General features: G+C 49.8%; 60 protein-coding genes, 1 tRNA gene and 1 pseudogene. 47 read left to right on the forward strand and 15 right to left on the reverse strand.

The window, feature by feature from the left end; genetic code table 11:
- Positions 1-109: 109 nt before the first annotated feature.
- The 12 genes from HA51_RS24185 to HA51_RS24230 form a co-directional block, all read right to left on the reverse strand.
- Positions 110-1,132, reverse strand: a complete 1,023-nt coding sequence (locus HA51_RS24185) for a tyrosine-type recombinase/integrase (protein ID WP_084937806.1) — start codon at positions 1,130-1,132, stop codon at positions 110-112.
- A complete protein-coding gene (locus HA51_RS24190) occupies positions 1,132-1,356 on the reverse strand; it encodes a DUF4224 domain-containing protein (protein ID WP_084937808.1) in 225 nt (74 codons plus the stop codon). The genes HA51_RS24185 and HA51_RS24190 overlap by 1 nt, the downstream gene beginning before the upstream one ends.
- 51 nt (positions 1,357-1,407) lie before the next feature.
- On the reverse strand, positions 1,408-1,743 hold the full coding sequence (locus tag HA51_RS24195; RefSeq protein WP_084937810.1) for a hypothetical protein: 336 nt from the start codon (positions 1,741-1,743) through the stop codon (positions 1,408-1,410).
- On the reverse strand, positions 1,743-1,907 hold the full coding sequence (locus HA51_RS27240; protein WP_169718799.1) for a hypothetical protein: 165 nt from the start codon (positions 1,905-1,907) through the stop codon (positions 1,743-1,745). Before HA51_RS27240 ends, HA51_RS24195 begins: the two co-directional genes overlap by 1 nt.
- Positions 1,904-2,290 carry a hypothetical protein gene (locus HA51_RS24200; RefSeq protein ID WP_084937813.1) on the reverse strand — a complete coding sequence of 129 codons (387 nt, stop codon included), beginning with the start codon at positions 2,288-2,290 and terminating at the stop codon, positions 1,904-1,906. The genes HA51_RS27240 and HA51_RS24200 overlap by 4 nt, the downstream gene beginning before the upstream one ends.
- Positions 2,287-3,039, reverse strand: coding sequence for a DNA cytosine methyltransferase (locus HA51_RS24205; protein WP_084937816.1), 753 nt, complete (start codon positions 3,037-3,039; stop codon positions 2,287-2,289). The genes HA51_RS24200 and HA51_RS24205 overlap by 4 nt, the downstream gene beginning before the upstream one ends.
- Positions 3,036-3,758: a hypothetical protein gene (locus HA51_RS24210; RefSeq protein WP_084937819.1), complete on the reverse strand. Its 723-nt coding sequence runs from the start codon at positions 3,756-3,758 to the stop codon at positions 3,036-3,038. Before HA51_RS24210 ends, HA51_RS24205 begins: the two co-directional genes overlap by 4 nt.
- Positions 3,755-4,003 (reverse strand): DUF7446 family protein, encoded by a 249-nt coding sequence (locus tag HA51_RS24215; protein ID WP_084937822.1) that lies wholly within the window; start codon positions 4,001-4,003, stop codon positions 3,755-3,757. Before HA51_RS24215 ends, HA51_RS24210 begins: the two co-directional genes overlap by 4 nt.
- Complete coding sequence (locus tag HA51_RS27760) at positions 4,000-4,605, reverse strand: hypothetical protein (RefSeq protein ID WP_084937824.1); 606 nt, start codon at positions 4,603-4,605, stop codon at positions 4,000-4,002. Before HA51_RS27760 ends, HA51_RS24215 begins: the two co-directional genes overlap by 4 nt.
- On the reverse strand, positions 4,598-4,771 hold the full coding sequence (locus HA51_RS27045; protein WP_139810730.1) for a DUF1317 family protein: 174 nt from the start codon (positions 4,769-4,771) through the stop codon (positions 4,598-4,600). The genes HA51_RS27760 and HA51_RS27045 overlap by 8 nt, the downstream gene beginning before the upstream one ends.
- A 1-nt stretch (position 4,772) precedes the next feature.
- Positions 4,773-5,579 (reverse strand): hypothetical protein, encoded by an 807-nt coding sequence (locus HA51_RS24225; protein WP_084937827.1) that lies wholly within the window; start codon positions 5,577-5,579, stop codon positions 4,773-4,775.
- Positions 5,580-6,852: 1,273 nt separating this feature from the next.
- Positions 6,853-7,539: a LexA family protein gene (locus tag HA51_RS24230; protein WP_139810731.1), complete on the reverse strand. Its 687-nt coding sequence runs from the start codon at positions 7,537-7,539 to the stop codon at positions 6,853-6,855.
- A gap of 99 nt (positions 7,540-7,638) precedes the next feature.
- Between HA51_RS24230 and HA51_RS24235 the strand changes: the two genes are divergently transcribed.
- The 9 genes from HA51_RS24235 (at position 7,639) to HA51_RS24275 (ending at position 13,331) form a co-directional block, all read left to right on the forward strand.
- Positions 7,639-7,881 (forward strand): Cro/Cl family transcriptional regulator, encoded by a 243-nt coding sequence (locus tag HA51_RS24235; RefSeq protein ID WP_084937831.1) that lies wholly within the window; start codon positions 7,639-7,641, stop codon positions 7,879-7,881.
- Positions 7,882-7,906: 25 nt separating this feature from the next.
- Positions 7,907-8,440, forward strand: coding sequence for a YmfL family putative regulatory protein (locus tag HA51_RS24240; RefSeq protein ID WP_084937833.1), 534 nt, complete (start codon positions 7,907-7,909; stop codon positions 8,438-8,440).
- Positions 8,441-8,707: 267 nt separating this feature from the next.
- Entirely contained in the window at positions 8,708-8,917 is a 210-nt protein-coding gene (locus tag HA51_RS24245) for a DUF4222 domain-containing protein (RefSeq protein ID WP_084937919.1), read from the forward strand.
- The gene (locus HA51_RS24250) at positions 8,880-9,752 is read left to right on the forward strand and encodes a conserved phage C-terminal domain-containing protein (protein WP_084937836.1); all 873 of its coding nucleotides are present in this window, start codon (positions 8,880-8,882) and stop codon (positions 9,750-9,752) included. Before HA51_RS24245 ends, HA51_RS24250 begins: the two co-directional genes overlap by 38 nt.
- A 2-nt stretch (positions 9,753-9,754) precedes the next feature.
- Positions 9,755-10,165, forward strand: a complete 411-nt coding sequence (locus HA51_RS24255; protein WP_084937839.1) for a hypothetical protein — start codon at positions 9,755-9,757, stop codon at positions 10,163-10,165.
- 112 nt (positions 10,166-10,277) lie between these two features.
- Positions 10,278-11,582 (forward strand): ParB/RepB/Spo0J family partition protein, encoded by a 1,305-nt coding sequence (locus HA51_RS24260; RefSeq protein ID WP_084937844.1) that lies wholly within the window; start codon positions 10,278-10,280, stop codon positions 11,580-11,582.
- Positions 11,579-11,944 (forward strand): RusA family crossover junction endodeoxyribonuclease, encoded by a 366-nt coding sequence (locus tag HA51_RS24265; protein WP_084937845.1) that lies wholly within the window; start codon positions 11,579-11,581, stop codon positions 11,942-11,944. Before HA51_RS24260 ends, HA51_RS24265 begins: the two co-directional genes overlap by 4 nt.
- Positions 11,941-12,945: a DUF968 domain-containing protein gene (locus HA51_RS24270; protein WP_084937847.1), complete on the forward strand. Its 1,005-nt coding sequence runs from the start codon at positions 11,941-11,943 to the stop codon at positions 12,943-12,945. The genes HA51_RS24265 and HA51_RS24270 overlap by 4 nt, the downstream gene beginning before the upstream one ends.
- A gap of 23 nt (positions 12,946-12,968) precedes the next feature.
- Positions 12,969-13,331, forward strand: coding sequence for an antiterminator Q family protein (locus tag HA51_RS24275; protein ID WP_084937851.1), 363 nt, complete (start codon positions 12,969-12,971; stop codon positions 13,329-13,331).
- 16 nt (positions 13,332-13,347) lie between these two features.
- Here the strand turns inward: HA51_RS24275 and HA51_RS24280 are convergent, their stop codons facing one another.
- Together HA51_RS24280 and HA51_RS24285 are read right to left on the reverse strand one after the other, a co-directional pair.
- Entirely contained in the window at positions 13,348-13,860 is a 513-nt protein-coding gene (locus tag HA51_RS24280; protein WP_084937853.1) for a hypothetical protein, read from the reverse strand.
- An 18-nt stretch (positions 13,861-13,878) separates the two neighbouring features.
- On the reverse strand, positions 13,879-14,961 hold the full coding sequence (locus HA51_RS24285) for a hypothetical protein (protein WP_084937856.1): 1,083 nt from the start codon (positions 14,959-14,961) through the stop codon (positions 13,879-13,881).
- Between the two features lie 268 nt (positions 14,962-15,229).
- On the opposite strand from HA51_RS24285, the gene HA51_RS24290 reads away from it, so the two are divergent.
- The 38 genes and pseudogenes from HA51_RS24290 (at position 15,230) to HA51_RS24465 (ending at position 43,255) form a co-directional block, all read left to right on the forward strand.
- Positions 15,230-15,305: transfer RNA gene (locus HA51_RS24290), tRNA-Arg, on the forward strand.
- Positions 15,306-15,540: 235 nt separating this feature from the next.
- The gene (locus HA51_RS24295) at positions 15,541-15,792 is read left to right on the forward strand and encodes a phage holin (RefSeq protein WP_245840263.1); all 252 of its coding nucleotides are present in this window, start codon (positions 15,541-15,543) and stop codon (positions 15,790-15,792) included.
- Positions 15,793-15,794: 2 nt separating this feature from the next.
- A complete protein-coding gene (locus HA51_RS24300; RefSeq protein ID WP_084937859.1) occupies positions 15,795-16,298 on the forward strand; it encodes a lysozyme in 504 nt (167 codons plus the stop codon).
- Positions 16,288-16,755, forward strand: a complete 468-nt coding sequence (locus HA51_RS24305; protein ID WP_084937862.1) for a lysis protein — start codon at positions 16,288-16,290, stop codon at positions 16,753-16,755. The genes HA51_RS24300 and HA51_RS24305 overlap by 11 nt, the downstream gene beginning before the upstream one ends.
- A 21-nt stretch (positions 16,756-16,776) precedes the next feature.
- Positions 16,777-16,965: a hypothetical protein gene (locus HA51_RS24310; RefSeq protein WP_084937865.1), complete on the forward strand. Its 189-nt coding sequence runs from the start codon at positions 16,777-16,779 to the stop codon at positions 16,963-16,965.
- A gap of 35 nt (positions 16,966-17,000) precedes the next feature.
- Complete coding sequence (locus HA51_RS24315) at positions 17,001-17,249, forward strand: hypothetical protein (RefSeq protein WP_084937868.1); 249 nt, start codon at positions 17,001-17,003, stop codon at positions 17,247-17,249.
- Positions 17,250-17,329: 80 nt separating this feature from the next.
- A complete protein-coding gene (locus HA51_RS24320) occupies positions 17,330-17,635 on the forward strand; it encodes a hypothetical protein (RefSeq protein ID WP_084937871.1) in 306 nt (101 codons plus the stop codon).
- 145 nt (positions 17,636-17,780) lie between these two features.
- The gene (locus tag HA51_RS24325) at positions 17,781-19,238 is read left to right on the forward strand and encodes a glycosyltransferase family 2 protein (RefSeq protein ID WP_084937873.1); all 1,458 of its coding nucleotides are present in this window, start codon (positions 17,781-17,783) and stop codon (positions 19,236-19,238) included.
- A 35-nt stretch (positions 19,239-19,273) separates the two neighbouring features.
- A complete protein-coding gene (locus HA51_RS24330; protein ID WP_084937921.1) occupies positions 19,274-19,840 on the forward strand; it encodes a hypothetical protein in 567 nt (188 codons plus the stop codon).
- Entirely contained in the window at positions 19,809-20,159 is a 351-nt protein-coding gene (locus tag HA51_RS24335; protein WP_084937876.1) for an HNH endonuclease, read from the forward strand. Before HA51_RS24330 ends, HA51_RS24335 begins: the two co-directional genes overlap by 32 nt.
- Before the next feature lie 147 nt (positions 20,160-20,306).
- Complete coding sequence (locus HA51_RS24340; protein ID WP_084937878.1) at positions 20,307-20,804, forward strand: phage terminase small subunit P27 family; 498 nt, start codon at positions 20,307-20,309, stop codon at positions 20,802-20,804.
- Positions 20,805-20,807: 3 nt separating this feature from the next.
- On the forward strand, positions 20,808-22,538 hold the full coding sequence (locus HA51_RS24345; protein ID WP_084937881.1) for a terminase large subunit: 1,731 nt from the start codon (positions 20,808-20,810) through the stop codon (positions 22,536-22,538).
- Entirely contained in the window at positions 22,538-23,842 is a 1,305-nt protein-coding gene (locus HA51_RS24350) for a phage portal protein (RefSeq protein ID WP_084937884.1), read from the forward strand. The genes HA51_RS24345 and HA51_RS24350 overlap by 1 nt, the downstream gene beginning before the upstream one ends.
- 11 nt (positions 23,843-23,853) lie before the next feature.
- Positions 23,854-24,702 carry a head maturation protease, ClpP-related gene (locus HA51_RS24355; RefSeq protein ID WP_084937886.1) on the forward strand — a complete coding sequence of 283 codons (849 nt, stop codon included), beginning with the start codon at positions 23,854-23,856 and terminating at the stop codon, positions 24,700-24,702.
- A 9-nt stretch (positions 24,703-24,711) separates the two neighbouring features.
- Positions 24,712-25,926, forward strand: a complete 1,215-nt coding sequence (locus HA51_RS24360; protein ID WP_084937889.1) for a phage major capsid protein — start codon at positions 24,712-24,714, stop codon at positions 25,924-25,926.
- A 47-nt stretch (positions 25,927-25,973) separates the two neighbouring features.
- Positions 25,974-26,300: a head-tail connector protein gene (locus tag HA51_RS24365; protein ID WP_169718802.1), complete on the forward strand. Its 327-nt coding sequence runs from the start codon at positions 25,974-25,976 to the stop codon at positions 26,298-26,300.
- 9 nt (positions 26,301-26,309) lie between these two features.
- Complete coding sequence (locus HA51_RS24370; protein WP_084937895.1) at positions 26,310-26,648, forward strand: phage head closure protein; 339 nt, start codon at positions 26,310-26,312, stop codon at positions 26,646-26,648.
- Positions 26,645-27,091, forward strand: coding sequence for an HK97-gp10 family putative phage morphogenesis protein (locus tag HA51_RS24375; protein ID WP_084937898.1), 447 nt, complete (start codon positions 26,645-26,647; stop codon positions 27,089-27,091). Before HA51_RS24370 ends, HA51_RS24375 begins: the two co-directional genes overlap by 4 nt.
- Positions 27,088-27,435 carry a tail completion protein gp17 gene (gp17, locus tag HA51_RS24380; RefSeq protein WP_084937899.1) on the forward strand — a complete coding sequence of 116 codons (348 nt, stop codon included), beginning with the start codon at positions 27,088-27,090 and terminating at the stop codon, positions 27,433-27,435. Before HA51_RS24375 ends, gp17 begins: the two co-directional genes overlap by 4 nt.
- A gap of 58 nt (positions 27,436-27,493) precedes the next feature.
- Positions 27,494-27,961 carry a phage tail protein gene (locus HA51_RS24385; RefSeq protein ID WP_084937900.1) on the forward strand — a complete coding sequence of 156 codons (468 nt, stop codon included), beginning with the start codon at positions 27,494-27,496 and terminating at the stop codon, positions 27,959-27,961.
- Between the two features lie 73 nt (positions 27,962-28,034).
- Positions 28,035-28,448 (forward strand): phage tail assembly chaperone, encoded by a 414-nt coding sequence (locus tag HA51_RS24390; RefSeq protein ID WP_084937901.1) that lies wholly within the window; start codon positions 28,035-28,037, stop codon positions 28,446-28,448.
- A gap of 23 nt (positions 28,449-28,471) precedes the next feature.
- Positions 28,472-28,735 carry a phage tail assembly protein T gene (locus HA51_RS24395; RefSeq protein ID WP_084937902.1) on the forward strand — a complete coding sequence of 88 codons (264 nt, stop codon included), beginning with the start codon at positions 28,472-28,474 and terminating at the stop codon, positions 28,733-28,735.
- 82 nt (positions 28,736-28,817) lie between these two features.
- Entirely contained in the window at positions 28,818-29,060 is a 243-nt protein-coding gene (locus tag HA51_RS24400; protein ID WP_084937903.1) for a YebO family protein, read from the forward strand.
- A 54-nt stretch (positions 29,061-29,114) separates the two neighbouring features.
- Positions 29,115-32,398 (forward strand): annotated as a pseudogene (locus HA51_RS24405) (phage tail tape measure protein).
- A gap of 2 nt (positions 32,399-32,400) precedes the next feature.
- Entirely contained in the window at positions 32,401-32,739 is a 339-nt protein-coding gene (locus HA51_RS24410; protein WP_084937904.1) for a phage tail protein, read from the forward strand.
- Positions 32,736-33,491 (forward strand): phage minor tail protein L, encoded by a 756-nt coding sequence (locus HA51_RS24415; protein ID WP_084937905.1) that lies wholly within the window; start codon positions 32,736-32,738, stop codon positions 33,489-33,491. The genes HA51_RS24410 and HA51_RS24415 overlap by 4 nt, the downstream gene beginning before the upstream one ends.
- A 1-nt stretch (position 33,492) precedes the next feature.
- Entirely contained in the window at positions 33,493-34,197 is a 705-nt protein-coding gene (locus HA51_RS24420; RefSeq protein ID WP_084937906.1) for a C40 family peptidase, read from the forward strand.
- Between the two features lie 96 nt (positions 34,198-34,293).
- A complete protein-coding gene (locus HA51_RS24425) occupies positions 34,294-34,584 on the forward strand; it encodes a hypothetical protein (protein ID WP_084937907.1) in 291 nt (96 codons plus the stop codon).
- A gap of 8 nt (positions 34,585-34,592) precedes the next feature.
- Complete coding sequence (locus HA51_RS27050; RefSeq protein WP_139810732.1) at positions 34,593-34,991, forward strand: hypothetical protein; 399 nt, start codon at positions 34,593-34,595, stop codon at positions 34,989-34,991.
- Between the two features lie 40 nt (positions 34,992-35,031).
- The gene (locus HA51_RS24430) at positions 35,032-35,637 is read left to right on the forward strand and encodes a tail assembly protein (RefSeq protein ID WP_084937908.1); all 606 of its coding nucleotides are present in this window, start codon (positions 35,032-35,034) and stop codon (positions 35,635-35,637) included.
- Between the two features lie 60 nt (positions 35,638-35,697).
- Positions 35,698-39,417, forward strand: coding sequence for a TipJ family phage tail tip protein (locus tag HA51_RS24435; RefSeq protein ID WP_084937909.1), 3,720 nt, complete (start codon positions 35,698-35,700; stop codon positions 39,415-39,417).
- 9 nt (positions 39,418-39,426) lie between these two features.
- Positions 39,427-39,714 carry a hypothetical protein gene (locus HA51_RS27055; protein WP_139810733.1) on the forward strand — a complete coding sequence of 96 codons (288 nt, stop codon included), beginning with the start codon at positions 39,427-39,429 and terminating at the stop codon, positions 39,712-39,714.
- A 22-nt stretch (positions 39,715-39,736) separates the two neighbouring features.
- Complete coding sequence (locus tag HA51_RS24440; RefSeq protein ID WP_084937910.1) at positions 39,737-40,390, forward strand: hypothetical protein; 654 nt, start codon at positions 39,737-39,739, stop codon at positions 40,388-40,390.
- 83 nt (positions 40,391-40,473) lie between these two features.
- Positions 40,474-40,758, forward strand: a complete 285-nt coding sequence (locus HA51_RS24445) for a TonB family protein (RefSeq protein ID WP_158087389.1) — start codon at positions 40,474-40,476, stop codon at positions 40,756-40,758.
- Positions 40,759-40,821: 63 nt separating this feature from the next.
- Positions 40,822-42,126: a pyocin knob domain-containing protein gene (locus HA51_RS24450; RefSeq protein WP_084937912.1), complete on the forward strand. Its 1,305-nt coding sequence runs from the start codon at positions 40,822-40,824 to the stop codon at positions 42,124-42,126.
- Entirely contained in the window at positions 42,123-42,548 is a 426-nt protein-coding gene (locus HA51_RS24455) for a tail fiber assembly protein (protein WP_084937913.1), read from the forward strand. Before HA51_RS24450 ends, HA51_RS24455 begins: the two co-directional genes overlap by 4 nt.
- Positions 42,549-42,695: 147 nt before the next feature.
- Positions 42,696-42,935, forward strand: a complete 240-nt coding sequence (locus HA51_RS24460; RefSeq protein WP_084937914.1) for a DNA polymerase V — start codon at positions 42,696-42,698, stop codon at positions 42,933-42,935.
- On the forward strand, positions 42,935-43,255 hold the full coding sequence (locus tag HA51_RS24465; RefSeq protein ID WP_084937915.1) for a S24/S26 family peptidase: 321 nt from the start codon (positions 42,935-42,937) through the stop codon (positions 43,253-43,255). Before HA51_RS24460 ends, HA51_RS24465 begins: the two co-directional genes overlap by 1 nt.
- Before the next feature lie 443 nt (positions 43,256-43,698).
- On the opposite strand, the gene HA51_RS24475 is transcribed toward HA51_RS24465, so the two are convergent.
- The gene (locus HA51_RS24475) at positions 43,699-44,472 is read right to left on the reverse strand and encodes a toll/interleukin-1 receptor domain-containing protein (RefSeq protein ID WP_084937917.1); all 774 of its coding nucleotides are present in this window, start codon (positions 44,470-44,472) and stop codon (positions 43,699-43,701) included.
- Positions 44,473-44,664: the final 192 nt, after the last annotated feature.

A 44,664-nucleotide genomic window follows, 5' to 3' on the forward strand; every position in this document is an offset into this window, starting at 1 on the left:
CAGCAGTAAATAAAAACGAATTAAAACAAAGCAATATAAGCAATGTCGTAACCGCCCAAGGGCGGTTTTTTCGTTCCCGCAATTTATTTCCTAATATCACTTCCTAATATCAGATGCTCTTTTTCTGCCCACCGACTACCGGAACTACCACAATCTTGCGGTCGTATGCTGCGGTTTGTTCGACGTTCTTATGCCCGGTGATGGCTCTCTTCTCATAAAGATCACCCTCTAGGTCAGACACACCTTTTGCTTTCAGATCGTGGAAGGTGAAATCAAAAAGCAGCTCAGGGAATTTAATGCGAGCCTCTTCACGCGCAGCACTCCAGCGGCTGTTAAATCCATCGCGCGTATAGCCCGAACCGTTCGGCTGGTGGATGATGAAAATACTGCTCATGCCCGGCTTAAGGTTTAAATCTCCCGCCATGTTAATTACAGCGGTGAGGCGAGGGGACCAGCCTTTAATTTGCGCTACGCTTGTTTTGCTCTGCTTAATCAAAATACCTTCTTCCATGATTTGACTCTTTTTCATGGAAAGCACATCTGCCTGACGAGCACAGCATAAATAAGCCAACTCCATTGCCACCTTCACAATATCCGGCGCACAAGAATACAGTGCCTGATACTCCGCATCCGTGACGTAGCGGTCGCGAGACTCCTCTTTAAATTTCTTCACGCCTTTAGTGGGATTACCCTTCACCATGCCGCGCTCATATCCCCAACGATACATACGGGACATAAACGCTTTCTCACGGTTAGCCTGGACACGGCTTTTCAAGCCTCGCTTGTCCATGTACTTCCTTACGTGCTCAGGCTTGATCGCATCAGAAGGCATGGCACCAAAGACAGATAGAACATTTTTGGAATACTTGAGGTAGTCCTTCTGCGTTTCCCGCGCCAGCTCAAAGAAATCAGCCGATTTAAAGAAACGGTCAGCCAGCGATGCTAAAAGCTTATCATCGGGTATCTCGTTTATCAGCGCTTCATACGCTGCCCATACTTTTGACTGAACGGCGTCGAGACTGCACAGGCGAATTGCACCGCCGTTCTTAGGGTGGAACTCATAGGCAGAACGCCCCCGATAAACTCGCGGGGGCATCCATGCGTCTTCAGTGTTTTTTCTTGTTCGTGCCATTAATCCAGAGCGCCAAAGTTTGGTTCATGGGTTTCCTGCTCAGCTACTTTGCGATGGGTAATCGGATCGTTAAAGTGCTGCCAGGTAGTTCTTGGACGGCCATCACGTCTCACAACGAAGAAGATGCCAGCCTGTTTAAGGCAATGGCATTGCTTTGATGGAATTTTGTAGCCAGTTAATTTCTCGATGTCAGCATCAGAAATTATGTCGTTCTGCATAGCCATGTCTTACCTCCACGCTGGCCTGCTGCAACAGGCGATAACTACCGTGACATGTCACGGCTTAAGTTTGGTTTCGTGCCACCCAAGGCGGCACCAACACGCATCTTCTTTTCTAAAGCAGCAATCCTGCACAGGCAGTGAATCACCGCACTTACCACACTGACGTTTACTCATGGACTTAAAGAGGCTGCGCTTACGAGCATCGTCCTGTCGAATAAGCAGAGAGATGTACTCAGCCAAATCGTAGGGTTCACGACCTGGACGACGAGCGGCGCAGCTGTCAGCCAGCATTGCGAGTTCCTGAGCATCGAGCACCAGTTCAACCTTAGTTTCACCGGCAGCGGCCTGACGTGCCCGCTGCGCTGCTTTGCGTTCTGCTGGTGTAGCCATTACTTAATCTCCGGGTTGGCTTCCAGTGCCTTTTTCAGATTGAGTAAACACTTCAGCTTTACCTTTTTAGCGCCTGCCTCGATTGCTTTCGCGGGTTTACCGAACACCAGGCAAATCAGAAATGCAGGCAACAGGACGGTCCATACATACCGGGTCTTGTTCACGGTGCCTCCGGCGCTGATGAGTCGAAGTGCTCGATGGCTTTTGCCCAAATCTCCTTGATGGTGGTCCAGTCAACAGGAATGCTATTAATCCAGCGACCTTCACCGCTGCAATCATCACAGCCTTCGCCAAAGCGCTCATGGCATACGAGGTTATATTCGAGGTTAAACTCTCCTATGAGTGCAGCCTTTGCGCCGTTCTCAGCAGTTAAAGATCGCGGTACCGCAACGAACCCATCTGGCAACTTGTAACGCTGGCTTACAGGTTGGGCATCAAGCTTCTCAAGCACCCATTTTTCACAAGCATCCATAACCTTCTGGTCAGCAGCGCCAGCGTCAACTAGGCGGTAAGTTATTTCGTGCGCCATCTTTTGGTTATTGTTCATTGGTTGGCTCCTCCAAGGATATTGAATGCTGTTGCTGCCACCCGCGGAACTTGTCCATTTCCAAGGGCTTTAAGTCTGTCCATCCCGAAGGCCACATCATTAGCCACTCGGCGTAGCTTGGGCATACATTCAGGCCAGGCACTTCCTCTCCGCCAGCTTCCAGATGTTGCCACCCAAGATAATCCTCCAGGTTGTACCGGTGCTCTCCCGTCCTGGCTCTGATCCATGCAATCCCATGACTTCCCATGCTCGCCCTTGGGGTAGGCAACAAGCCAGATTCGGTCCCGACTATGGGTCGCTCCGCACTCTGATGCTGAAATACAACACCACTCAGCATCAAACCCCATTTGGGCAAGGTCACCGAGGACCATGGCAAGACCTCTTCCCACAAGCAGAGGTGAGTTCTCCAGCAAGACATGGCCGGGTCGAACCTCACCGATGATTCTTGCCATTTGCTTCCAAAGTCCTGATCGCTCTCCGTCGATTCCAGCGCCTTTGCCGGCACCGGAAATGTCCTGGCAGGGAAAGCCGCCAGAAATGACATCAATAACTCCACGCCATGGGTTTCCGTCAAAGCTGCACACATCAGACCAAATCGGGAAAGCTCTGAGTGCTCCATCGTTTTGTCGTTGCGCCAGAATTTGTGCGGCGTAGGCATCACGCTCAACGGCGCAAACTGTTCGCCATCCAAGGAGGTGCCCGCCGAGTATTCCGCCGCCAGCGCCTGCGAAAAGAGCCAGCTCATTCATTGACCCTCCACGCGCTTAAACTCGATCACCCACACCCACGGGTTAGCCTGCCAGCTTTCCTCTCCGTAGATGGATTGCCATAGTTTGCTGTAAGCTGTAATTGGATAGCGCGACCACTCATGCCATGGCCAACCGCAATCATCGGTTCCAGGTAATCCGTCACGATCAGGGATGCCATATTTATATGTGCTCCCGTCTTTGCTTATTTCTGACAAACCTTCAGCTATAGCGTCATGCTCATTGATACTATTCAACCGCTCCACACGAACGCCGGTAATCTCCAGCGTTATGCGGGAAGCCCAGCGCGGCATGTGGATGGATGGGCGCGAACGCCAGAAATCTTCACGTGTGCGTTGTGTGGGCCTTTTGACACCATCAGCTGGATAAAGCACCTGTTTGTCACTGACGAAATAAGAATCTTCAGGGTCGTATCCCCCACCTTCCCAGTGGCCGTGCTCGAAAAAGTTCTCACGCACCCACAGGCGATAACCTACTGCACCGAACGGGCATTTAATCGGACGCTCACTGCCTGATTTATCAAACGACCCTTCATTAAAGGTGTGCATTGGCATCCATGAGCCATCAGCCTGCTGGTGGAGTTCAAACTGAGTGTCAGCTGTGCGCATACTTGGCACGATAACCCGGCGCGTCTGCGTCTTCCTGCCTTCCAGAACTGCACGAACCATTTCGCTGTTAAAGATGATTGGGCGCTCTTTCATGACTTAGCCTCCTTGATGTCAGCCCGCAGATGCAGTTCAGTGCCGTCAGAAAGTTTGAATACCTTGACGTCATCACTGTTCATAAGGTGGATTGCGGCGGCATAAAGCACTTGGCCTGTCACATCTTCTTTATTGCCAACAAACTGACGTGAATCAGGAGCAGCACCTTTTACAGCCTTGCTGCGCCCGGCAAAAATGACATTGGTAAGAGGGCTTACGCCGATGGTTAACGGGTTTGCCATCATTCACCTTCCTTAGCAGAATCGGCGGTGAATGATGGCTTAATGAATTCACTAACAACACCGCTGCCTTCATCAGGATAATCGGCAGTTGCTATGTTAAGACCGTAAGTTTTTGTGCCATCACCATGGTCTATCTCTCCAACCCACAGGATTCCATCAGTAAATTCTCCGAACACATGATCGCCATCGCCACAGTGGAAACAGATAGCTTCCATCGCATTGGCTGGTAGGCACATTTGCTGCGGAACCAGCGCATAACCTTCAGGTATGACATCCGCTCGTAGCGAGTTGAGGAAGTCATCAGTGGCTGGCATGTTACCTGTTGCGCTCATTGCCGCCAGAATGGCGCGGACACCATCCGAACCAACCTCTTCGCAAATAGCATCAGTGTTGGAACCAACCACATCGCAGAACACCTGGACCGCTTTGCGAGCAACCGTGCTTTCCACTGCCATCGCCTTGTTACATGCATCCATTACATCAAGGCGATTCGCAAGTTCGGTGACCATCTTTGCGATCACGATGATTGGCGTGTCCATGCTCATAGCAGCAGCGAATGCGTGACCAGCTTTCACCAGCTCTTTGTTTGATTGTTGGTTAGTCATGCTGGTTGTCCTTCAGGTTCTGCTCACGAAGGTGAAGCCGTTCAGCGATTCTCTGCACTAACAGAGGGTTCTTTTCGACACGCCCGCCGCAATACCAGCCTTTTAGGGTCTGGTTGTAGGGCAGGGTGATATTGCCGACACGGATGTCGTCGTTAGGCTTTTCCATTTCAGCGCTCCTTCTCGTAATAGATGTCGTCCGCATCCGTTGAGTCGAGCAACAAGAAACTGCCACCGTAATAAAGTGCTCCAACCAACTTTTCGAATTTGGTTCGGAATTGAACTGGCTTCTTACCGAGTACATCGCTGTATTCCAGCTTTCCGTTATGAAGGGAATAAACAGGAAATCCATCATGCTCAGCATGTGAACTCTTTCTGTTTTCATCGCGTTCACTTTTACGATAAAAGCCAAGATAGGTTTCGCACTGGTAAGCACGATCCTTTGCTTTGCTGACCGAAAATCGACTCAATGAACTAGAAGGCTCTTCTTTCTCAAAGCCTATGTAGAAGAAACCATCACGGTCATCTTCAATGACTACCTCAGGACGTTCCCAGCCGTCCTCTGCCGCTTCATCTTGATATTGTTCGCAGTAAGCTGACCAGAGGACAGATGCTTTTATGTACTTAGGCGTTTGGTCTTCTTTAACGAATTGATAGACCAGTGACTGCATTTGAGTGACTAAATTTTCAGAAATAGCATTTGCCTCCCATTGCTCTGCCATTTCTCGGGCAAGCAGGAGGTTATAGCGAGGCAGGTCAACCATTTCGCTAATGTTGGAGGGTAGCGCAGACTCCAAAGCCTTTTGCACGCTGTCAGGAAATTTCCCCCACTTGAAAGTGTCCTTTATTGCCTTTTCATAGAGGCTTTTAACATGCTCTTTGACCATGCTGTTAAATTCATCAGACTCCTCAAAGGCGGCACAATGTTTTGAAATTGCTACGGCCAAGCTGTTTGCGATATTTCCTTCGTTGCTCATGACGTACTCCACGCTGTTTTTAAGTTGCACGAATCCTTGCCGTTGATGGCAATAAATCACTGAGGGATTCATAAAATTGGCTGACAGGTTCTGCAAAACCTGTAGCCGGGTAACTCCACGCTCTGAAAGGTATTGCGGTGCCGGGTGCCTCCCGGTGCTCAGGCCGAACTGACAAGGTCCAGAGCGGTGACTTTAGACTTGAAGCACCAACTGACCGCATGAAAGTTGGTATCAGTTCACCGCGAGCGCATAGACGCATTCACCACAATGGTTGAGAGCGCTGCCTGAGAAGGATAATTGCGTCAGGTGCACTAACCGCAACCATCAACACTCTCACCATTGTGTGCTCGTCTTTCCGAGCCGTCAGTCGTCTACTTCCGAACTGTCACTGCCGTCGAGAGTGCTGGCATCTCACCGTTTTTACAGTTGGACGTCTGCCTGAGCTTTTTAAGCCATCGGCGGGCTGTTGTGTTCACAGGCCTATGCGATTCCCCGCTGTTCCATGGGTTCTTGTAGGCCATATTGGCACTCGGTGCCGAACTGTTCCGCATTACCTGAATCTCCACAACGAAAAGAGCACTACCGCGTTTTGCCGCCCCATCCTGGCTCTTGGTACTGCAACGGCTGCGAAATAGATTTTTCATGCCAGCGCTCTTTTCGTTGTGTGCCGGGCTTCCACCGACTCCCATCTGTTTTTTAAGTCACTCAGATATCGTCTGGCCTTGCTAGTCTTTCCCAGCTGTTACTGTATGAGTGTGCACACAGACACTGACCGATTACGGATGGATCAACCCTCCGGTTGTAGTGGCCGGCACTGATTTCCGGTATTCCGTTGGCGCTTAGCAGGGAACCAACGGCACAACTCGCTTCGCTTCACGTCCACGTGCCACGTATCAGCCTACGCATTCACCACAACGTTGAGAGCACTTAGCGCTCTAATGGCGCGCCAGAGTACGCCCACCAAATGCTCTCAACGTTGTGAAAAAGGAGCGGTTACTCCGGTCGAACCTTATCTTCACACTCCTGAAGGGTGAAAGCCCCGGAGCAACCGCCTAAGTGAATCAATATCTCTACACAGCTTTTCACAACACACGGCATCTATCCGATGGGTTAAATATACTTTCGAGTATATTGCGTGTAAATACTCAAAGGTAAATTAATTGTACTTTTGAGTATATGAGGTTGGTTTTTATGAGATTAAATTTTTTGACGGTGGGGTATAGGTAATAAAAAACCCGGCGCGGTGGCCGGGTTAGGGTAGGAATCATCAAATCTATGGCAGGTTGGTAACCTTGGCATCAACAACAACACCAATGATCCGGCAGTTGCCATTGATTTCTGTCATCGGATACTGCGGGTTTAGTGGCTTGAGGAACTTTCGCCCTGCATCGATTACAAGCTTTTTGAATGTTGCCTCATTCTCACTATCGAGCTTTGCCACAACAAGCTTTCCATTCCTGGCCTCAACTTCAGGGTCGATCAGGATAGCCATTCCCTCTGGAATGCTTAGCCCGGCAGGAGCTGTCATTGAATCACCCTTCACATCAAGCCAGAACGCGCTTTCAGAGCAATCAACAGTTGTTTCATACCAGCGATCAATGCTTTTGCGGTGATAAGGTTCTACAGCTTCCATCCATTGTCCTGCGCTAACCCAGCTGATCACTGGGAAACTTCCCTTTGGTTCATTCAAGCCTGCAAATGAGACATTCGATTCTGATTTTTTTGCTAATCCATCCATCCAGCCCCGACTGAGCTTTAAGGCATCCTCAATCTGTCGCGCTGACTGCTCACCAATATTTCGTTTATTGGCCTTGCCAGAAGGGTAAAGCATGCGAGAAACGACAGTCGCGTCGAGTCCTGCCGCCTCAGCAAATTTCCTTTGTGTCTCATATCCATCAACCAACTCCTGCAGCTTTTGTCTGCGGATTTCGAAGATGTCGTTATTGGCTTCGATTTTCATACCCGAATCATACGAAAATTACTCACAGGTAAATGACTCTCAGGTATTGAATAAAATATACTTACGGGTATACTCATTTAATCAACCACAGGAGGCTTCATGGAAACGTTAAGAGCGTATCTAAACGGCCTTGCGTTGGGTAAACAACGAGACTTCGCTGCCAGTTGCGAAACCTCTCTTGAGTACCTGCGCAAAGCAATCAGTAAAGGCCAAAAGCTTGGCCCGGCGTTATCGGTTCTTATTGAAATTAACTCAGCAGGTGCTGTCAGCAGGAAGAATCTTCACCCGGAAGACTGGATGAAAATTTGGCCTGAATTGAATTCTAAAGCCACCGCAGCATAGCGGTAACTACAACAGGGAATTAGAAATGGTAGACACCATCAACATAGCAATCCGCCTGATGTGCAAAGCACACCCACAGGGTCGTTTGGGCATGGCTTCTGACATGGGCATGACCATCGATCAGTTCCATAACCATCTGTACCGCAAGTGCGGCAGTCGCTTTTTCACCATGGATGAGCTGCAGCAAATGGAAGACCTGTCTAATAGCAATCACCTGGCTGAGTACTTCGCTAACCGCCGCGGCTTAACGCTGGTGGACATTGCTTCAGTGCAGAACGTGGACAAGGTGGACTTGTTCGACATCGAGATGCGCTCAAACGCAGCAGCTGGCCAACTGGCAATTGCCAAGCAGGAAGCAGCAGCTGATGGCGTCATCGACAAGCAGGAACTTAAAAAACTCTCTGGTTTGTTCCAGCAAAAGATGCGTCACCAGATGCACGGCTTCTTTGGATTCCTGGCTTTGTATGGCGCAAGCGTCTCAGAACACAACGTGGATATGTTCATGGCTAACCGCAAGGTGGAAGTAGCCGGGATGCAGGTCCAGTCAGCGGAGGTATGAAGTGATTTTATCAAGTGAGGTTGAACGCCCCGGATTGCAGCCGAGGCGTTCGGCATCGTCAAATCGTCCAGCGTGGAGAAACAACGATATGTCAAGCATAAAGCATACAAGACCAGTCTTGCAATTCCGTTGTCGCGTGGAGGTTAGCGGCATTCGGTATGAGCAAATCATACCTGGCGCTGGTGGGGTGAACAACTACCACTCAGTGGATCATCTGGTAGTGGGCACTGCATGGAATGACTTTTACCGTAAACCGGAGGCCGAGCAATGCGCACCGTTGACCGATGGTTCACTGACAGACGAGGCATTCCCGTCCGTGTTATCCGCTGGGAGCCAGAATCCAGCAGGGTTATCTACCTTCGGACCGGTTATGAACATGGTGAGTGCTTCTGTCCTCTCATCCAGTTCCAGCGCGACTTTCGGGGAATAGAGGCACCGCATGAGTTTACTTCTGAAGGTGAAACCACTGGTAGTTAGCCCTGTGCTGGCCTGCCGTATCGGTCTCAATGAAGCGATTGTGCTTCAGCAGATTTGCTACTGGCTGGAGGACACCACATCAGGCGTCGAGCATGAAGGCCGCCGCTGGGTATACAACACCATTGAAGACTGGAATGAGCAATTTCCATGGTGGTCATCAGACACGGTTAGGCGCGCTCTGACCTCTCTTAAAAAGAGCGGACTTATCTACGTTGAGCAACTTAAAAAGAAGCAGCATGACCGCACTAATTTTTACGCAATTAACCACGCAAACCCACTGTTGACCGATGAGGGCAATTTGCACTCATCGAAGGATGCAAGTTGCACTCTTCGAACAGGGCAAGTTGCACCAATCGAAAAGGGCAATCTGCTCTCGTCGATGGGGGCAAATTGCACCGATCTTACAGAGAATACAACAGAGAATACTACAGAGATTACAACTAAAGACCTTTGTCCGGTTTCTGCGAAACCCGACGCTGAACAGGATGAATTCAAGGTTCTTGAGCATCTGAATCGTGCAGCAGGCCTGCGATTCCAGAAGTCTCGCTCATCACTTGGCCCAATCCGTGGACGCCTGGCTGAAGATTTCACGGCTGATGAGCTGATCCTCGCTGTTGATTACACCATCGCCAAGTGGTCTGACGATGCCAAGATGCGCGACTACGTGCGCCCGGAAACGATTTTCCGTCAGGGCAAGTTCCCCGCGTACCTCGGCTCAGCTCAGGCATGGGAGCGCGCTGGCCGCCCGCCATGCGTCAAAGGCAAGTGGCAGCGCGACACCACGCAGGTGGCGAGCATGGATTACCAGATTCCAGAAGGATTCAAGGGGGGTTAACCATGAACACACAGTCCTTAATCATCATTCATCTGATGAATCACCCTGAACAGACGCCAGCGCAAATCGCAGCAGCCATTGGTCGAACTGCCAACACAGTGAAAACCGTACTCCCTGCAATGGTTGCTGTTGGTGATGTCTGGCGAGATGCCGAGGCTAAGTACTCCACCGCAGAAGCAGCTGGCATTGGTGATGAACAGTATCTGTCACTTTGTGATGTGGCTTACCGACTGCAGGAACGCTGCCTGTGGAACAGAGCCGCTAATGTCTGGCATGAAGCTCAGAAATGCACGGTAAAGCCCGGACTTCGTGAGAAGGCCAGAATCAAAGGGATGGTATGTGTCGAAATGGCGCGCCTAAAAGACCCAAGACCAGAGGCTGACCCACTTCTTGGAAGGAGTTACAGCCGATGAAAGTGATTAAAGCGCATTTCTTGCGCAACTCAGAATTCTACATCGGCGCGCGAATTTCGATTCTGGCGACCATCAGTTTGACTATTTATCTGGCGTGGGAGTTTCACAAAGCATGAGCAATTTAAATCAGGTCTATAAAAACAAAGACAACAGCAACACCGATATCACCGTTCGCAAAACCCATCTACTGGGTGTTGATGAGCTTTATATCGAACCGGGCTACAACGTCCGCGACATCGATCAGACCCACGTCGAAGAATTCCGGGATGCGTTCATTGCCGGTGAGCACGTTCCACCTCTGACCGTTCAGGTGACAGAGCAGGGCGTGAAGATTATCGACGGTCACCACCGCTGGCATGGCGCGAAGCTGGCACAAGCAGCAGGCTACGATATCCGTCTGGAGTGCAAAGATTTCGTTGGTAGCGAAGCAGACCGCATCGCTTTCATGGTAACCAGCAGTCAGGGCCGGGCACTAGAGCCACTGGAACGCGCCGTTGCATATCAGCGCCTGATTAATCAGGGCTGGGAGCCTGCCGAAATTGCCAAGAAGGTTAAGCGTTCTACAGCTGATGTGGATCATCACCTTCAGTTGCTGACCGCTGGCGATGGGTTAATCGCAATGGTTAAGTCTGGTGAAGTCGCGGCATCAACCGCAGTTGCCATGGTTCGTGAGCACGGAGCGAAAGCTGAGACTGTTGCCAAAACTCAACTGCAGAAGGCTAAAGCCAGCGGCAAGAAGAAACTCACCCTGAATGATGCGATGCCGCAGTTCAGCGCCGCCAAGATGCGTGAGTTGCTTGAACTGGTTGCAAAACACTGTGAGGTGGATTTCGCCGAAGAGACATTCGCGATCACCCTGGACTTCTCCAGCGACTTCGAAGCGCTTAAGGCTATGCAGATTATCAAAGAAGCCCGTGAGCACTTTGCATCAGAAGCTAAATCTGACGATATCGCCATTCATGAAACCCATTTACCGCTGAGCCGTGAGGGCATTCAGGAGCAAAGCGGGATTGAAGTGCTGGCCTGTGCAGTTGCCGCGTTCGGCGACAAATCGAGCTACACACATACCGAATCGAAATACGCTCACACCTGGGCTGCCGATAGCGTTGCCAATCCTGAGTTTCTGGTAATCCCTGCTGAGACAGTTGATAAAGCCGTTTCATTCATCACCAAGCATGCTGCCCGCGTTGAGATTACTGGCTGGGTTTCGGAGAAGTATCAGGGCGACCCACAACTCGATGACGTAATCGAGCGATTCGCGGACGTCCTGTCAGAAACCGATATGCCGCTCGATTTGGTTCTGGCACTGTTGGACAACATCGATATCGAATGTGGTTACAACATCCGAGAACTGCGCAAAGAAGTCAGCAACCGCCTATCCCGCGTTGCAGTTCCTGACAGTGAGGAGACTGAATGAAATTAACTCTGCCATTCCCTCCATCCGTAAACACTTACTGGAGAAATACCAGTAAGGGAGTATTAATCAGCGCCTCCGGGCGCTCTTTCCGATCCAACGCTATTGGCGACATCATGCAGCAACTTAGGCGCGCACCTAAGCCGATAACAGTGGACGTAGAGGTATCGATAATCCTGTACCCTCCATCCCGCCAGTCACGCGACCTTGATAACTACCTGAAGGCGCTATTCGACAGCATGACACACGCCGGAATTTGGCTGGATGACAAGCAGGTGAAGAGATTCACTGTAGAGTGGGGCGAAGTCGTCAAAGGCGGAAAGTCAGAAGTGACGATCAGTGAATATCAGGCGGTGGCCGCATGAGGGCTATTCTCACTCCAGACGTTGCGAACAACACCGGCATTGTTCTGTTGAAGCCGGGACGCAATCTTATGCCGATGTTCCGGGAGCGCGTTCTTGTCTGCACAATCCCCCGTGACATGTCACACCTCCCATCGGGCTTAATAAACGACAGCAGCCAGCCATTACTGGATGAGCCAACGCTTAAATCATTCTTCTCTGACCCCAAGGTGATCAATGCCGCTGGTGGATGGGAAATACATGATGCGTGGGTTCAAAGAATTGGCTGCTGCCAGTATCAGGAAAAAGATTCTTATCACCACCACGATTACAATACCCTGCGGACCGATTCCGGCTCACTTTGCCTGTGTTATGCCTGTGACAATTACTGTCACTCAAACGGCCTACCTGGTATCCTGGAAGCGGTCGCGGCTGGGAACCTTGCGCGGTGGGTAATTGAGTCAGCATGCATCCAGATGGGGTTAGGAGCGGACCATCAGATGACGTTGCCAGAACTGTGCTGGTGGGCCTGTCTGAATGGCGTGATTGACCTGATACCAGAGACACATGCCCGTACCGTTCTGCGTCTGCCAAAGTCACTGCCCGAAACCGGGCCAATACCAGAAGCTTTTATCAAACCGGAACCCTCGGCGCAGGAGGTGATTCAGGAAGTGGCAGAGGTGGTTAAGCAGGTGCTGACCATCGGTATCGACCCCGAATCACCACAGTCATACATGGCGCGACCAAAGCGCCTGCGCTGGATTAACGAGAAGTACACGCGGTGGGTCAAGACGCAGCCATGCGCCTGTTGCGGAAAGCCAGCAGACGACCCGCATCACATAATCGGACACGGACAAGGGGGAATGGGAACGAAGGCGCATGATTTATTTGTGATACCGCTTTGCAGGGCGCATCACGATGAACTGCACCGGGACATGAGGGCATTTGAAGAAAAATACGGCAGTCAGTTAGAGCTGCTGGTCAGGTTCCTCGATCACTCGATTGCAGTCGGCGTGGTGGGGTAAAGTTAAAGCGTGGAGGAAATTTTATGCGTGACATGTCACAGGTATTAGAACGGTGGGCAGGATGGGCCCGTTCGGATGGAAGCGGCGTCGATTACTCACCAATAGCGGCAGGATTTAAAGGCTTGCTACCACAGGATTCAAAAATGACTCTTTCCTGTACCGATGATGACGGTTTAGTTATCGAATCATGCTTAGCCAAACTCCGCAGTCGACGCCCTGATGAGCATGAGTTAATTGTGCTTCATTATTTTTACAGGATTTCCAAACGCAAGCTTGCTCAACGCGCCAAATGCGATGAGAAGATGATACGTATACAAGTTCAAATGGCTGAAGGATTTTTGGACGGGTGTTTATCATGGTTAGATGTTGAATTAGAATTTGAGTGATATATAAGCGAGGTGGTTAGTCCACCTCTTTATTTGCCTTTTCGAGGATTTCTTTTCTTTTCTTAAGCTCTTCAGACCTGTGTATTAATTTGCTTTTGAATTCCTGTGCCTCATCCATTATGGATTTTATATAGAAAAATGAACACAAGGATGATGTTATAAGGGCGCCTGATAATGAGATGAAGTAAATATAGTTTTCGCTTGAATTAGGGATAGCATAAAACCCTATTGCTACAATCATTGCAGATATCAAATAGTATGTGGCAAGAATAGATAACCTTCTTGTTTTAATTCTTATAATAGGTTTGAGCCTTCTTAACTCATCGCTGCTTAATGATGTGTGTTCATTAGCCTCTGGAACCTTAAAGAGAGCTTGGACACAGTACCCTGATGGAAATAGAAGTAGTGTGAGAAGCACCCATGGCGTAGGAGCCTTGGAGAAATTGATATTTAATGATAGGTAGTAGAAGGCCCAAAAACCGGACAAGAAGGCCAAGAAAAAAAGAAATAGAAATTTCTTAAAACTCATCTTGACCTCCTTTGTGTTTTATTTGCTTTCAATTTCACCTGAGCCAATCTTACCGATTAACCATTTATGCATTCGCAAATATAAATCATTTTCATCAATTAGTCCATTGTTATATTGGACGCTAATGCTTCCTGATAGCTTTAAATCACTACCTTTAATTATCCCGCCACCTTGCAATTCAATTTCTATATCATCGCTTTCAGTATGTCTTAAGCTAGATGCCAACGTATCCATTACACGTTGACCATCATTAGTTGTTTTTCTGAAGTATGTTATTTCAAGATTGACTTGTAAATTAGACTCATCCAATGAATCCTCGAGCCTCAAATTGCTAAACCACTCTTCACCGAACGCAGCTTTAAGAATGCTTCCGCCTTTACCCGTTGGCATAAATCTAACTTTTCTTACTTTCTCTACTTTATTACCAACCTCTGTTTTTACAGGAAGATTAGGTGAATTCATCATTGTTATTTCACCTTTGTCATTCTGGGTTTTAACAGGAACACTACCGAGCGTGATCCTCTTAACTGGAGCCTCGTCCATTTTCCTGATTACTTCAGCAGAAGGCTTATCGCGTAAGAGTAGAGCACTTGAGCTATTAAAAGAATCGCTAAAGCTATGAATTAGCCAACCAAGGTGCGTTTCTAAATCACGTGCTCTAAGGGAGCTTGATTGAACAATCACCATATGATTGCCAAGAACTCCGAAGTAGAGTATTGAATCAATAAACTCTCGCTTAACTTTAACTTTTTCTTCTTCAGTTGGAGTTTCGTCACCTTCAAGCTTTATCTGCTCAGATGTGATGGCGTTTATGTCGTAAAAGTCGACATCATCACTGATCGTCATCAATGCTTGACTCTTTCCTTGTTCGAAAAGAACTAATTGTCCAAATAAAATTGTTTTAAAAGTGTTGCTTCGATTAACTAATCTAAATCCGCTCTGGCTATCAGAAGGGCTAATTTGTTCCCTACGCATGCCTACTTTTGAAGCTGTTCCATCCTCTAAAAGTATTGATTCGAGGATCGATTGGAGGTCCGAAGAGCAGTTAGAAAGCCCTGCCAACTTGTAATGGATAGACTTTTGACGACTAGATTTAATCATTTGAAATCCTTTGTTCACGCCTAAATTGAAAATTTATTGAATTTTCAATTGGTTATAATCTGTTGGTTGTGTCTATTTTATAAATCTGTAAAATTTTTTTAACGATATAGGAAAAAGTCTAAAAAATCACTATCGCGGTCCGCAAAATCATGTGTACTGTGATAAGAGTGGTTAACACGCAGTTCTGCTTATCATCGAGAATCAGTTGCATAAATCGTGAGTGACTCAAGCGCCCGAAGCCTTACCAGCTTCCGGGCGTTTTTTATTTGTGCCATTAGCTCAACGGATAGAGCATCGGAGTTCTAATCCGCTGGTTCGGGGTTCGAATCCCCGATGGCGCGCCAAATCTCAAAATTACGCAGTTTTGCGATTGCGTGAGTTCAGCTTAACCCTGTGCTCGACGGGGCAAGAAACTATCGCGTAATGCGTCAGGGTTTTATTTACAGAGGGTCGCCATAGAGCGGCCTTCTTTCGTTTTTGCGCCCGCCAATCAATTCAAACTTCCCCTTTCACGCTGTGGCGGCGCGCAATTTTTAATTGTGACTACAGACAGCACCGACCGTAACTACGGAGGTGATCGTGAGTATCAACCATATGAGCAAACTAGCATCAGGAGCGGCATACGGCGCGGCTGGTTCAGCTGTGGCAAATGGAGTTTTATCGCGACTGAGCCCGGATGAATGGAGTGCGGTAGGTGTAATAGCCGGTATCGTGCTTGCGCTGATGACGTTTGCCATCAACGCCTATTTCAAGCGCAAAGTTTCACTGGCTCAGATAAGGGCATTAGAACAGCGCGGCTACATCCCAACCGATAAGCTTGGCGAGGAATAACTATGGCTATGTCTGCCAGCTTGCGTAACAAGCTAATTGCAGCGGCAGGTGGTGGGTCAATGCTCATCGCCTCGTTGTTTATCGGTGGTAAAGACGGTGTCGAAGGTCGTGTGTATGAGCCTTATAAAGATGTCGCTGGTGTCTGGACTGTTTGTGACGGACATACTGGCAACGACATTGTGAAAGGCCGCAAGTACACCGACCGCGAATGCGAACGCCTGATGTGGAATGACCTTCAGCCAGTTAAGAAAGCAGTGGATGGTCTGGTGAAGGTTCCACTGGGTGAATATCAGCGCGCCGCGCTCTACAGCTTCACCTATAACGTTGGCACTTCGGCGTTCTCCAAATCAACTCTTCTCAAAAAGCTTAATGCTGGCGATGTGACCGGAGCGTGTGAAGAGATGCGCCGATGGGTATATGCAGGCGGCATGAAGTGGAGAGGATTGCAGAACCGCCGAGATATGGAGCGATCACTTTGCCTTGCGGAAGGTGCTAATGACCTCTAAGGCAAAGGCAATTACCGTTTTCATCGTGGTATGCCTGATCGCTATCGTTTCCGCATCCTCATTAGCGCTTTATTACCGTGGCAATGCCATCGACTACAAAGCGCAGAGAGACACGGCCACAGGCGAGCTAAAGCTGGCGAACGAAACAATCGACGATATGAAGGTGCGTCAGCGTGATGTTGCAGCGCTCGATGCCAAATACACGAAGGAATTAGCAGATGCTAAAGCCAGTCTTGAAGCTCTTCAGCAGTGTGTTAATTCTGGCAAGTGTGGGCTGCGCCTCAACGCAAAATGCCCAACGGGTGACACCACCGGCACCGCCAGCGTGGATGATGCAGCCAGCCCCCGACTTACTGACTCCGCTCAACGGGATTATTTCACCCTCAGAGAGCGAATCGAAATCGCCGGAAAGCAAATAGCCGGATTGCAGCAGTACATCAACGAACAGTGTAAATAACCATTGAACCCGGAGTAATAAATGCCTTCACCGATTATGAAGTATTTTGCATATGAACATCTGCCAGAAAAGTTGCAGGAAGTAAGTAAGCCAATTGGTGACCTTGCCCGCCAAATGGATGAAAGCCTTCCTGATGGCGCTGAGAAATCTGCAGGGCTGCGTAAGCTTCTCGAAGCAAAAGACGCCCTGGTACGTGCCAAGTTGGGCTGAGTGATCATCACAGGGTGCATTTTCGAGTGCATCCGATGATGGAAACTGGAGGTCATATGCGCATAACAGTTTTAGATGATGATCCTGGCATCAGGATTAACCCTGGAATTGAGCGTTATCGCATCACGATTGATGGCGAAGAAGTTAATCGCTGCCTGTCTGCTGATGATGTTGCTGGTGAGGTAATAGAAGTTTCGACTGATGCGGATGGGAACATCGAAATTGAATACGGCGAGGTCAAGACTCGCACGCGTAATGGTGTAGTTACCATTGAGCGAATCTAATCCAGATTATCAGTCAAGAAGTGCTTCACTAGGATTAATCTGAGCGCTAATGTATATCCTCTTTGAAAAAGGAGTTTTACATGGCTATCCATAATGTTTTAAAGACTATATATATCAACAATGACCACGATGAATTTCTTCGTTATGAAATCGTTGGCGATGAGAATGATGATGTTTCCTACGCAATGGCTTTCGTGGAAGTAAAGGTTGAGCATGAAGGGTTTAGTTTTTCCGTCTGGAGTAAACTAGATAACATAACTCTCGACCATTTATCTCCTAAAAGAACTGGATTCCAAACTGAAGTTCGTACTGCGCCATATCCAGGTAAAACTATCTCTTCAGCCATTGATGAGTGCAAAAAGCATCGAGCTCGTTGGAGTCGGTAGCATAAGCCACCTGCGGGTGGCTTTTTATTTTGTGCTGAAAAATGCATTCACTGAGTTCAATTTTCAGCATAAACATAATGAATCATCGGCTGGTGGTCTCACCATGGCCGAGGGTTATATCTATCTAGCCAGCAGGAAATTCTGAATGGAAGTTGTGATTGATGGTGTTCGATACGCGCCAGTGACAAACCGCGCTTCAAATATCGGTATTGCTATCAGCACCCACAACCGCCATGAAGTTTTATCCAAATCACTCGATCACCACCTTAAACACCTGCCAGCCGGTGCGCTGGTGGTTGTGATTGATGACGGGTCATCTAAACCGGTGACAGTACCTGATGGTGTGAAATTAATTCGCTGTGACATGTCACGCGGCATTGTGGCAGCGAAGAATTCCAGCCTTGAGGCTCTGATTGATGCCGGGTGTGAGCATCTGTTTCTGTGGGACGATGACGCATGGCCTGTTGCTGGTGGCTGGGAACGACCATACATCGAATCACCTGAACCACATCTCGCGTATCAGTTTCAGGACTTCGCCACCGGGCAGAAGCTTAACGATATTGCGGTACTTTACCGGGACTACAAACACGTTGCGTATACAGGCCAGCGCGGTGTGATGCTGTATTACCACCGCAGTGCGATTGAGAGTGTTGGCGGTTTCGATCCCATCTATCAGCGCGGCATGTATGAGCACTCCGATTTAGCGATGCGCATTCACAATGCTGGGTTAACCAGTTGGGCATTCGCTGATGTGCTTGGGTCTGACAAGTTGATTTACTCGCTTGATGAGCATCAGGCTGTTGATCGTTCGGTACCTAAACCAGACCGGGAAGCGCAGGTTAAGCACAACGTCACCATCCACAACAAGCGCCGGGATGAAGGTTACACCGGATACGCGGAGTACCGGCAGCAGCGTAACGTGGTGATTACCGCACTACTAACCAGTCAGCCAGACCCGCAACGCGGCAGCAAAATGACTGCATCACCTGACCCGCTGGCTAAGTGGTCGGCATCTCTGCGTGGTTGTGGTCGCATAGTTCTGGCCGATGAGTTAGAGACAGCACCACCTGACGCCGAACTTTTCCGCGTTCCTGATGTGAAGATGAATGTCTACTTCCGGCGCTGGTTGCATATCTGGCAGCACCTACGCGATCACCCTGAATATAACTTCGTCTGGTGCACTGATGGCACTGACGTCGAGATGTTGCGCGAGCCGTGGCATGTGATGGAGCAGGGCAAGATATACGTTGGATCTGAGCCAAAGACTTACGCTGATGCGTGGGCAAAGCAGAATCACCCTGAAGCTATCTATCAGTCGTTTCTCTCTGACCATCAGCATGATGTGATGTTGAACGCCGGGTTACTCGGTGGTTCACGCGCTGACGTGATGGCGATCGCGCATGGCATCGTGCGCATCTACTACCAGATTGAATCCTTGCGCTTCTGGGGCAAAGAGAAGGCCGCTGTTGCCGTTGGCGATATGATCGCTTTCGGCATTGTGGCGCATCGATATGCTGAAAGGCTGGTGACTGGGCCACATATTCACACGGTTTTCAAAACAGATGGTGTTGGTAAGGAGTGCGCTCTTTGGAAGCACAAATAAAGTTCGCCATTGTTGCGCACGCGTCTCGATTCGATATGGCAGCGTCTCTTGCTGAAGCTCTACCGAACTATCAAATCTTTGTTGATCACGAATCAAAGGGTGCTAATGCCAACCACTTGCGCGCACTACGCTGGGCATCCACTCAGGATTGCCGGGTGGTTATCATGGAAGATGATGCGCTGCCGGTGCCAGACTTCGCCAGTAAGGTGACTCAATGGTTGGAGCGGTTCCCCGATGACCTGTGTTCTTTCTATCTCGGCACAGGCCGTCCGCCTCAGTATCAGATGGAAATAGTATCAAAGTTGATATCCGCTGATGTCCGACACGCCGACTACATCACGATCAACCGCCTCATTCACGGTGTGTGCTACAGCGTGCCACAGTCAAAACTGCAACATGTTATCAACCGATGGAACCACGGCTCGCCTGCTGATTATGCAGTTGGTGATGCATGTGGTGGTGCGGTGGTGTACCCATGCTACTCACTCGTTGACCATGCAGATGTGGCAACGGTTGAGCGTCACCCCGACAACACACCACGCACTGAGCGCCGTAAGGCGTGGAGACTTGATGCCACAAAGAATCCCGAGAGCATGCCGTAAGCAAGGCTGCGGAAAGACAACAACAGACCGTTCTGGTTACTGTGCCGATCACCTTAACGAAGGGTGGCAGCAGCATCAGAACGGACTCAGCAGGCATCAGCGCGGTTATGGTAGTGACTGGGACGTGAGGCGAGCTCGCATACTCAAGCGAGACAAGCACCTCTGTCAGGAGTGCAAGCGCAATGGCCGCGCTACTGCTGCAAAGACAGTCGACCATATCAAACCTAAGGCACATGGGGGTACCGATGACGATTCGAACCTTGAAGCCCTGTGCTGGCCGTGTCACAAGAGCAAAACCGCACGCGAACGACTCAAATGATAGTCATTATCAATTGGCGGGGAGGGCGGGTCAAAAGTTCAGGCTTCAAGCCTGTAGGACCGCCGCCTAACCTTTTTTCACACCGCCGCAGGTTAGAAAACTTTTTTTTGGGGTTACCCCACCAAGCATTAATAGGAGTTTTCGATTATGCCAGGACCACCGAAAACCCCGACACATCTGGCTTTGGTGAAGGGGAACCCATCAAAACGCGCATTAAATAAAAATGAGCCAAAACCCCCGTCAGGGGTGCCCCCAATTCCCAAGCATTTTGATAAGCAGGGGAAGTACTGGTTTAAACGCATCGCCGATGAACTGGATGCGATTGGGGTTATCACCCAGCTTGACGCGCGAGCGCTTGAGTTGCTGGTCGAGGCTTACACTGAGTACCGTCATCACTGCGACACGCTGGACCGGGAGGGCTACACCTACGCCGTTTTCAGCGAAGAAGAGCCGGATGAAGGGAAAGAAAGAGAGATCAGGATGATCAAACCTCACCCCGCAGCAGTGATGAAAGCTGATGCGTGGAAACGCATTCGGGCAATGCTCGGTGAATTTGGCATGACGCCCGCCAGCCGTACCAAGGTTGGTGCCAAAGGCGCAGCTGAAGTCGACCCTCTGGATGAATTTCTTAAAAAGCGCAAATGATGAATGGCAACTGTTCAGGCTGGTATTCAGTACGCAGAAAGCGTGCTGGCTGGCGAGATCGTTGCTGGCGAACTGGTGCGCCTGGCGTGTCAGCGATTCCTCAATGATTTAGAGCAAGGGCCGGAACGCGGTATCTACTTCAGTGAGGACCGCGCTCAGCACATTCTCGACTTCTATAATTTCGTTCCGCACGTTAAGGGTGCTCTGGCTGGCAAGCCGATTGAGTTGATGCCCTGGCACATCTTCATCCTGATAAACCTTTTTGGGTTCACCATCCCGCTTATTGATGAGATGAGTGGCGATCAGGTGCTGGATGAAGATGGCGATCCGGTGATGGTTCGCCGGTTTCGCACTGCCTATAACGAAGTGGCGCGTAAAAACGCCAAATCAACTGTTTCATCTGGAATCGGTCTGTATATGACCGGGGCTGATGGTGAGGGTGGTGCAGAGGTTTATTCAGCGGCCACTACGCGAGATCAGGCAAGAATCGTTTTCGATGATGCCAAGAACATGATCAAGAAAGCGCCCCGCACGTTAGGGCGTCTCTTTGGTCATGTGAAGCTGAACATTCATCAGGAACGGACAGCATCAAAATTTGAGCCGCTTTCCAGTGACGCTAATAACCTGGACGGCCTGAATATCCATTGCGGAATAGTTGATGAGCTGCACGCTCACCGTACACGTGATGTTTGGGATGTACTTGAGACTGCTACTGGTGCGCGACTTCAGTCTCTGCTGTTTGCTATCACCACGGCGGGAACCAACAAAGAAGGTATCTGCTTTGAGCAGCGCGATTACGCTATCAAGGTGTTACGCGGTGTAGTGGACGATGACACTTATTTTGCTGTCATTTACACCCTGGATGAAGAAGACGACCCCTTTGATGAAGCGAACTGGCCTAAAGCTAATCCGGGCCTTGGCGTCTGCAAGCGCTGGGATGACATGCGCCGCCTTGCCAAAAAGGCAAAAGAGCAGGTTGCTGCGCGTCCTAACTTCTTCACCAAACACCTCAACATATGGGTCACCGCTGAAAGCGCGTGGATGGATATGGATCGCTGGGCGAAGATGCCGGGCATTGCATCTGAAGCTGAGCGTAAGAAATGGCCGATGTGGGTGGGCGTTGACTTAGCCAACAAAATTGATATCTGCGCCGCCGTGAAAACATGGCGTGACCCGTCAGGCGAAACCCACTCTCAACCACGCTTCTGGTTACCTGAAGGCAGGCTTGAAACGGCACCGGCGCACATTGCTGAGCTCTACAGAAAGTGGTCAGCAGCCGGGTATCTGGAGTTAACCGATGGCGATGTTATCGATCACGCGATGATCAAAGCTGACATCGTCGAGTGGGTGAAAGGGGAGAATATTAAAGAAATCGCCTTCGACCCATGGAGTGCGGTTCAGTTCAGCCTGGCGCTGGCAGAGGAAGGGTTACCCATGGTGGAAGTGGCACAGACAGTCAAAAACCTCTCAGAATCAATGAAGTCAGTTCAGGCTGAGATTTACGGCAATAAATTCCACCATGATGAAAACCCCGTAATGACGTGGATGCTTTCAAACGTCACCGTTAAGCCAGACAAAAACGACAACATATTCCCTAACAAGTCTACGCCTGAAAACAAAATTGACGGGCCGGTTGCGTTGTTTACAGCAAAGAGCCGAATGCTGGTCAATGGCGGTAATGATGGTCAGGACCTGACCGGATTCTTTGCAAACCCAATAATGATAGGTGTCTGATGAAAGCGAATAAACAGCCCGGCAAAGTGAAAAGCGCCTTGCTGAACTGGTTGGGCGTACCAATCGGACTGACGACGGGTACTTTCTGGCAAGAATGGATGGGCATGAGTAGCAGCGGCAAGGTGGTTTCGGCTGATAAAGCGATTCGGCTTTCAGCTGTATGGGCATGCGTTCGCTTATTAAGTGAATCAGTATCAACGCTACCGCTCAAAATTTATGAACGGCAGGCAGATGGTTCGCGTAAGCCTGCGACACAACACCCGGCTTATCAGGTGCTTTGTCGTCGCCCCAACCTTGAAATGACGCCATCGCGATTCATGCTGATGCTGGTTGCAAGCATATGCCTTCGCGGTAATGGATTTGTAGAAAAGAAGATGATCGGCAACAAGCTGATTTCTCTGGTACCGCTTCTGCCGCAGAACATGGTCGTCAAGCGGCTTGATAACGGAACGCTGCAGTACACGTATACCGAGTCGAATTCTCAACGCGTCATCCCCACCAAGAACATAATGCACATTCGCGGATTTGGTCTTGATGGCGTCTGCGGCATGATGCCCATGATGACGGGTCGTGATGTTATTGGTGCGGCGATGGCAGTTGAAGAGTCAGCCGCGAAGATATTTGAAAATGGCCTCCAGAGTTCCGGATTTCTTTCAGCGGAATCAGCGCTTAATGACGAGCAGCGCGAGCGCCTGAGAACTTATATGCAGGTTTTCACCGGCTCTCGCAACGCCGGTAAGATCATGGTGCTTGAGGGGGGGCTCAAATACCAGAACGTCACCATGAACCCTGAAGCGGCTCAGATGCTGGAGTCTCGCGCTTTCAGTATTGAGGAAATCTGTCGCTGGTTCCGTGTGCCACCTTTCATGGTGGGACATGCAGATAAACAAAGCAGCTGGGCATCGAGTGTGGAGGGCATGAATCTCCAGTTTCTGACCAATACACTGAGGCCTTTACTGGTCAACATTGAGCAGGAAATATCTCGCTGTCTTCTGGATGGCGATGAAGACTTGTTTGCAGAGTTCTCTGTTGAAGGCCTCCTTCGCGCTGACAGCGCAGGTCGATCAGCCTATTACACCACGGCGCTGCAGAATGGCTGGATGTCACGTAATGACGTCCGACGCCTTGAAAATATGCCGCCGATTCAAGGTGGCGATTTGTATACCGTTCAGCTGAACCTGACGCCGCTGGAGGACTTGAAGCAAAACAGCCAGGCAGCACAGGCCGCCAACCTTCTTAAAGTTCATAACTACGTTTTCCCAGATATTCCTTTCGAACAATCACCGCTGAAGAAAGCGGCTTAGGAGTTATTCACATGACACTGAAAAGCCTTCCGGCAGCTCCGGCGGGGCGGCCTTCTGCGCTCTCAAAAAGAGACCTGCCGTCAGCCACAATGGAACGCTGGAACGGCGGCATCAAGGCCGCTAAGCCCGATGAAAACAGTATCTCTGTATTCGATGTGATTGGCTCTGACTACTGGGGTGATGGAGTGACAGCCAGCCGGATTGCTGGCGCGCTTCGTTCCATGAACGGTGCAGAAGTGACCGTAAACATCAACTCACCTGGCGGCGACATGTTTGAAGGGCTCGCCATCTATAACCTTCTGCGTGAATACGAAGGCAAGGTAACGGTGAAGGTTCTTGGGCTGGCGGCATCTGCGGCTTCAATCATCGCGATGGCGGGTGATGAAGTCCAGATTGGACGGGGTGCTTTTCTGATGATCCACAACTGCTGGGTCTATGCGATGGGCAATCGTCACGACCTTGAGCAAATTGCTGCTGACATGGAGCCTTTCGATAAAGCGATGGGTGATATCTACTCCCACCGCTCAGGCCTCAGTGCTTCCGATGTCGCACAGATGATGGACAGCGAAACATATATCGGGGGCAGTGATGCGGTTGAAAAAGGTTTTGCGGACAGACTGCTTTCAGCTGACGAAATTTCTGATGATGACGACAGCCCGGAAGCCGCGCTTCGCAAGCTGGATGCTCTGCTGGCTAAAACCGATACCCCGCGCTCTGAGCGTCGAAAACTTCTTAAAGCTTTATCAGGCAGCACGCCGGGCGCTGCTGCCAATCCCGAGGGTACGCCGAGCGCTACCGATGATGTAACCCCTGAAAACCTCAAACAACTCCATGACGCCCTGGCGGCGTTCGGCAAATAAGGATGTACCATGTCTGAAGTAAACGAAATTCTCAAAAAAGTAACAGCAAGCATTGAAGAGGCTAATGGAAAGTTCAGTGCCAAAGCCGAAGAGGCTCTGAAAGAGGCGCGTAAGTCAGGCACTCTTTCAGAAGAAACTAAGGCGGCTGTGGATAAGATGGCGTCTGAGTTTAACGCGCTGCGTGAAGCGGAGAAAACGCTGAAGGCTGCATTGGGTGATCTGGAGCAGCATGTAGCAAGCATGCCGCTGAACAACGCCAAGAAAACAGTTGAGACCGTTGGTCAGATTGTTATCAGCAATGAAGCGCTGAAAGCGTTTGCTGCAAGTGTAGAAGGTGGCAAGCGTATTAGTGTCCCGGTTAATGCTGCCTTGCTTTCAAGTGATGTTGCCGATGGCGTTGTTGAGCCCCAGCGTCTTCCGGGAATTGATACTGCACCCAAGCAGCGTCTGTTCATCCGTGACCTGATCGCTCCGGGCCGCACAACTTCACCTGCTATTTTCTGGGTGCAGCAGACTGGTTTCACCAATGCGGCAAAAGTTGTTGCTGAAGGCACTACCAAGCCTTACAGCGATATCGAATTTGCCACCAAGATCACTCCAGTGACAACCATCGCTCACCTGTTCAAAGCGTCCAAACAGATTCTGGATGACTTTGCACAGCTTCAATCTACCGTTGATGCTGAAATGCGCTACGGCCTGAAGTATGTCGAAGAGCAGGAGATTTTGTTTGGTGATGGCACTGGTGTTCATCTGCATGGCATCGTTCCGCAGGCTACCGCGTTCGATCCGGCATTCTCAGTGGCCCAGCAGAACGGCATTGATGATTTGCGCCTCGCTATGCTTCAGGCTCAACTGGCTCGCTTCCCGGCCTCTGGCCACGTTCTTCACTTTATCGACTGGGCCCAGATTGAGCTGACCAAAGACACGCTGGGCCGCTATATCCTGGCGAACCCATCCGCGTTGACCGGTCCTACCTTATGGGGCCTGCCGGTTGTCGCGACTGAAGCGGCACAGTTCCGCGGCAAGTTCCTGACCGGCGCATTCAACGCAGCCGCTCAACTGTTTGACCGTGAAGATGCCAACGTGGTTATCTCCACCGAGAACACCGACGACTTTGAGAAGAACATGATCTCAATTCGTTGTGAAGAGCGTCTGGCACTGGCAGTGAAGCGCCCTGAAGCATTCATCTACGGCAACTTCACCGTTGCTGAAAGCGGTTCTTAATCCTTAGCGGCCTTCGGGCCGCTTTTTTAATGGTGTTAGCAATGGCGATGATTGAGCTGGCAACTGTCAGAGAGCACTGCCGTATCGATGAAGATGACACCAGTGAAGATAATTTGCTGAGCATCTACACCGGTGCAGCTAAGCGTTACGTTGAAACGTGGACTCGCAGAAAGCTATACGTAACAAACGCCGACCCCGGTTTCGATACCGATGAAGACCGTCTGCTACTGGATGATGACGTGCGCACGGCAATGCTTCTTTTGATTGGTCACTGGTATGCAAACCGTGAGGCAGTGAACATCGGGAACATAACCAGCGAGATTCCGTTGGCAGTAGATGCTCTATTGCAACCACACCGAATTTACGGTGTGTAAGGTGGATTCATGCAGGCTGGCAGACTACGTCACAAAGTAACAATCCAAAATTTCACCACTACACGATTGCCATCAGGCCAGCCGCAGAGCGAGTGGGTTGATGGTATGACGGTGTGGGCTGAAGTAAAAGGTATCAGTAGCAGAGAGCTCATGACATCTGGTGTAGAGAAGCCAGAGGCTACGATCAGGGTCTGGATTCGCTACAGAACTGATGTTACAGCTGCATCAAGGCTTAAGTGTGTTACTGGACCCTTCAAGGGAAAAATTCTTGATGTAACCGGAGAACCCATCCCGGACGCAAAGGCCACTCAGCTGGAAATTCTCTGTAAGCAGGGGGTTAAGACGTGATCGACACCAAACTTGATTTCTCTGGCCTGCTGGATATCTCCAGTGACCTGGATGCATTGAGTAAAGCTGAAAATGGCCGGGTTCTGCGTAATGCAACCCGTTCGGCGGCTTCGGTAATTAAAGATGAGGCCGTCCGAAGGGCTCCTAAACGCACAGGGAAGTTGGCGAAAAACATCGTCGTGCTCACTCAGCGTACGAGGAACGGCGACATTTCATCAGGCGTTCACATTCGTGGTCGCAATCCTCGCACAGGCAACAGCGACAACAAGATGAAGACCAAAGACTCACGCAACGCCTTTTACTGGAGATTTGTGGAGCTTGGCACGTCTAATATGGCCGCTGTGCCGTTTATCCGGCCAGCCTATGACGCGAGGCAGGAAGAGGCGGTGAAAGTGGCATTTGATACGGCTAACAGGGCCATAGATGAGGCGCTGACGAAATGACAGAGTCCTCCATTTTTGCTCTCATCGGCGGTCTGGCTGGTGGTCAAGTGTACCCCTACGTCGCGCCGTTAAATGCTCAGGGTGATCCAGCCATCACTGCACCATGGATAGTGTTCACTGTGGTCAGTGAGGTGTTTGGCGACACCCTTTGCGGCCCAGCGGAAGAAAATGGCGCACTGCAAGTCGATGTATACGCGTCAAGCACTGATGATGCCCGTTCTTTGCGTGAAGCAGTGGCTGTGGCACTGACCCCGCTGAATTTTACCCAGCTCAATAAAACTAACGGTTACGAATCCGAAACCGGACTTTTCCGGGCGACTCTGGAAGTCCAGAGCATGCAGTAATCGCTCACCACATACCATCACAGCCACCGCAAGGTGGTTTTTTTCGCCTGGAGAAAACATGACCAGTAAATATGAAAAAACGCAGGGGATGACCATTGGCGTTTCATCCGCACCAGTAACCGCGGATGAGTTCGCTGCCAGCGGCTTCCCAACCGGTATCACCTTCCTTGATGCGCAATGTGCGACTAAAGAAGTCACTTATACCGGCGGGCAGAAGAGTGATATCGACGTCACCACGCTGTGCTCTGAAGAGCAGGAGCAGACCAATGGTCTCGCAGCGCCAGCGGAAATGGCTTTGACCCGTAACTGGGTTGGAGATGAAGAAGCTCGCCAGGCTTTGCAACAGGCTTACGACAACGATGAACTTCGCGTTCTCAAAGTCGTTTTCCCTTCGGGTAATGGTTACTACTCGCTGATCGAGGTTCGCCAGAGTTCATGGTCTGCTGGCACCTCTGCTGTGGTTGCATCGACTTACTCGCTTCGTGTTCGTGGTAAGCCAAAACCTATCGTGGCATCAGGCTCATAAGCGGATTAAGCCGCTTTTCTTTCACTGAGTGGCTTATGGCCACTCTTTTTTTACAGACCAAAGAGATCATGAAATGTCGTCAACAAATCAAACCAAAGCATCACCGGCTTCACTTCGCGATCTGGCGCTTGCTGTATCGTCCGGATTTCGTTCGAAAATAATCCCTGTGCCAGAGTGGAGCGGCGCAAAGGTCATGCTCCGTGAGCCATCAGGTGAGGCATGGGTTAAATTCCGTGAAATCATGACTCCACCTGAAGCGGTTGAAGGTCAGGAACCACAAAAACTGACCATGCAGGAAGAGTATCTTCGTAATAAACGCGCTGACGTGGTCATGTTCATTGATGTTCTGCTGGATGAAAGTGGCAATCGTGTGTTTAGTGAAGAAGACGAGCAGACCGTTTCGGATATCTATGGCCCGGTGCATTCCCGCCTTTTGAGTCAGGCCATTGGCCTTGGCATGTCGCAGGAAACCGCAGAGGCAAAGTAAAGGAGCCGCTGACTTTCTTCCTGATGTCTCTGGCGCTTCGTATGGGGCGCACTCTTCATGAACTCTGCAAAACCCTTACCGCCAGCGAACTAAAAATGTGGATTGCATTCGACAACGTCAGCCCGATTGGTGACTGGCGCGGTGATGTTCAGTCTGCGCAGGTATCAACCGCGATTCTGAATGCGCAGGGAGCCAAAGCATCTATCAACGAGATGATGCTGAAGTGGGGGCAGTCAGAAGAAGACGAAGAAATCAGCGGCCTTGAAGAGTGGATGGGTAGACTATAACTCATGAATTCTGTTGTCATTATTTTCTAAAATAACTATACAATTTAGGATTATTTCAACATGGTTATCATGGAGAATGGAGATGGATAGTGTAGGGTTTGTCTGGTTTATGATAGGTGCAGTTGTTGGTGTGGTTATCTGGTTCTTCATTAATAGGGCGAGTGTTAGAGCGAATAGACAAATAGAATTGCTGGAATCAATTGATCGACAGTTGTCACTAATTACTGGTCAAGAAAGTAATGATGGTGAGAGAGAAAATTCCAGGAAAGAAAATAGTTCAGCACAGAGGCACTTAGAAGAGGCCAGAAAGAAAGCAGGACTGTAATTATCAATAACATCAACAGCCTCGGCCTTGCCGGGGTTTTTTTATGGGATGAATATGGCAACGCTGCGTGAACTCATTATTAAAATCTCCGCGAACTCCAGTTCATTTCAGTCTGAGATTTCGCGCGCCTCCCGCATGGGATCAGATTACTACAAAACCATGGAGCAGGGCGGAAAGAAGGCAGCCGCTGCAACCCGTGAAACGCAGCGATCACTCTCAGACCTTAATTCCGAACTGGCAACGGTTAAGTCATCCGCTGCTGGTCTGGCTGGGGCATGGGCAGGTGCTTTTGCCACCCATCAGCTGATTGAGTTTGCTGATACCTGGAATCAGATGAATGGCCGGCTAAAGCTGGCTTCTACCTCAACTGATGACTTTGCCACGGCGCAACGTACGCTCATGGAAATCAGTCAGCGCACCGGGACGTCACTTGAGGCTAATTCAACGCTTTACAGCCGTATCGCTCAGTCACTTCGCGCAGCGGGTTATGCATCATCTGACGTGGCGAAAGTTACCGAAACAGTTGCAACTTCACTGAAGCTTTCGGGTTCCAGCACTGAAGAGGCCAGCTCGGTAATTACCCAGCTTAGTCAGGCGCTGGGCTCTGGTGTTTTGCGCGGTGAAGAGTTCAACGCCATCATGGAAAACGGCGGGCGTCTGGCTAAGTTGCTTGCTGACGGTCTGGGTGTGACCGTTGGCGGACTTCGCAACATGGCAAATAATGGCGAACTAACCACAGATAAAATCGTTCCTCTGCTGACTAACGTTGAGGTTTTACGCAAAGAGTTCGAAAGTCTGCCAGCTTCGGTGAGCGGATCGGCGCAGAAGGTGCAAAACGCCTTTCTTGCGTGGGTCGGTGGTGCTGACAGTGCCGCAGGAGCATCTTCCTCGCTGGCCGGTGTTTTGGATGGTCTTGCCAACAATATTGATAACGTAGCAAATACAGCTGGTGTTCTGGTTGGCATCGGTCTAGCTCGTTATTTCGGCAATATGGTTGGCAGTGTTGCCCAGTCTACAGCAGCTGTTGTGTCCAATACTGCTGCTGAAGTAGCGCTTGCACAGGCTCAGGTTCGCGGCGCTCAAGTCAGTGTGGCCGCAGCACGCCAGACTCTTTATCGAGCACAACAGGCTAAAACCGCTGCCGTTTCGATTGAAGCGCAGATTGTCGCTGAGCGTAATCTTGCAACTGCTCAGTCCAGCCTTAATAACGCAATTTCTGGCAGAGCATCAGCCATCAATAACCTGACCAATACTGCTTCAGTAATGTCCCGCCTGGGTGGTGGTGTGCTGGGCATACTTGGTGGTTGGCCGGGGGTGATCATCGGCGCTGGTGCTGCTATGTACGGGCTGTATCAGAATACTCAGCAAGTGCATAAAGAGGCAGTCAGCTTCGCCAATAATCTGGAGGAAATTAACTCTAAACTTCAGCAAATGTCTGTGTTGGGCCTTAAATCGACTGCTGCCGATGCCCGCACATCCTTGCAGGCCCAGAAAAAAGACCTTGCTGACATTGATGCTCAGATTGCGAAGGTAAAGGACAGTCAAGCCGGACTTGCAAGAATTCAGGAGAGCTATAACAAGTCTCCTACGATGACGCGCATCAATACGTTCATGGACCAGGCCGATATTAATGAGAAAAATATCGCGCTTACAGATCAGCTTAACAAACTGGAGTATGACCGTGAGAAAGCGGCGGCAAAGGTTGCTGCAACCCAGAAACTGGTAAATGAGGCAACCGATCTTGCTACCCAGAAAGCTATCGAACAGGCCGGAGCAATCTCCATTCTGAACGGTGCATACAAACTTCTTAATCAGACAATGGCAGTGACACCTACTGCTACACCAAAGTTTGTCTTACCTGTTGTACCAATTTCCAGCGCCACACCTCAACAGCAAACCGCACTTGAGAGGCTCGCCGTGACAATGAAATGTCCAGCCTCAGCGGTCTGGAAAAGTTACACGTACAGCACCAGTATGAAGCGGATGACCTGAAGCTTACAGGTGCGCTGTATACCCAGTACGTTTACAACAAGGATCAAGCTGCGAAGAAAGACGCGGCGGCGGCGCAGGCCAAGAAGGATGGAACTGCAGCGACCAATGCCCAGAACAAGGCAGAGCGGGAAGCGGCTACCACCGCTGAAAACTACGCCCGAAAAATGGCTGACCTCAGCGTTGCAATTGAGGTGCAAAAGGTTCGGGCCACTGAGGGTGAGAAGGCGTCAGAACTCTATGCGGCATCTCATCAGGCTGGCACGAAATGGACCGAAGAGCAGCGCAAGGCTATCCGCGAAAACTCTGCTGAGCTGGCTATCTGGACGCAACGTGCTGAAGCAAACGTGAAGAAGCAGCGCGATCAGGCTGAGGCGCTGAAGGATTTAACTGAGGCGGCGCGTAAATTCAGGGATGACGCCACGCTCACAACCAACACGGCCGGACTGAGCGATCGCCAGCGCAGCCGCTATGACGAAACCCAGCAGGTAAACCGTGTATTCGATAAAACGGATAAAGGCACAGCTGCAATGGCCGAGCGTCAGCGCGCTCTTGATGCGCTGGAGAAGAAATATCAGGCGATAGAGGCAACTGAGCAAAACTGGCTGTCAGGTGTTGGTAAGGGCTGGAACAACTGGCTCGATGAGATGAGCAATGTCTCAGGTACTGTTGCTGATGGAATGAAAACCACGTTAGACAGCGCCTTAACCAATGTCACTTCTATGCTTGAAGGCAACAAAGTTAGCTGGAAATCATGGGGCCTGTCCATCCTTCAAATTATCGAAAAGGTCGCCATTCAAATGGCCGTTGTCAGTGCAATGGGTGGTGGTTCGTCCTCTTCTGGCATATTTGGAACTATCGCATCAGGTATTGCTGGTTACTTTGGTGGTGGCGCGGCGACATCTACTCCTGCAGCGGGTAATGGTGCTATGGGGTTTGGGACCAGCTACACATCATGGGTAGCTAACGCCAAAGGCGGCGTTTACGACTCGCCATCTCTCAGCGCCTACAGCAACAGCATCGTAAGTTCTCCAACCATGTTTGCATTTGCCAAGGGCGCTGGCCTGATGGGTGAGGCTGGCCCGGAAGCGATCATGCCTCTGACCCGCTCAGCTGATGGCTCTCTTGGTGTTCGTGCGGTTGGTGGCTCTAGCAGCACTCAGTCAACCGGTGCACCACAGGTTTACATCACTATTGACGGCAACGGTAACACCAATACGCAATCATCTTCAGGGTGGGAGCAGTTCGGCTCCGAAATTGGAAAGTTTGTGGATCAGCGTTATCAGCTAATGAAGATGCGAGATATCCGTCCGGGTGGTGATATCTGGAACATGGCTAAAGGCAGGTAACAATGGCGATTGAAGTTTTCACCTGGTGCCCACGCATCAATGCCGAGGCTGACATCAAATTTAATACCCGAAAGGTGCAGTTTGGTGATGGTTATACGCAGGTGGCGGGGAATGGTTTGAATACCCGCAGCCAGGAATGGAGCCTCAGCTTTACCGGCACCGAGGCTTACATCAAAGCTATAAAAGATTTTCTTGACGCGCACGAAGGTACTAAGGCGTTTCAATGGCAGCCACCGCTGGAGGATATCGGACTCTTTCGTTGCGATACCTACAAAACAACTCCGTTGGGCAACAAGAAATACAACCTTGATGCAACTTTTGAACAGGCGTTTAAACCATGAGTCTGAATAGCGATTATCAGAAGCTTGAACCCGGCAACGCAGTCAGGCTCTTTGAGGTAGATGGTTCCGCGTTCGATCTGCCAGATGTCTTGCGCTTCCATGCCTACAACATTCCCCATCCAGAGGCAGAAATTCTTGCTGCTGGGGGCGATGAAACCAAACTTCCGGCCAAATCTATCTGGTGGCAGGGGCAGGAATACAAAGCATGGCCATGCCAGATAACCGGAATGGAGACGTCGACCACCGGCAGCAGTGCACAGCCTAAGTTGACCGTTGCCAACCTGGACGGGGCAATCACCGCGCTGTGCCTCGCCTATGACGATATGCTCCAGGCCAAAGTATCGATTCATGACACGCTGGCGAAGTATCTGGATGCGAAAAACTTCACGGGTGGTAACGCCTCAGCCGATCCGACACAGGAAAAGCTGAAGGCGTTCTACATCGACAGTAAGAGCATTGAAACCAAAACGCAGGTCGAATTCACGCTCAGCAGCCCGATGGACTTGCAGGGTCTGATGATACCTACACGCCAGCTTCACTCCCTGTGCACATGGTGCATTCGAGGAAAATATCGCACTGGCGATGGATGCGATTATGCGGGCACACGCTACTTCGACAAGTTTAACAACCCGGTGGATGATCCCTCTCTTGATGAGTGCAGCGCTACACTTACGGGCTGCAAATTGCGATTTGGTGAAGATGAAGAGATTTCATTTGGGGGCTTCCCTGGCACCTCGTTAATCCGGAGCTAACATGCGTCAGAAGACTATTGATGCGCTTCTGTCACATGCAGAGGCTGAATACCCACGCGAGTGCTGCGGTGTGGTGGCACAGAAAAGCCGCGTTGAACGTTATTTCCCCTGCCGTAATCTGGCTCCTGAACCAACAGAGCAGTTTCACCTTTCACCGGAAGATTATGCCGCTGCGGAAGAGTGGGGCACGGTGATCGCTATTGCGCACAGTCACCCGGATGCAACGACAAGGCCAAGCCCGCTGGATGAGGCGATGTGTGATTCTAGTGGCGTACCCTGGCACATCGTGAGCTGGCCTGAAGGTGATCTGCGTACAATCCAGCCGCGCGATGAATTACCGCTGATAGGCCGCTCGTTCGTGCTGGGGCATACCGATTGCTGGGGGCTGGTCATGAGCTACTTCCGGCAACAGCACGGCATAGAACTGGCCGATTTTCGCGTGGATTATCCATGGTGGGAAGACCAGTACCCGGATAATCTTTATCAGGATAACTGGCAGTATGCCGGGTTTGTTGAGGTATCGGGAGCACCACAGTCGGGTGACGTGATCCTGATGCAGGTGCAGGCGAACAAGTGGAATCATGCCGGGGTGATGCTGGAGGGGAACATGATGCTGCACCATCTTTATGGACGTGTGAGCAATCGCACCCCTTACGGTGGATACTGGCAGGATCGAACGATGAAAATCGTCAGACACACTCTTTGAACTGAAATCCCCCCAAAAAAATAATAACTACTTGAACTATTCTCTCATAGAAAGTATGTAATGATTTGGTAATAGCAAAAATATAAAGGTTATATAATGGATAAGCATAAAAACGGGAAATACCTGAGAGTTAATGCCATACACAACAATGCGGAGTTCAATCTTTGCGTAGTGAAAGGTAGGTCACCCGATCACCTTCCAAGTAACAAACTAGAAAGTGATAAAATGCATTTTGGACTTGCACGCTCTAAAAAAGAATTTGATGAAAACCTTATTGAAATGCTCAATGAGGTTTCTAATGGAGTGGAGGCTATAATTCTTTGTACTACAGATATTGTATATGAATACGGTTTCACAAGGGTAAAAGAATACGAGAAAAAGTCGTGAGGTCGTATGTGAAAAAGATAATTGTTGCGTCTGCCTTAATGTTTATATCGGCATGTTCTTCAAATCCATTTGAAAAAACCGATACTATTTATGATTCTCATTTGCTGAATAAAAATCAAAATACTACCCACATACGTGTACATCGAGTTAGCCAAATTACCGGATCAGCTCTTGGTAGTGATTGCCCATTAGTACTGAAAGTTGACGAAGTTGAAACAGTAGGGCTTCAGCAAAACCAGTATGTTGATCTCTACCTTTCCAGCGGGGATCATATCCTTTCTATCAGATTCAAGTGCGCCTTAACAGCGTGGCGTAAGTCTATTAATCTGACAGCTAATGGCAAATACCAAGAGTACTCTGCTGAGAGTGGAAGTGCAGGTCAGTATCGAATGCTGAGAATTAAATAATAACAGGTCGCCTCGGCGGCCTTTTTTTATGAGGTTTTTTATGATCGAAATGATGACTGAGATTCACTTGGGTGGAGTCCTAGGAGGCACTTTCGGAAGAGTGCACCATCGCTTAATCAGTAAAGTGCATGAGGCAACGATAGCCTTATCTGCGACCATTGATGGATTCGGCGCTTATATGCGTTCAAGTAAGAAGCGCGGATTGACTTACGCCGTATTCCGAGGGAAACAAAACCTAGGGGTGGATGACCTTGGCTTTCCAGTCACGAAGGAAGTCATAAAAATTATGCCTGTCATTATTGGAAGCAAAAAAGCTGGTCTGCTCCAAACCGTATTGGGCGCTGTCCTTGTGGTTGTAGGTGTTGTTGTTGGTGTAATGACATCTTGGACGGGTGTAGGTGGCGTAATTGGTAGTGCCATGGTCAGCGCAGGTATTGGTTTAATGGCTGGTGGTGTGATTCAAATGCTATCACCACAACCTGCTGGACTAGCAAGCAAGCAGGACGCAGACAATCAGGCGTCATATGCATTTGGTAGCCCAACCAACACAGCCGCGCAGGGCTATCCAGTTCCTCTTCTTTACGGTCAGCGCCGTATAGGTGGCGCAATCATCTCTGCCGGAATTTACGTCGAAGATCAGCAGTAAACACATCTAATTATCACCACCATTCGGGACGCTAAGGCGTCCTTTTTTTATGGGCGCAATATGGCTACAGCTACCGCTATAAAAGGCCGCAAGGGCGGCTCATCTGAATCACGTACTCCAACGGAACAGCCGGACGATCTCCAGTCAGTAGCTAAAGCAAAGATTCTTCTCGCTCTTGGTGAAGGTGAGTTCTACGGGGGCCTGACCGCAAAACAGATATTCCTTGATGGTACCGCTATCGAGAACGCCGATGGCTCTCAAAACTTCAGTGGGGTGGCATGGGAGTTTCGTTCTGGAACCCAGGCGCAGAGCTACATTCAGGGTATTCCGGGTACTGAAAACGAAATCGCTGTTGGCACTGATGTAACCATCACTACAGCATGGATTCACACCTTCACTAACACTCAACTGTCAGCCATCCGCTTGCGCCTTAAGTGGCCAGCACTTTTCAAGCAGGAAGATGACGGTGATCTGGTCGGATACAGCATCAACTATGCCATTGACCTGCAAACCGATGGTGGATCATGGGTCACCGTGCTCTCCACAGCGGTTACTGGCAAAACCACTACCGGCTATGAGCGCAGCCATCGTATCGACTTACCACAGGCTGGCAGCACATGGACTGTTCGTGTTCGCAAATTAACTGCTGAAGCTAACAGCGCCAAAATTGGCGACACAATGACGCTGCAGAGCTACACAGAGGTTATTGACGCCAAGTTGCGCTACCCGAACACCGCACTGCTATACATCGAATTTGATTCGAGCCAGTTTAACGGCAGCATTCCACAGATCACCTGTGAGCCGAAGGGACGCGTTATCCGCGTGCCGGATAATTATGACCCGGCAACACGTAGCTACACCGGGACCTGGCTAGGTACCTTTAAATGGGCGTGGACAGACAACCCGGCGTGGATTTTCTATGACATCGTGGTTTCAGATCGTTTCGGACTTGGTGACCGACTGACTGTAGCCAACATCGACAAATGGACTCTGTATCAGGTTGCTCAGTACTGCGATCAGATGGTACCGGATGGGAAGGGTGGCAGCGGTACGGAACCGCGTTACAAATGTGACGTGTACGTGCAGACCCGAAATGACGCTTACACGGTCATGCGTGACTTTGCGGCTATCTTCCGTGGCATGACTTACTGGGGCGGTGACCAGATTGTTGCCCTGGCTGATATGCCCCGCGACGTGGATTACAACTTCACTAATGCCAACGTTGTTGACGGTGAGTTTGCCTACTCAAGCAGCACGACCAAAACCCGATATACCTCGGCGCTGGTTTCCTATTCCGATCCTGACAATGGTTATGCCGATGCCATGGAGCCGGTATTCGAAAAAGACCTGGTGTCCCGTTACAAAACATTCAACCAGCTGGAAGTTACTGCGATTGGTTGTACCCGCCAGTCAGAGGCAAACCGCAAAGGGCGATGGGGTATTCTGACTAACAACAAAGACCGCGTGGTTGTTTTTTCAGTGGGCCTTGATGGTGATATTCCTATGCCGGGTTATATCATCGCAATTGCCGATGAGTATCTCTCAGGACGTGTTGCCGGTGGCCGTATCAGTTCCGTAAATGCACGCGCCATCACTCTCGATCGTGCTCCTGATGCCAAAGTGGGTGATCGTCTTCAGGTTAATCTGCCCAGTGGAATTTCTCAGGCACGAACAATACAGAGCCTGAATGGGAATATTGCCACTGTAACGACCGCGTACTCTGAAACGCCAGAGGCTGAATGTGTCTGGGTGGTTGAGTCATCAGAGCTATATGCCCAGCAGTATCGCGTTACCACAGTGACCGAAAATGATGATGGCACTTACGCCATTACCGGCACTGCCCACGACCCGGATAAATATCCGCGGATTGATACTGGTGCTGTTATCGACCAGCGCCCAATCAGTGTTATTCCTCCCGGCAATCAGGCAGCGCCGACCAATGTGGTTATCGACTCTTACTCTGTGGTGAATCAGGGTATCAGCTTGGAGACGATGCGGGTCCACTGGGATGACATGCAGAACGCCATTGCTTACGAGGCTCAGTGGCGTCGTAATGATGGCAACTGGATTAGTGTTGCGCGTAGCTCCACCACTTCGTTTGAGGTACCGAGTATTTATGCTGGCCGCTATCTGGCTCGCGTTCGCGCCATTAACGCAGCTGAAATTTCTTCTGGCTGGGGCTATTCGCAGGAAATAACTCTGACGGGTAAAGTGGGCAATCCACCGAAGCCAGTAGGATTCACTGCTTCTGAAGATGTGGTGTTTGGTGTTGAGCTTAACTGGGGTTTCCCGGCTAACACGTCGGATACCCTGAAAACTGAAATTCAGTACAGCCTGACAGCTGATGGCGCTTCTCCAATGCTGCTGGCTGATGTCGCTTACCCTACAGCTTTATATCAACAGATGGGGCTGAAGGCAGGCCAGATATTCTGGTACCGCGCTCAGCTGGTCGATAAGACAGGCAATGAGAGTGGTTTCACAGACTGGGTTCGCGGTCAGGCATCAACTGACGCCAGCGACATTCTGGACTGGATTGGCGATGACATTCTGAATACCGATGCAGGTAAGCAGCTTGTCTCACGTGTTGATTCGGTTGAAGAGCAGGTAGGTGAACTAAACAACGCTGTAACCGCTGCCCAAGGCGACATTGCAGATTTTCGTGAGGAACTGGATAAAAACAGCGGTGACGTTGCGACTGTCAGCGCTGCGATAACTGCCGAACAGCAAGCCCGAGTTGAGGGTGATAATGCTTTAGGCCAGCTTATCACCGACGTTAAAGCAACGACTGATAACAACACCTCCAGACTGACAACAGTAGAAAAGGCTGTCACAGACAACCAGAGCGCGAATGTTCAGCGCCTCGATAGTCTGGATGCCTCTACTGCCAGTAATGCAGCAAACATCACATCGGAGCAAAATGCACGCGCTGATGCTGACACTGCGTTAGGCCAGAGAGTTGATGCAGTCAAAGCAACCACTGACGGTAATGCCGCTTCAATTGGTACGCTCCAGACTGCGCAATCTGACACAAATCAGGCTATTGCTAACCTTACTCAAAGTACGCAGGCAGCGTATAGCAACATCACTAATCAGGCGCTCACTGATATTGAGAACGCGCTGGGTAATGACGCAGCAGATCAGGCCCGCCGTGAAGATGTGGGGGAAGTTAAGGGGAGGGTAACCAAAGCTGAAGCGCGCATCACCACAACAGAGCAGACTCAGGCCGATGCCACTCAGGCATTTGCGCAGTATCAGCAGACAGTTGAGGCCCAGTTCAATGCTACCGGGCAGGCTATCGACCAGACGAATGTTGTTGTCCAGCAGACTTCATCGGCGCTGGCAACGCTGGACGGGAAGGCATCGGCCCAGTACAGCGTTAAGCTTGGCATTGACCAGAACGGCCGCTACTACGCCGCTGGTATGGGAATCGGCCTGGAAAACACGCCGGGTGGCATGCAGTCTCAGGTGCTGTTCCTGGCTGATCGTTTTGCTGTGATGACTCAGGTTGGCGCAACACCTCGTACGTTCTTCGCCATTCAGAACGGGCAGACCATCATCGACTCTGCATTTATCGGTGATGGAACCATTACGAATGCGATGATCGGTGCATTCATCCAGTCAACCAACTATGTAGCCGGTAGTGCTGGGTGGCGCTTGGATAAAACCGGCACTTTTGAAAGGAATGCTGCCAACGGTTCTGGTCGTGTTGTTGACACCGGCACGCTACGGCAGGTTTACGATTCGAACGGTACATTGCGAATCAAAGACGGCCTTTGGTAAGGAGAGACTATGCCAGCAGGATTGCAGTGCTGGGATGCGACAGGGAAGTTGGTAGTGGATATTGGCGATTATAATACACGCTATCTCGGAAGGGCTTCGGGCACCATCGACACAAATGCCGCTCAATTATTCATCCCATACTCAGGGGTTACATTAAACGGTTCATTTGCCGTCATTGTTGCCACTCAGTCAAATTCAACTGGCGCTCCGGTTGCTATCCATATGAGTTCGCCGCGAGAGCAATCAGTAATGGCGTCCAGATTATTAGGGTGGGTGGGGCGAAGAATGTTACCTTAACCGTGGATGTTTACGCCTTTATATGAGTGGATATCAGGTATTCAATTCATCGGGTGCTCTCGTAATTGATTCAGATTATAAGGGCACATACTTTAGAGACACTATCGGATATACAACAATTACCGACACAGGATATTACAACATCACATGCCTGATAGGTAATTCAGCTGATATGGGATACGTCGCAGCAACGCCTGCTGTAGATGGCTCCCTGAAGTGGTTCAAGCCAAATGAAAGTGCCCGATTTTTCTTTGCAGGGCAAAGAGACTGGGCAACGGCGAATGCCGGCACGGTTGCAAGAACCCGAAGCGACATGCCTGTAGAGAGCGGTTACAGAGACATCTACAATTCGGCGGGCCAACTGGTGTGGTCAGCTGTCATGGCAGCGAAGATACCCAGAATTATTGGTTTCTTTGATATTCCCGCGAATTTCGATCTGGATAATTCAGTCTATTCACAGTCCATCGGAACCAATACTTACATTCTTGCCAGCGCGCTAGCGTATGGGAATATTTTTGATGACGGCACAAACACTGGCTATTCAGGAATCTATTTCAGATTCACTGGCGGGGTGCTTCAGGCACAATGGGTTTCGAAGCTACAGAACACATGGGCTGCATCGCTTAAGCCTTACGGCCTGAGAATACCTTACGCCATCCTGCCAAACCTGACATGAGCAAATTCGATCTTATCAATCTCGTATACGATTTGTTAAGATTGAATATTAGCGCTGTGATAACACCTTAAATGGAGGTGTTCATGCGCAAATTATTATTTCTTACTCTGATTCTCTTCTCTGCCATTTCATCGGCGGCGAATATTATTCATTACCCTGAACGGGCAGAGAAGCTTCGCATTGATGGAGAGGTTAACGTTTTATATGACGTTAACGAGCGCGGTACCCCAGAGAATATTCGTGTGCTGACAGCCAGTCCTAAGTATGTTTTCGACAGAGATGTTCAAAAGCAAATTGCCACGTGGAGATATCCTTCAGGTAATCCAGAACGAGACATTCCACTGCGAGTGATATTCAAAGCGAACTGACAAATAACTAATTCAACGAACCCGGACACTGCGCCGGGTTTTTTATTGCCCGGAGAAAACTCAATGGCATGGTACACCACCGGCACAATCGCCGTATCTGGAACAACCGTAACAGGCACTGGCACCAACTTCCTTGATAACACCCAGTCTATTGGCCCCGGTCAGGCGCTGCTTATTCCAGGCTCAGGCACAGTCAAGATGTATGAGATTGCGACTGTAACCAGCGCAACAAGGCTGACGCTGAAGACTTCACCCGGCACCATTGCGGCAGGGCAGGCCTATGCAATCCTGTCGTTCTACACCGATTCGGTACCAGACTTTGCGCGTCGCCTGGCTGCCCAACTGAGTTACTACCAGTCACAGATGGATGGCTGGCAGCAGATAATGACTGGCACTGGAAGCATCACGATGACTGCGCCAGATGGCACCACGGTGACGATTAGCAGCTTCTCAAAACTGACGACTGATATTGCTAATGCTTTAAAGCTGCCAACTGCCAATGCCAGCGCAGACTTAAACACGCTAATCGCTCCCGGTATTTACAGCATTCCTTCTGGCCTGGCTAATACACCAATCACAGCAAACGGCATTCTTCTGGTAACAGCAATCGCCAGCGGAAATTCCGTTTCACAAACTTTTTATTCTGTCAGTACTAATTCTGCAGCTATAAACAGAGTTTTTAATAGAGTATGCACCGCAGCCAGCTCAAACCCGGCATGGACGAACTGGATAAGTGGCAATCTGTTACCTATTGAGGCCGCCTCGGTTGACCTGAATACGTACACACTTCCGGGGACATATCAGGGGGCAAGTTTTGTAAACGGGCCCGCTGTGATGGGTAATGCTTCAGCAATGTTGATAGTGCAAGCTAATGGGGCATCCACTACAGCATCTCAAACCATTCACTTCCCATCTGCCAACCGAGTATTTGTAAGGTCTTTCGTTTCCGGTGCATGGACGGCGTGGGTAGAATCCCTTTCCTCTAACGGTGGGACACTAAACGGCGCGCTGTCTTTTGCTTCCAGAGCCGTTTACGGACAAACCGCTGTGAATATGGGGATGCAGGGTAGCTCAAGAGCAGCAGTCTTCCCTATATCAACCACGCAGTCTGTACGCATGGTGTGTGACACAGCATCGCCTGTCCCTAATCAGGGCACCGTAACTATAACTTTTGCTGTTGCCTTTGCCGCTGCGCCAACCTCTGTCATTGCTAATAACGGAAACGCTAACGTAGCCAATACATTATTTGTTGGCATAACCAGCATTAGCGCTAGTGGCTTCACTGCTTTCGTTACCAACCGAGACGGAACGCCAGTCACCTCACAAGTCCAGATTAACTACACTGCCACGGGAGTGGTTAACACATGAAATACACACTTAAAGATGGTTTCCGTGGTTTTTATTTTATGGACACTGAATCTTCAGAGGCATCAACTCTGGAGCAGACAGGGCTGTCTATCAGTGATTTTGTTGAGATAACTGATGAGAATTACCAAGCCTGGTGCAACCCACCGGAAGGGCACTATGCGGTGTTTGATGAGAGCGGCCCGCGCGTTGAGAAAAACCCTGAGCCAGATTACAAAGAGATGGCCAGTTATGAGCGCCAGTCACTGCTAAGCTCTGCTACTCAGGCAATCACTGTCTGGCAGACAAAGCTCCTCATGGGTCGAAAGCTATCAGATGCAGAAACGGAATCACTTAACGCCTGGCTTGATTACATCGACGTGCTGAATGATACCGACATCAGTGATGCCCCCGATGTTCAGTGGCCTACCAAACCAACTGCATGATAAAGCCCCGGCAGCGGGGCTCATTCCTACCAACTAAATTCCCTTTCCTACCAATCCCTTCCCGCATCCCGATTACCTTCCACTTGATCAGGTTTACCGATCAATAATACTGTATGCGCATACAGTATTTTATCAGGAGGGTGCGCCATGCCCCGCGACTACGAAATCATGATTGCATTCAGGCGAGCTATCCAGCGCGACACCAGAGGTCGCCAGACAGTCAGCACACTCGACTTTGTGAAAGAGCTTGAGCTGGTTAACTGGCATTACACTCTGCGCGCCGCCAACAAGTGGATAGAGATGCACACAACGACATTCAGAGACATCTCACCAACTGAAGGCGAGGAGCGTCTTTTCCATCTATTCAATCCGAATGGAGGAATCTGATGGGCTTTGTATCACCGGCCACTGACTACGTAGAGCACCGCATCGATCTGAGTGAGATATTCATCCCGAATCCGGGCAATACGTTCAGGATCGAAACTGCGACTGGATTTATGCTGGTTGACAGGGTGGCTAAGGTTTCGCCTGGCGATTTGGTCGCGTTCCAGATGGAAGGAAATCCCATGCTCGGAAAGTGGCACCCGAAGCACCTGATGACTGAGGACGGTTTGATAGAGGGTGAGCAACTGGATGAGGTGATCGTGTTAGGCGCGGTGACGGTGGAAGTGCTGACGCTGGATGAGAAGTGGCGACCTACGATTTAAGCAGAGTGGGCTGACGGAATTTTCAGGCTCCTATGACAGACGGCGCGATCGGGATTCCTCATCATGGACTGACATCCAATAGCAAAGGAATGCTGTATGCCTGCCAACCTTTCCGAACTCAATCGCTACATTTACCTGACCAGGTCCTTCATTCTTTACATGGATGAGGTTCTGATAAGCAGGTCGCCCGCTATCGATAAATGGCTAGCTAAAGCAATCAGAGAACAGCTGGTAGCGATACTGCGTAACCTACGTGATGAGCGGAGAATGGTGAGGGAAATAAAAAGCCCGGAAGAGTCCAGTCAACCGGGCCAAGCACAATCCTGTGCCTAACATTTCCAATGAGCTAATGGTCAACATCATAGGGAAGTAGAAGTGACAATTTGATGATAGGCGGGCTTTTGATAAACGCTAGCGAAGCGGCAAGCTATTTACATGAATCACTACTTCCCGATGTATGCGATGTAGGCTTCTAACATTTTCTGGGCTTTTGAATATGTTCCTCCCATCTCCATCAGAGATTCAAGAGGATGCGCGCCTTTGCGCATAGTTTTTCCTATTGCCCATAAAAGGTAGTCTAAAGTAACAGGCGATTCGTTATCAATTGCATTGAATGCATAAGAGTCATTAATAACCTGATATTGAGGAAATCTTTCGTTAGACCTAGCGACCGCCGCCTGAAGTCCTTGCGTCCAATTATCCTTAAACGGGGTGCTTTGATGATTTTGGAGTCTCGTCAAGGCATCTACGTGCTCTTTCATCTTCTGAAGCTCTGTCAATAGAGCGTCCTTCTCTTGAGCAGAGACATCAATATGCTTTTCAACAGGACCAAGAGACTTTAATAAGTCTTGTAGAGAGCGCGTATATAAATCTTCAGATGTGAAATCACCGTAACGCTTCCCAAGCAAAAAACCAGGCAAATCAACCCTTTCAAGTAGCAGTGGGAGCAAGATTACTCTCTTCTCTGCAATCTCTCTGTTAGAGCTAATATCAAGCTCCCTTTGTACCCATTGGCTGCTGATTGAGTTGTTAGAGAGAACCACCGCGACATAATCAACTTTATCAAGGCCCTCTCTAATTTTACCGATCAATGAATCGCCGATGTTAATTTCAGCTTCGTCGATCCATACGACATGCCCATGCTCTTGCAGGTCAGAAGCTAACCTTCTAACAAAGGGTTTATCATTTGAATTATGACTTAAAAATACACTAGCCATTGAAGTCCTTTATCTAATCAATTAGGCAAAATTAAACAACGCCAGTTCAAGCTGACAAATCATTCATTGGGGAAAAAGATTCATAATATCTTTCATGTAAGCTGCGCAAGATACTGATGTAGAAGGAATGAAAAATCCATTGATATTATGATTATAATTGGTAATTAATTGAATTATAAGAAATTAAATACT

The sequence above is a fragment of the Pantoea rwandensis genome, from assembly GCF_002095475.1.
Taxonomy (GTDB): Bacteria; Pseudomonadota; Gammaproteobacteria; order Enterobacterales; family Enterobacteriaceae; genus Pantoea; species Pantoea rwandensis.

What these genes read in the sequence shown, in the direction of transcription:
- HA51_RS24185 (WP_084937806.1), bottom strand. Translation starts at nt 1,132, where the DNA reads ATGGCACGAACAAGAAAAAACACTGAAGACGCATGGATGCCCCCGCGA.
- HA51_RS24190 (WP_084937808.1), bottom strand. Translation starts at nt 1,356, where the DNA reads ATGGCTATGCAGAACGACATAATTTCTGATGCTGACATCGAGAAATTA.
- HA51_RS24195 (WP_084937810.1), bottom strand. Translation starts at nt 1,743, where the DNA reads ATGGCTACACCAGCAGAACGCAAAGCAGCGCAGCGGGCACGTCAGGCC.
- HA51_RS24200 (WP_084937813.1), bottom strand. Translation starts at nt 2,290, where the DNA reads ATGAACAATAACCAAAAGATGGCGCACGAAATAACTTACCGCCTAGTT.
- HA51_RS24205 (WP_084937816.1), bottom strand. Translation starts at nt 3,039, where the DNA reads ATGAATGAGCTGGCTCTTTTCGCAGGCGCTGGCGGCGGAATACTCGGC.
- HA51_RS24210 (WP_084937819.1), bottom strand. Translation starts at nt 3,758, where the DNA reads ATGAAAGAGCGCCCAATCATCTTTAACAGCGAAATGGTTCGTGCAGTT.
- HA51_RS24215 (WP_084937822.1), bottom strand. Translation starts at nt 4,003, where the DNA reads ATGATGGCAAACCCGTTAACCATCGGCGTAAGCCCTCTTACCAATGTC.
- HA51_RS27760 (WP_084937824.1), bottom strand. Translation starts at nt 4,605, where the DNA reads ATGACTAACCAACAATCAAACAAAGAGCTGGTGAAAGCTGGTCACGCA.
- HA51_RS27045 (WP_139810730.1), bottom strand. Translation starts at nt 4,771, where the DNA reads ATGGAAAAGCCTAACGACGACATCCGTGTCGGCAATATCACCCTGCCC.
- HA51_RS24225 (WP_084937827.1), bottom strand. Translation starts at nt 5,579, where the DNA reads ATGAGCAACGAAGGAAATATCGCAAACAGCTTGGCCGTAGCAATTTCA.
- HA51_RS24230 (WP_139810731.1), bottom strand. Translation starts at nt 7,539, where the DNA reads ATGAAAATCGAAGCCAATAACGACATCTTCGAAATCCGCAGACAAAAG.
- HA51_RS24235 (WP_084937831.1), top strand. Translation starts at nt 7,639, where the DNA reads ATGGAAACGTTAAGAGCGTATCTAAACGGCCTTGCGTTGGGTAAACAA.
- HA51_RS24240 (WP_084937833.1), top strand. Translation starts at nt 7,907, where the DNA reads ATGGTAGACACCATCAACATAGCAATCCGCCTGATGTGCAAAGCACAC.
- HA51_RS24245 (WP_084937919.1), top strand. Translation starts at nt 8,708, where the DNA reads ATGCGCACCGTTGACCGATGGTTCACTGACAGACGAGGCATTCCCGTC.
- HA51_RS24250 (WP_084937836.1), top strand. Translation starts at nt 8,880, where the DNA reads ATGAGTTTACTTCTGAAGGTGAAACCACTGGTAGTTAGCCCTGTGCTG.
- HA51_RS24255 (WP_084937839.1), top strand. Translation starts at nt 9,755, where the DNA reads ATGAACACACAGTCCTTAATCATCATTCATCTGATGAATCACCCTGAA.
- HA51_RS24260 (WP_084937844.1), top strand. Translation starts at nt 10,278, where the DNA reads ATGAGCAATTTAAATCAGGTCTATAAAAACAAAGACAACAGCAACACC.
- HA51_RS24265 (WP_084937845.1), top strand. Translation starts at nt 11,579, where the DNA reads ATGAAATTAACTCTGCCATTCCCTCCATCCGTAAACACTTACTGGAGA.
- HA51_RS24270 (WP_084937847.1), top strand. Translation starts at nt 11,941, where the DNA reads ATGAGGGCTATTCTCACTCCAGACGTTGCGAACAACACCGGCATTGTT.
- HA51_RS24275 (WP_084937851.1), top strand. Translation starts at nt 12,969, where the DNA reads ATGCGTGACATGTCACAGGTATTAGAACGGTGGGCAGGATGGGCCCGT.
- HA51_RS24280 (WP_084937853.1), bottom strand. Translation starts at nt 13,860, where the DNA reads ATGAGTTTTAAGAAATTTCTATTTCTTTTTTTCTTGGCCTTCTTGTCC.
- HA51_RS24285 (WP_084937856.1), bottom strand. Translation starts at nt 14,961, where the DNA reads ATGATTAAATCTAGTCGTCAAAAGTCTATCCATTACAAGTTGGCAGGG.
- HA51_RS24300 (WP_084937859.1), top strand. Translation starts at nt 15,795, where the DNA reads ATGGCTATGTCTGCCAGCTTGCGTAACAAGCTAATTGCAGCGGCAGGT.
- HA51_RS24305 (WP_084937862.1), top strand. Translation starts at nt 16,288, where the DNA reads ATGACCTCTAAGGCAAAGGCAATTACCGTTTTCATCGTGGTATGCCTG.
- HA51_RS24310 (WP_084937865.1), top strand. Translation starts at nt 16,777, where the DNA reads ATGCCTTCACCGATTATGAAGTATTTTGCATATGAACATCTGCCAGAA.
- HA51_RS24315 (WP_084937868.1), top strand. Translation starts at nt 17,001, where the DNA reads ATGATGGAAACTGGAGGTCATATGCGCATAACAGTTTTAGATGATGAT.
- HA51_RS24320 (WP_084937871.1), top strand. Translation starts at nt 17,330, where the DNA reads ATGGCTATCCATAATGTTTTAAAGACTATATATATCAACAATGACCAC.
- HA51_RS24325 (WP_084937873.1), top strand. Translation starts at nt 17,781, where the DNA reads ATGGAAGTTGTGATTGATGGTGTTCGATACGCGCCAGTGACAAACCGC.
- HA51_RS24330 (WP_084937921.1), top strand. Translation starts at nt 19,274, where the DNA reads ATGGCAGCGTCTCTTGCTGAAGCTCTACCGAACTATCAAATCTTTGTT.
- HA51_RS24335 (WP_084937876.1), top strand. Translation starts at nt 19,809, where the DNA reads ATGCCACAAAGAATCCCGAGAGCATGCCGTAAGCAAGGCTGCGGAAAG.
- HA51_RS24340 (WP_084937878.1), top strand. Translation starts at nt 20,307, where the DNA reads ATGCCAGGACCACCGAAAACCCCGACACATCTGGCTTTGGTGAAGGGG.
- HA51_RS24345 (WP_084937881.1), top strand. Translation starts at nt 20,808, where the DNA reads ATGGCAACTGTTCAGGCTGGTATTCAGTACGCAGAAAGCGTGCTGGCT.
- HA51_RS24350 (WP_084937884.1), top strand. Translation starts at nt 22,538, where the DNA reads ATGAAAGCGAATAAACAGCCCGGCAAAGTGAAAAGCGCCTTGCTGAAC.
- HA51_RS24355 (WP_084937886.1), top strand. Translation starts at nt 23,854, where the DNA reads ATGACACTGAAAAGCCTTCCGGCAGCTCCGGCGGGGCGGCCTTCTGCG.
- HA51_RS24360 (WP_084937889.1), top strand. Translation starts at nt 24,712, where the DNA reads ATGTCTGAAGTAAACGAAATTCTCAAAAAAGTAACAGCAAGCATTGAA.
- HA51_RS24365 (WP_169718802.1), top strand. Translation starts at nt 25,974, where the DNA reads ATGATTGAGCTGGCAACTGTCAGAGAGCACTGCCGTATCGATGAAGAT.
- HA51_RS24370 (WP_084937895.1), top strand. Translation starts at nt 26,310, where the DNA reads ATGCAGGCTGGCAGACTACGTCACAAAGTAACAATCCAAAATTTCACC.
- gp17 (WP_084937899.1), top strand. Translation starts at nt 27,088, where the DNA reads ATGACAGAGTCCTCCATTTTTGCTCTCATCGGCGGTCTGGCTGGTGGT.
- HA51_RS24385 (WP_084937900.1), top strand. Translation starts at nt 27,494, where the DNA reads ATGACCAGTAAATATGAAAAAACGCAGGGGATGACCATTGGCGTTTCA.
- HA51_RS24390 (WP_084937901.1), top strand. Translation starts at nt 28,035, where the DNA reads ATGTCGTCAACAAATCAAACCAAAGCATCACCGGCTTCACTTCGCGAT.
- HA51_RS24395 (WP_084937902.1), top strand. Translation starts at nt 28,472, where the DNA reads ATGTCTCTGGCGCTTCGTATGGGGCGCACTCTTCATGAACTCTGCAAA.
- HA51_RS24400 (WP_084937903.1), top strand. Translation starts at nt 28,818, where the DNA reads ATGGATAGTGTAGGGTTTGTCTGGTTTATGATAGGTGCAGTTGTTGGT.
- HA51_RS24410 (WP_084937904.1), top strand. Translation starts at nt 32,401, where the DNA reads ATGGCGATTGAAGTTTTCACCTGGTGCCCACGCATCAATGCCGAGGCT.
- HA51_RS24415 (WP_084937905.1), top strand. Translation starts at nt 32,736, where the DNA reads ATGAGTCTGAATAGCGATTATCAGAAGCTTGAACCCGGCAACGCAGTC.
- HA51_RS24420 (WP_084937906.1), top strand. Translation starts at nt 33,493, where the DNA reads ATGCGTCAGAAGACTATTGATGCGCTTCTGTCACATGCAGAGGCTGAA.
- HA51_RS24425 (WP_084937907.1), top strand. Translation starts at nt 34,294, where the DNA reads ATGGATAAGCATAAAAACGGGAAATACCTGAGAGTTAATGCCATACAC.
- HA51_RS24430 (WP_084937908.1), top strand. Translation starts at nt 35,032, where the DNA reads ATGATCGAAATGATGACTGAGATTCACTTGGGTGGAGTCCTAGGAGGC.
- HA51_RS24435 (WP_084937909.1), top strand. Translation starts at nt 35,698, where the DNA reads ATGGCTACAGCTACCGCTATAAAAGGCCGCAAGGGCGGCTCATCTGAA.
- HA51_RS27055 (WP_139810733.1), top strand. Translation starts at nt 39,427, where the DNA reads ATGCCAGCAGGATTGCAGTGCTGGGATGCGACAGGGAAGTTGGTAGTG.
- HA51_RS24440 (WP_084937910.1), top strand. Translation starts at nt 39,737, where the DNA reads ATGAGTGGATATCAGGTATTCAATTCATCGGGTGCTCTCGTAATTGAT.
- HA51_RS24445 (WP_158087389.1), top strand. Translation starts at nt 40,474, where the DNA reads ATGCGCAAATTATTATTTCTTACTCTGATTCTCTTCTCTGCCATTTCA.
- HA51_RS24450 (WP_084937912.1), top strand. Translation starts at nt 40,822, where the DNA reads ATGGCATGGTACACCACCGGCACAATCGCCGTATCTGGAACAACCGTA.
- HA51_RS24455 (WP_084937913.1), top strand. Translation starts at nt 42,123, where the DNA reads ATGAAATACACACTTAAAGATGGTTTCCGTGGTTTTTATTTTATGGAC.
- HA51_RS24460 (WP_084937914.1), top strand. Translation starts at nt 42,696, where the DNA reads ATGCCCCGCGACTACGAAATCATGATTGCATTCAGGCGAGCTATCCAG.
- HA51_RS24465 (WP_084937915.1), top strand. Translation starts at nt 42,935, where the DNA reads ATGGGCTTTGTATCACCGGCCACTGACTACGTAGAGCACCGCATCGAT.
- HA51_RS24475 (WP_084937917.1), bottom strand. Translation starts at nt 44,472, where the DNA reads ATGGCTAGTGTATTTTTAAGTCATAATTCAAATGATAAACCCTTTGTT.